Origin of the sequence: Streptomyces sp. NPDC048639, assembly GCF_043199075.1 — a bacterium.
In the GTDB taxonomy this organism is placed as follows: Bacteria; Actinomycetota; Actinomycetes; order Streptomycetales; family Streptomycetaceae; genus Streptomyces.
This window is the reverse complement of sequence record NZ_JBICVP010000002.1, coordinates 1-57671: the sequence shown is the minus strand read 5'-3', so window position 1 is coordinate 57671 and position 57671 is coordinate 1. Positions and strand designations below refer to the sequence as shown.

Sequence of the window (57671 nt, the reverse complement as noted above, 5' to 3'; positions counted from 1 at the left end):
GGTCCTCGTACGACTTCCGCGGCGGCTCATACGGTGCCCCGGCCGGCCGACTTGCGGACCCTGACGGCGCGGTGGCGTGCCGCCGTCAGGACGCCGGCCGCGCCCAGCAGGGCGATGGCGCCGGCCATCGCGACCGTGGTCGGGGTTCCCGTCGCGGGGTCGTCCGTGCCGGTGCCGGTCTCGACGCCGCCCACCGGGACGGAGCCGATGGCCGCGCCTTCGACGATGCCGCAGACGGCCGGTGCCGTGGCCTCCTGGGGGAGTTTGGCGTCGAGTTCGCTCTTGCCCTTGCCGAAGTCGTACTTCTTGTTGCCGTTGGGGTCGATGCCGTGTTGGACGATGTGCAGGTCCTGGATGTGTTCGGCCACGTCCTGGGAGACGGCGATGGTGCGTTCGTAGGAGAGGTTCCCCTGGTCGTCGGCGGCCGGCATGCGGTCGACGGCGAGGCCGCTGTCCTTGGACGTGTCGCCGGAGGTCGTCAGCGAGATGTTGATGTCGCCGTAGTCGGGGATGCCCTCGGCGGTCGAGACGATGCCGTCGCCGTCCTTGTCGTCGCTGCCGTCGGGGCAGTGAAAGTCGTGGCCGTCGGTCGCTCCGTGGATGTGCTGGGCGTGGGGCTGCCCGGGCGTGAGCCCCTGGGACTCGATCTTGACCGTGAGCTTGTTGCCCTCCAGGTGGAGCATCGCCATGCCCTTGCCGCCGGAGTTGTTGAGCTGTTCCAGCTGGATCTGGAAGGCCTTGCCGTTCCCGGCGGCCTCCGCACCTTCCGCCGCGTCCTCCGCCCCGGCCTGATAGCCGGAGCCGTGGTCGTCGGACTGGTACCCCGAGCCGTGGTCGTCGGCGAAGGACGGGGCGCCGGTCGCGAGAACGAGGGCGGCGGGCAGAGAGGCGAGAGCCACACGCCGGGTGGTCTTGCTGAGTATCACGTCGAGCATCCCCTTCCGTACGGCCCTGGCCGCAGGGCCGCAGAGCGGTTCCGTATCGGATCTGCCGAGCACCCGTGGGCCGTCGGGGGATCCGTGGGTCCGGGGTCCCAACGGCCGTCCGGACGGACGGCGTTGTCTGCCATTCGGAGCCGCTGCAGGGATGGATTGGTCGCGTGTGACAACCGGTGCGATGGCCGCGCGAAGACGGTCCGCGTCAGCGGGAGTCGCGCTGGGCGTCCACGATCTTCCGGATCGTGGGATCGGTGCCCATACGGCGCTGCACCCGCTCGGCGAGTCCCGGGAACTGCCCGGCGATAGCGCTCAGCACCTTCAACTCCAGCGGTGCGACGTTGACTTCGCACAGGTCGCGCTCGACGGCCCGGATCACCCCGGCCGCGACCTGCTGCGGGGAGACGGTCCGCACGCCGCCGGGAGGGTTGGCGCCCGTGGAGGCGAACATGCCCGCGTCCCGGACGAATCCGGGCTGGACGAGGGAGACGCCCACTCCCGTCCCGTGCAGGTCCTGGCGGAGGCCGAGCGTGAAGCCGCGCAGGCCGAACTTGGTCGCGTTGTAGAGCGAGGAGGACTTCGTCGCGGCCTTGCCGGAGATCGAGCCGACGAACGCGATGTGCCCGCGCCCCGCTTCGATCATGGCGGGCGCCATCAGGTGGGCCAGCGCGATGGGGGAGTGGAGGTTGACGGCCAGCGCCCGCTGGACCTGCTCGGGGGTGTAGTCGAGGAGATCGCCGCTGGAGGGGAGGGCAGCGTTGGCGACGACGATGTCAACGTCCGAGCACTCCTCGGCGAGGCGTGAGACCTGGTCGGGATCGGCGAGGTCGGCGATGACGGCGCGGGCGCCGAACTCGTCCGCGATCTGCTGGAGCGCATCGGGACGCCTGCCGGTAAAGACCAACTTTGCCCCTTTTTGGGCGAGTTCCCGTGCGATGGCATTGCCGATGCCGCCGGTCACACCGGTGAGCAGAACGGTTGATCCGGTGATGCGCATACCAGTAGCCTCCCGATTCATTGCTGTTCGTTCGAACGAACAATATGGAGGAGGGGCGGCCGTGTCCACAGCCGAGTTCACGGGACTCACCGAACAGGTCCGATTGCTGGCGGAGGGGCGAACCACGTCCGCGGCGCTGGTGCGCGAGTCGCTCGAGCGCATCGACGCGACCCAGTCCACGCTCAACGCGTTCCGCTGCACCCGCGCCGAACAGGCGACGCTGGAGGCGGAGGAGGCCGACCGCAGGCTCGCCGCGGGGGAGCGGCTGCCGCTGCTCGGCGTCCCGGTGGCGGTCAAGGACGACACGGACGTGGCAGGGCTGCCCACGCTCTTCGGCTGTCGCGGCGAGGCACCGCCCGCGGCGGCGGACGGGGAATCCGTACGGAAGCTGCGCGAGGCCGGAGCCGTGATCGTCGGCAAGACCAACGCCTGCGAGCTGGGCCAGTGGCCGTTCACCGAGGGCCCGGCCTTCGGTGCCACTCGCAACCCCTGGAACACCGGCCACACGCCCGGCGGTTCCTCGGGCGGCTCTGCCGCCGCGGTCGCCGCCGGTCTCGTACCGGCCGCCCTCGGCTCCGACGGCGCGGGCTCCATCCGCATACCGGCGGGCTGGACCCATCTGGTGGGCATCAAGCCGCAGCGCGGACGCGTCTCCGTCCACCCGCACATCGACGCCTTCCAAGGCCTCGCCGTCAACGGCCCGTTGGCCCGTACGGTCGCCGACGCGGCGCTGCTGCTCGACGCGGCCTCCGGTCCCCACCCGGAGGACCTCAACCAGCCCCGGCCCATCCAGGCCGTCGAAGCCGCCCGCCGCGAACCGGGCCGCCTGCGCATCGCGCTCGCCTGGCGGCCGCCGTTCACCGCCACCCGCCCCGCCATCCACCCCGACGTGCGCCGCGCGGTCACCAGCATTGCCGAGGCCCTCGCCCGTCTCGGCCACCACGTCGAGGAGGAGCGGCCGCGCTACGGCCTCATCGGGCTTAGCTTCGTGCCGCGCGCCACCTCCGGCGTCGCCGAGATCGCCGCGATCCACCCCGACCCCTCGATGCTCGACCCGCGCACACGCAGCGCCATGCGCAACGGCAAGCGCTTGAGCGGCCGCGCGCTGCGCATCGCCCGCGCGCGCGAGGCCCGCCAGCACAGCAGGATCGGCGCGATCTTCGACCGCTACGACGTCGTGCTCGCCCCGACCGCAGCCGCCCCGCCGCCGCGCATCGGCGCGTTCGACGGGAAGAGTGCCTGGCAGACCGACAAGACCATGGCCGCGGCCTGCCCGTACGCCTGGCCCTGGAACGTCCTCGGCTGGCCCGGCGTGAACGTCCCTGCGGGCTTCACCCGCGACGGACTGCCGGTCGGCGCCCAGCTCCTCGGCCACGCGGGCACGGAGGAACTGCTGATCTCGCTCGCGGCCCAACTCGAGGACGACCAGCGGTGGTACGAGCACACGCCGGGCGCCGCCGGGGCCCTCGGCGCGGCCGCGGGCACCCCGGACGGGCTCATGCCGGACACCGCTCCGGCCGGGGGTGCACCGGTGGAACAATGATCCCCATGTCCAAGCCCGCCGATACCCGTCAGAAGATCATCGACGCCGTCCTGCACATCATCGGGCAGGACGGAATCGCCGCGGTCACCAACCGGCGGATCGCGAAGGAGGCGGCCGTCTCCCTCGGCTCGGTCACCTACCACTTCGAGTCCCAGCACGAGTTGCTGCGCGAGAGTCTGCTGCACTTCGTCGCCGAGGAGACGCGCCGCTTCACCGAACTCGCCGACCACTGCGAGGCCGAGGGGATCGACATCGACGGAGCCGCGGATCTGGTCGCCCAGGTCGCGGGAGGCACGCCGTTCGACTCCACGCACATCGCGCCTTTCGAGCTGTACGTCCAGGCGGGCCGGGACGTACGGCTGCGGACGGCCGCGAAGGAGTGCTTCGCCGCGTACGACCTGCTGGCCACGCAGATCCTGACGTGCCTCGGCGTGCCCGACCCCGAACGGCTCGCGAGCACCGCCGTCGCGGTCGTCTTCGGCCAGCAGCTCCGCAGGCTGGCCACGGGTGCGCCCGCCGACGATCTGGTGGACGCGCTGCTGCTGCTGGCGCGGGGAGCGCAGAGCGGCTGAACGGCGGCCCGGGGGAGGGGTGTTGCCCTGCGGATTCGGCTTCACGCCCGCTCCGTCGCGGCCCCGCTCTGCGGCACGCCGGCCTTCGGCCATCCCGCCTCGACTGGGCAGCCCTTCGGCAATCCCGCCTCGACCATGCCGGCCCTTCGGCCATCCCGCCCTTCACGCCGGACCTTCGGACCATCCGCCCTCGACCACGCCGGGCCTTCGACCGCCCGCGACCTCGTCCTCGCCCGCCCCGGGCCGGACGATGATCGGGCGACGCTGTCAGTGCCCAGGGCTACGGTCGGGCTCATGGGGGAACAGAAGATCGTACGGGGAGACGCCACCTTCGCCTCGGGGCAAGGGCATCAAGATCATCGCGCATGTCCGCGGGGTTCCCGTCACGGTCCACGAGAAGGACGACCGACCGCAGCAGCGGTTCCGGCGCGTGCCGCTTGTGCTTCCGTGTGCCCTCGGTGACCGGGCGATCGCACCAGGAGAATTCCGCCGCACCGACGTCCCTACCTGTCGATCCGGTGGATCCGCGTTCGTGTAGAGGGTGAGAGGCCGGCACGACGCCGGCGCCGTACCGTGAGAACGTCAAGGAGTTACGGTCATGAAGCAGTACCTGCTGAGCATCTACCAGCCCGACGGAGACCCCCCGCCGCCCGAGGTCCTGGATCCGATCATGCGGGAGGTCGGGGCCGTGAGCGCCGAGATGCGCGAGACCGGCGCCTGGGTCTTCTCGGGCGGCCTGTACCCGCCGAGCACGGCCTCCGTGGTGAGGCTCAAGGACGACGAGATCCTCACCACCGACGGCCCGTACCTCGAAGGCAAGGAGCACATCGGCGGGTTCACGGTCATCCAGGCACCCGACCTCGACGCCGCCCTCGAATGGGGCCGCAAGCTCGCCCGGGCGATCACCCTTCCCATCGAGGTGAGGCCCCTTGAGCACGGCTCCTGTTGAGGAACGCCACCCCTCCCGCTGAAGGGTGACCGGCATGTCCGAGCTGTCCGCCGCGGTGATCGAGCGAGTCTTCCGTGAGGAGTACGGGCGTGCCGTCGCCGTCCTGGTCCGCGTCTTCGGCGACATCGACATCGCCGAGGAGGCGGTCCAGGACGCCTTCACCGAGGCGATCCGGCGGTGGCCCGGCGCCGGGCTGCCACCGAGCCCAGCGGGATGGATCATCACCACCGCCCGCAACCGCGCGATCGACCGCCTCCGGAGAGAGGCGACGCGCGAGGACCGGCACGCCCAGGCCGCCGTCCTGTACGCCCGCGACGAACCGGCCGAGGAGGGACCCGTGCGCGACGACCGGCTCCGCCTCATCTTCACCTGCTGCCACCCCGCGCTCGCCCCCTCCGCCCGGGTCGCACTGACCCTGCGGCTTCTCGGTGGGCTCACCACAGCCGAGATCGCCCATGCCTTTCTGGTCTCCGAACCGGCCATGGCGCAGCGCCTGGTGAGGGCCAAGGGGAAGATCCGCGACGCGGGCATCCCGTACCGGGTGCCTGCGGATGCCGACCTCCCCGAGCGGCTGCGCGGCGTGCTGGCCGTCGTCTACCTCGTCTTCAACGAGGGATACACGGCGAGTTCGGGCGAGACGCTCGTCCGCGAGGACCTGTGCGCCGAGGCCGTCCGCCTCGGACGGCTGCTCGCCGACCTCATGCCGGACGAACCGGAGGTCATGGGGCTCCTCGCCCTCATGCTGCTCACCGAGTCGCGCCGCGCCGCCCGCACCACCCCCGACGGCGAACTCGTCCTGCTGGCCGACCAGGACCGCGGCCGCTGGGACCGCGCCCTGATCGACGAGGGCCAGGCCATCGTCCGCCGTTGCCTGCGCCGCGACCGGCCCGGCCCGTACCAGATCCAGGCCGCGATCCAGGCCGTGCACAGCGACGCACCCGCCGCGGCCGCCACCGACTGGTGGCAGATCCTGCAGCTCTACGACCAGCTCTACGCGATGGCGCCCAACCCGGTGGTGGCGCTGCATCGGGCGGTCGTTGTCGCCGAGGTGGAAGGCCCGGAGGAGGCTCTCGCCCTCGTCGACGCCCTCGACCTCGACGGCCACCACCTGCTCCACTCCGTACGCGCCGACCTGCTGCGCCGCCTCGGGCGCACCACCGAGGCCGCGCTCGCCTACGAAGCGGCCCTCGACCGCACGGGGAACGAGGCCGAGCGCGCCTTTCTGCGCCGGAGCCGCGAAGCCCTCACGCAACGGTGAACCACCCCCGCGCGCAGAAGCCCTCACGCAACGGTGAGCCCCCGCACCGGAAGCCCTCGCACCATGGTGGAGCAGGCACTACTGCTTGACGGAGCCGCTGTTCGCCCCCTGGACGAAGTAGCGCTGGAAGCAGAAGAACAGCGCCGCCACCGGCACCGTCGACAACAGCGCCGCGGCCAGCTTCAGCGGGTACTGCGTGCCGCCGCCGAGGCCGCCGGAGACGAAGCGGGCCAGGCCCGTGGTGAGGGTCTCGTACTGGCCGGACTGCGTGGCCACCAGGAAGTGGGTGAACTCGTTCCACGAACCCTGGAACGACAGGATCGTCAGGGTGATCAGCGCGGGCCTGGCCATCGGCAGCACCACCGACCAGTAGATCCGCAGGACTCCCGCCCCGTCGACCCGGGCGGCCTCCTCGACCTCACGCGGGACCGACTCGAAGAACTGCTTCATGATGAAGATGCCCGCGGCGTCCACCAGCAGCGGAAGGATCATGCCCGCGTACGTGTCGAAGATCCCGAACGTGTTGAGGACCAGGAACTTCGGGATGAGCAGGACGACGCCGGGGACCGCCATCACCGCCAGCACGAAGCCGAACAGCAGCGACCGGCCCCGGAAGCGCAGCCGCGCCAGCGCGTAGCCGGCCATGGAGTTGAAGAGCACGCGGCCCGCGGTGACGACCACCGTCACCAGAGTGGAGTTGCCGAGCCAGCGCAGGAAGGGGACTCCGTCCCCGGCCTCGCTCATCCCGAACAGCCGTTGGTACGCGGCGGTCGTCGGCGTCGTGGGCAGCAGCGACAGCGGATGCGCCGCGGCGTGGGGATCGGTCTTGAAGCCCGTCACCAACTGCAGGGCGAACGGCAGCAGATAGACAGCGCGAGCCCGATGACCAGCGTGTAGCCCGCGACCCCGTACGGACACCGGTACGCACGCGTGGGCGCTCGTGCCCGCGGCGCACCCGGCCGAACCCGAGCCGCCTTTGGCCTGACGCTTCGCATGCGATCCGGTTGGAGCGATGACCGAGACGACCGAAAGGGACCGGGACGGCGGACGAGCACGGACCACTCGATCCCGCCGCCCACCGGATGATGTGCACCAACGAGGCTCCCCGCGTCCCGCTGCTGTACGCGCTGCGCGCGGGCCCGGCCGGTGGACGGCTCATGACGGTTCGTCAGGCCGAGCGGGCAGGGGCCCCGTCGGTCAGGACCTGCCCCGTCTCAGGCCCGGTAGCGCCGGAACGCGGGCGTGGTCACTGCCAGCGCCACCATGGTGACGATCACCAGAAGGCCACCCCCGGCGACGGCCGTGCGCGTACCGAGGGCCGAGCCCGCGGTGCCGTGCAGGAGATCGGCCAGGCGTGGCCCGCCGGCCACCACCACGGTGAACACCCCCTGCATCCGGCCGCGCATCTCGTCGGTGACCGCGGACTGGAGGATGGCACTGCGGAAGACCATCGAGACCATGTCGGCGACGCCACCTATCGCGAGGAAGGCCACGGCCCACCACAGGCTCGCGCTCAGGCCGAAGCCGGTGACCGCGGCGCCCCAGGCCACCACCGCGCCGATCACCATGAGGCCGTGCCGCCGGGCCCGGGAGAACGTGCCCGACAGAAGTCCTCCGGCCACCGCGCCGATCGGGATCGCCGCGAACAGCAGCCCGAGGGCGAACCCCTCGCCCCAGGGCGCATATGTGGTGGCGGCGAGTTGGGGGAAGAGAGCGCGCGGCATGCCCAGGACCATGGCGATGATGTCGGCGACAAAGGACAGCAGAAGTACCTGACGGGCCGTGATGTATCGGAATCCGTCGGCGACTTGCCGCCATCCGGCGCGGCGCTTGCCCGCGTCCGTGAGCGGCGGCAATGCGGGCAGCCGCCAAACGGCCCAGACCGCCGCGCACAGGGCGAGGGCGTCGAGGAGATAGAGCTCGGGCAGTCCGATCACCGGGATCAATGCGCCCGCCAGCAGCGGTCCCGCGACCATGCCGCTCTGCATGACCGTCGAGCCCAGCGCATTGGCGGCCGGCAGTTCGGACTCCGGTACGAGCCGGGCGATGGAGGCGCTGCGGGTCGGGGAGTTGATGCCGAAGAAAGCCTGCTGCACCGCCAGCAGGACCATCAGCAGCAGCACCGACTCCGACCCCGCCGCGGCCTGTACCCAGAACAGCACTGAGGTGACGGCGATGCCGGTGTTGGTGACCAGAAGCAGGGTGCGGCGGTCCATGCTGTCGGCGATCGCGCCGCCCCAGAGGGCGAACACCACCAGCGGCACCAGGCCGACGAAGCTGGTGTAGCCCACGTAGGCCGACGAGCCCGTGATGTCGTACACCTGCTTGGGGACGGCAACGGCAGTGAGCTGACTGCCGATCGCGGTCACGATGGTGGAGGACCACAGCCGCCGGTAGGCGGGATGCCGCAGCGGCCGGGTGTCGACCGTCCACCGTCGCCAGCCGTCCGGCCGTACCGCGCGGTCCTCGCCCTCCGCGCTCTCGTCGGCGGTGTCCTTCGCGGTGTCCACGGCGGTCCTGGCTTCCTCTGCGGCATCCGGTCCCGGGCCATTGTCGTCGACGGTGGATCGCACGTACGGGTGAGGGGGGCCGGGCTCAACTGCGTCCGGAGGGGCTTGAATTCCGGTATGCCCGCATTAGCCGGGGGCCGTTCATATGACTGTTGATAGGGCCGGATAGCCCACTATGGCCTGGGTAGTGCTGAGCCGACCTGGGACGGGACTTCAGGAAAGGCCGGGCACTGTGACACAGCCCTTTGAACTGCCGGATTTCTACATGCCGTATCCGGCGCGACTCAATCCGCACCTGGAGGAGGCGCGGAAGCACGCGAAGACATGGGCCCGAGAGATGGGGATGCTCGAGGGCTCGGGCATCTGGGAGGAGCACGACCTCGACTCCCACGACTACGCGCTCCTGTGCGCGTACACCCACCCCGACTGTTCGGGTCCGGCGCTGTCCCTGGTCACCGACTGGTACGTGTGGGTCTTCTTCTTCGACGACCACTTCCTGGAGATCTTCAAGCGCACCCAGGACCGGGAGGGCGGCAAGGCGTACCTGGACCGGCTGGCGGCGTTCATGCCGATGGACCTGGACGCCGGGATGCCGGAGCCCACCAACCCGGTCGAGGCGGGCCTCGCCGATCTGTGGACCCGGACCGTGCCGTCCATGTCGATGGAGTGGCGTGCCCGGTTCGCCGAGAGCACCGAGCATCTCCTCGGTGAGTCGCTGTGGGAGCTGTCCAACATCAACGCCGACCGGATTCCCAACCCGGTCGAGTACATCGAGATGCGCCGCAAGGTCGGCGGCGCGCCCTGGTCGGCCGGTCTCGTCGAGTACGCGGCCGGGGCCGAAGTCCCGGCGGCCGTCGCCGATTCCCGGCCGCTGCGGGTCCTCCGCGACTCCTTCTCCGACGGCGTACATCTGCGCAACGACCTGTTCTCCTACCAGCGGGAGATCGAGGAGGAGGGCGAACTCTCCAACGGCGTCCTGGTGTTGGAGACCTTTCTGTGCTGCACCACGCAGGAGGCGGCGGACGCGGTCAACGATCTGCTCACCTCGCGGCTGCAGCAGTTCGAGGACACCACCCTCACCGAACTGCCGCCGCTCTTCGCCGAGAAGGGTCTCGATCCGCAGTCCTGCACGGATGTGATGCTCTACGTCAAGGGGCTCCAGGACTGGCAGGCAGGCGGCCACGAGTGGCACATGCGCTCCAGCCGGTACATGAACGGCGGAGGCGCGGCCGCGGAAGGCCCCCCGTCGTCGTTCTCCGCCGTGCCCACGGGCCGGGGAACCGCCGCCGCTGTCATCGGGCAGCTCTGCGGCCAGGCCGGGGCGGGGCGCGTCCGCAGGTTCACCCACGTCCCGTACCAGCAGGTGGGTGCGTCCCGACTGCCCGAGTTCTTCATGCCGTTCACGACCCGCCTCAGCCCGCATCTGGAGTCCGCCCGCCGCAATGTCGTCACCTGGTCCCGCCGCATGGGTCTGCTGAAGGCGCAGCCCGGCATCCCCGCCTCCGGCATCTGGAACGAGGAGCGGCTGGCCGGCTTCGACTTCCCGCTGTGCGCCGCGGGGCTCGACCCGGACGCGACGCCCGACGAGCTGGACCTGTCGTCGCAATGGCTGACCTGGGGTACGTACGGCGACGACTACTACCCGGTGGTCTTCGGGCGGCCCCGGGACCTGGCGGGCGCCAAGGTGCAGAACGACCGGCTGTCGGCCTTCATGCCGCTCGACGGCTCCCCTGCCCCCGCCCCGGCCAACGCGCTCGAACGATCCCTGGCCGACCTCTGGGCCCGTACGGCAGGTCCGATGGAGGACTGGGCGCGGCGCGCGTTCCGTACCGCGATCGAGGACATGATCGCGAGCTGGCTGTGGGAGTTGGCCAACCAGGCGCAGAACCGCATCCCCGACCCCGTCGACTACATCGAGATGCGGCGGAAGACCTTCGGCTCGGACCTGACGATGAGTCTGTGCCGTCTGGCCCACGGCCGGCAGGTCCCGGAGGAGATCTACCGCAGCGGCCCCATGCGTTCCCTGGAGAATGCGGCCTCGGACTACGCGGCCCTGCTCAACGACGTGTTCTCCTACCAGAAGGAGATCGAGTACGAGGGCGAGGTCCACAACGGGATCCTCGTCGTGCAGAATTTCTTCGACTGCGACTACCCGACCGGCCTGGCGATCGTCCACGACCTGATGACGTCCCGCATGCGGCAGTTCCAGCATGTCGCCGCCCATGAACTGCCCGTCCTCTACGACGACTTCAAGCTCGGCCCGGAGGCCCGCGACCTGCTGAACGGCTACGTCAAGGAACTGGAGAACTGGCTCTCCGGGATTCTGACCTGGCATCAGGGCTGCCGCCGCTACGCCGAATCCGACCTGCGCCATGGCTCGGTGACGCCGACCTGGCGCGGTGCGGTGCCGACGGGGCTGGGTACGTCGGCGGCCAGAATCCCCGTACCGCAGCACTGACCGCGCCCCGGCCGGACCGGGTCGCGGGAGCCTCGCGAGGGGCGGCCGCCACGGCAGCCGCCCCTCGCGCCAAACGCTCGCGGCCCGCGAAAAATCGGTTTAGCAATGGGCAGGCGAGATGCGACGGAGAGCGGCCTTCCTGTTCTCCGCACTCGCTATCAGATTGCGCCGGAGTTACACGGCAATCTGGACATAACTAAACAATATCCCTGACTCCGTTGGCCAAAGATGTCCGGGGTGTTGACAGCGCGCAAACGCGGATCCATCCTCTACGGCATCTGCTAATTCGATTTAGCGATCAGCGAAGAACGATGGAGCTGAGTCACCGATGCCCGGACGCCGCGTCACCATGGCCGACGTCGCCCGCAGTGCGGGCGTCTCGCCCACCACCGCGTCGTTCGTCCTCTCCGGCCGGACCGACATGCGGATCTCGGACGCCTCCCGGGACAAGGTCCTGGAGGCGGCCAAGATGCTGGGATACCGCCCGAACGTCACTGCCCGGAGCCTGCGGACGAAATCCACGCAGACCATCGGCTTCGTATCGGACACCATCACCACGACCCCGTTCGCCGGAGAGGTGATCCGCGGCGCGCTGGAAGCCGCCCGCGCTCGCGATCACCTGCTGTTCATCGCGGAAACGGGTGGTAATCGCGCCGCCGAGGCCGGGCTGGTCAACGGATTGCTGGACCGGCAGGTCGACGCCGTGATCTACGCGGCGATGTTCACCCGTCACGTCACCCCGCCCAGCGAGCTGAACGGCCGCCGCGTCGTCCTGCTCAACTGCCTCGCGCCCGGCTTCGACGCCCCGTCCGTCATCCCCGACGAGACCGAGGCCGGACGGGCCGCCGGGCGCGCGCTGCTCGCCGCCGGGCACACCTCCTGCATCTGGGCGATCGGCGGCCACCGGGCGATCCCCGCCACCCCGGGAGGCGTCTTCGCCGGCAACGAGCGGATGCGGGGACTCCAGGAAGTGCTCCGCGATTCCGGGGTCGGCCTGGAGGGCGTCGTGGAATGCCAGTGGGGTCCCGATGACGGATATCGCGAGGTGAGCCAGATCCTCGCCGCAGGCCACCGCCCGCGCGCGCTGGTGTGCTCGACCGACAGGGTCTCCTTCGGCGCCTACCAGGCGCTGGCCGAAGCGGGCCTGTCCATCCCAGGCGATGTCTCCGTCGTCTCCTACGACGACCAGGACATCGCCTCCTGGCTGCGCCCCGCGCTCACCACGCTCGCGCTGCCCCACTACGAACTCGGCCGTGTCGCCATGGAGTTGATCCTCGGCGACGAGCCGCTGGGCACGGGGGAGCACCGGGTGCCGATGCCGCTGCGCAGGCGCTCATCCGTCGCCTGCCCGTGCCGTGGGTGAGCCGCCGGTGACCGGGGCGTAGCGACAAGAGACACGACGTACAGAAAAACGCACGTGGGGCCGGGCGGCCACCCGACCCCACCGCAGGCTCATCTCCACCCATGCGATCAGACACGAGGACGGACGAACCATGCGCAGAACCATTCTAGCCGCGACCTGCGCCGTTACCGCGCTGGCACTGGCGGCTACCGGCTGTACGGGCTCCGGTGATGCCGCGGCCGGCGGCGCGACCTGCGACGGCAAGATCGACGGCAAGCGGACGATCACGGCCTTCCACCACGCCGGAGGCGAGGAGAAGAAGGCCTTCGCCGGCATCGTCGAGGAGTTCAACGAGAGCCAGGACAAGGTCACCGTCAAGGTGCAGAGCGTCCCCGAGGGCACGTACAACGACTCCGTCCAGGCCGCGGCCGCCGCCGACAAGCTCCCCGACATCCTCGACTTCGACGGGCCTCTTCTCTACAACTACGCCTGGAACCGGAACATCATCCCGCTGGACCGCTGCCTCAAGGCGTCCACCAAGAAGGACCTGCTGCCCTCCATCGTCCAACAGGGCACCTACGACAAGAAGTTGTACGGTGTCGGCGCCTTCGACTCCGGCCTCGTCCTCTACGCGTACAAGTCGGCCCTCAAGCAGGTGGGCGCGCGCATACCCCAGGGCGTCGAGGACGCCTGGACGCCCCAGGAGTTCGCGGAGATCCTCGGCAAGCTCCGGAAGAAGGGCTACAAGCGCCCCCTCGACCTGCACATGTGGTACGGCCGCCAGGGCGAATGGCTCTCCTACGCCTTCAGCACCATCGTCCAGTCCGCGGGCGGCGACCTCATCGACCGCAAGGACTACAAGTCCGCCAAGGGCGTCCTCGACAAGCCCGAGGTCGTCAAGGCGCTGAAGCAGTTCCAGTCCTGGTTCACCAAGGGCTACGTCGACACCGAGGCGCAGGACGACAGCCCCTTCCTGAAGAAGCGCAGCCCCATCGCCTGGAACGGCATGTGGGCCTACACCCAGGGCTACGAGAAGGCCGCAGGCAAGGACCTCGCCGTCATCCCGCTGCCCGACTTCGGCACGGGCTCCAAGACCGGTATGGGCTCCTGGCAGTTCGGTATCACCAGCAAGGCGGAGGACCCCGACGCGGCCGCCGCGTTCCTGGAGCATCTGCTCACCAAGCAGGGCGTGCTGAAGATGCACAAGGCCACAGGCGCCCCGCCCTCCCGCAAGAGCGCCCTCGCCGACGCGGGTATCTACGCGGACGGCGGCCCCATGGAGCTGGTCACCCAGTCCCTGGAGAAGGCGCCGAAGGTCTCGGTGCCGCGCCCGCAGACCCCGGCCTACCCGGCGATCACGCAGGCGTTCGCGCAGGCGGTCGACGACATCAGCCAGGGCAAGGACGTCAAGGAGGCCCTGGACACCGCGGTCGCCGCCATCGACCAGGACATCCGCGACAACGACGGCTACCCGCCCGTCGAGTAACCCTCGGCCCGGTGCGGCGGCGGCCGCTTCCCCCACACCGCCGCCGCCGCCGCACCGACCCCAACTTCTCCTCGTACGACGTCTCTTCGCACCGCCTGAGGTGAACCACCATGTCCCGCACCGTCCTTGAGCCCGCTGTCGAGGGGTCGGCGCCACCCGGCGCGCCACCTCCGGCCAAGCGGCGCTCCGCGGCGCCGCGCACCCGGGAGCGGGTGACGGCCGCGCTGTTCTCCGCCCCTGCCGTCGCCCTGCTGCTCCTCTTCCTGATCGCCCCGTTCGCCGCCGCGGTGCTGCTGTCGTTCACCGACCAGCGGCTGTCGTCCCCGCTGCCGGTGTCCTTCACCGGCTTCGAGAACTACCAACGGCTGTTCAGCAACCCGCAGTTCTGGACGGCCTTCGGCAACAACACCCTCTTCGCCGTGATCGTCGTCCCGGTGCAGACGGCCGCCGCCCTGGGGCTCGCGGTCCTCGTCAACCGGGCGCTGCCGGGCCGGGTGCTGTTCCGTACGATCTACTTCCTGCCGACGGTCACCGTCATGGCCGTCGCCGCCGTCGTCTGGAAGCTGCTGCTGCTCCCCGAGGGCGGCCTGGTCAACGGTGTGCTGGGCGCGGTCTCCTTCGGCCACTTCCAGCCGGGCTGGCTCTCCAGCACCGGCTGGGCGATGCCCGCGATCGTCATCACATCCATCTGGCAGGGCGTCGGCTTCCAGATGGTGATCTTCCTCGCGGGGTTGCAGGCGATTCCGCAGTCCCTCTACGAGGCGGCCCGCGTGGACGGGGCGAACGCCTGGCAGCAGTTCCGGCATGTGACGGTGCCCGGTCTGCGCAACACTCTGATCTTCGTGGTGAATGTGACGGCGATCTTCGCGTTCCGCCTCTTCGACCAGGTGTATCTGATGCCGCAGTTCCCGGGCGGCCCGCTGGACTCGACCCGCACGATGATGCTCCAGCTCCTGCAGACCGGCTACAGCCGCCGCATGATCGGCCAGGCCTCCGCCATCGCCGTCATCTTCTTCCTGTTCGTGCTCGCCGTGACGCTGATCCAGCGCAGGCTCGGCCGCGAGGAGCGTGCCGTCCGATGACCTCCACCACCCCCTCCAGCCGTACGCGCCGCCGTTCCGGGTACAACGTGCCCCTGCACTACGCGATCTGCATCGGCGTCGCGGTCGTGATGCTCGTGCCGCTGGTCTTCATGTTCGCGGGCGCTCTCAAGGCCGACGCCAACGTGCTCGACGACGGCGGCAGTTGGCGCGCCCTGATCCCCACCGACCCCTCCCTGGACAACTTCGTACGGGCCTGGGAGCGCTCGGACTTCGGCCGGCTGCTGCTCAACTCCCTCGTCGTCTGCGGTACGACCGTGGTTCTCGGCCTGGTCGTCAACAGCATGTTCGGCTACGCGCTCGCCCGACTGCGCTGGACCGGCCGCAATGCGGTGCTGGCCGTGATCGTGGCGCTGATCATCATCCCGTTCGAGGCGCTCGCCATTCCGCTGCTGCTGATGGTCACCGAGATGGGCTGGCTGGACACCTACCAGGCGCAGATCATCCCGTTCGTCGCCAACCCGTTCTTCGTCTACCTCTTCTACTCGTTCTTCCTGTCCCTGCCGCGCGAGCTGGAAGAGGCGGCACGGATCGACGGCGCCGGCCCCTGGCGCACCTTCCGCAGCGTCATCGTGCCGTTGTCCCAGCCCGCGTACGCCTCGGTGGCGATCCTCAGCTTCCTGATGACCTGGGGCCAGCTCCTGTGGCCGGTGATGACCACGCGCAGTGAGGAAGTGCGCCCGCTGCCGGTCGGTATCGCGGTCTTCCAGACCCTGCCCCCACTGCGCTGGGGCGATATCATGGCCTTTGCCGCAATGATGACCATCCCGACTCTCATCGTGTTCCTGATATTCCAGCGGGCGTTCGTCCAAGGCGTGGCCGCTCAGGCGGTCAAGGAGTGAGCACCATCCATACCGGTATCCGAGACCGGCACATGCCGGACGTGCACCTGCGCCCAGAGGCCAACTGGATCAACGACCCCAACGGGCTGGTCCACCACGACGGCTGGTACCACGTCTTCTTCCAGCACAACCCGTACGCGCCGACGCACGAGCAGGTGCACTGGGCGCACTACCGCAGCCGCGATCTGCTGCGCTGGGAACCGCTGCCCCTCGCCCTCGCCCCCACCCCGGGCGGGGACGACGCCGACGGCTGCTTCTCCGGCAGCGCGGTGTCCCACGACGGCCGCCTCACCGCCTTCCTCTCCGCCCACCGCGCCGACCGCTGGTGGCAGCCTGTCGCCGCCGCCGACTCCGACCCCGAGGGCATCGTCTTCACCAAGCGCCCCGGGCTCGTCGTCCCCGAAGCGCCCGAGGGGGTCACCACCTACCGCGACCCCTTCGTGTGGCGGGACGGCGACCGCTGGCGGATGCTCGTCGGCGCCGGGATGCGGGACGGCAGCGGAGCCGCCCTGCTCTACGACTCGCAGGACCTGGAGCGCTGGACCGCGCGCGGCCCGCTGCACCGGCGGGCCGACGCAGGGCCCGGCCTCCGTACCGGCGAGGCATGGGAGTGCCCGCACCTCGCCACGTACGAGGACGGGCGGGCGCTGCTGATCACCAGCACCTGGTACCAGCGCACCGGCCCGGCTCATGTGGCCGCCTGGACCGGTACACCCGAGGGCGACGGCTACCGCTTCTCCGACCCGTACCGCCTCGACCACGGCCCCGACTTCTACGCTCCGGCCCTGATGCGGGCCCCGGACGGGCGGTGGCTGATGTGGGGCTGGTCCTGGGAGGCGCGGGACGAGGCAAGCGTCAAGGAAGCGGGCTGGGCCGGGCTGCTCACCCTGCCCCGCGAGCTGACGCTCACCGCGGACGGCCGCGCCCGGCAGGCACCCGCCCGCGAGCTCGAAGGACTGCGGTACGGCGACCCGCAGCGCGTGGTGCGCCGCGTCGCACACGGTGAGACCAGCGCGGTCGCCGAACTGGACGGCGTCGCGGATCTGCGCGTACGGCTCGGCTTCGGGCAGGACGCGGCTTGGGGCCTGCGCATCGCCACGAACGCCGACGGCACCGAATTCCTGGACTTCGTGCTCCGGGACGGGGAGTTGACGGTCGACCGGGGGCATGCCTCGCAGGACACCCGCGCGCACGTCGGCGCGTACCGCCTGCCGGTGCCGGACGCCGCGCCGGGCAGGAGCACCGAGTTGCGGATCTTGCTGGACCGTTCCGTCGTCGAAGTCTTCACCGACGCCGGCGAGACACTCACGCTGCGCTTCTACCCGACGGGCGGCGGGCCGTGGACGCTGCTCTCCAGAGGGCTGGCGTCCGGCGACGTGACCCTGGACCTGGAGGCCCACACGCTGCGCGCCCCGGAGGGGGACGCGCGGTAGCGGAAGCCCGGTGATCCACGGCAGCGGCCCGGCCCGGGGAGACCCCCGGGCCGGGCCGCGCGCACGAACAGGTCGACCTCCACGCGGCAGCCCTGTACCGGCTCGGGGTCCGGGCTTGCAGAGGGCGGTGGCCCGCTGCCTCTGTGTAGTGGGTCTGCCCGCGTCGCGGCCCCGGCTCTGCTGTTCGAGGCTGCGGGATACGGCGAAGGCGCGCATCGTGTGAAGGGAGCACGCGGAGGAGGATTCCCATGGCCACCCCGAGCGGCAAGCCCGACGACATCCCTGTCTTCCGCCGCCCTCCCGACCCGGAGGACAGCGTGACCTGGGAGCCCAGCGAACGCTGGGTGCGCGGCACGAAGGGCGACGTCACGGTCGTCGACAGCCGCCGCCCCCTGCTGGTGTGGGAGCCCGACCGCCCCGTTCCCCTCTACGCGTTCCCGGAGGAGGACATCCGCATGGACCTGCTGCGGCGGACGGAAGAGCCGGCAAGCCGCCGTCGTCACGCGGGCGCCACGGTTTTCTACGAGCTCAGCGTGGGCGGATCGACCACTCCGAGGGCGGCGTGGACGTATCCGGGCAAGGAACTGGCCGGACACATCTCCTTCGAATGGTTCGGGCGCGACGTCCTCGACCACTGGTACGAGGAGGACGAAGAGATCTTCGTGCACCCGCGCGACCCCCACAAGCGCATCGACGCCCTGCCCAGCAGCCGCCACGTACAGGTCGAGGTCGCCGGCACGGTCGTCGCGGACTCCCGCGCCCCCGTCCTCCTCTTCGAGACGGGGCTGCCGGTCCGCTACTACCTCCCGCGCGAGGACGTCCGGCTCGACCTCCTTGTGCCGACGGAGCTGACAACGCGCTGTCCGTACAAGGGCATCGCCACCCAGTACTGGTCGTGGCCGCGCGGTGGCGACGTACCGCCCGGGATCGCGTGGAGCTACCCCGACCCCCTGTCGGCCGTGAGCATCATCAAGAACCGGGTGGCCTTCTACAACGAGGCGGTCGACATCGTCCTCGACGGCGAACGGCTGGATCGGCCGGTCACGGTCTTCAGCAAGTTGCTCAGAACCTGAGCCTCTTTCCCGATGAGCCGCTCGTTCCCGGGCGGCTCATTCGGCTGCCTCCGTTCCTAGGCCGTCCAGGGGAACTACCACCGCGTCAGCGCCGAGGTGGTTGGTGGGTGCCGTTGCGGGTGCGATATGTGGATGCTATCGGCTCACAACGGGAGGAATGGTTCATATGCAGAGAATCGCGACCGCTACGTTGGTGGCTCTGGCGGCCGGCGGCATGGTGACCCTCGGCCCGGGAACCGCTTTTGCCGACGGCCACGGCCACGGCCACGGCCGAGGTGACGGTCACGGCCACAGCCGCGGTCACGGTCACGGCGAGGGGCCGGGGGCTTCGGCCGCCGGCGGCGGGAGTCTCGTCGGCAGCGCGTTCCAGCAGAACACGGCACAGGAAGCGCGGCAGAACAACCACTGCTCCGACCCGAACCCCTTTGACCAGGTGGTGTCCATCAGTGGCGGGCGGGCCGAGGGCCACTGCAAGACCAAGGACAACTCCGTCAACCACGACGCTCGCGTCAAGAAGGGCGGCGCGGAAGCGCTGGGCGGCTCGTCCGCGACGGCTCTCGTTCAGCAGAACACCGCGCAGCAGGGCCGGCAGAACAACAACTGCGCCAACCCCAACGCGTCCGGGCTCGATCTGTCCGGGGGGCGGGTCGAGGCCTGGTGCGCGGACGAGGACGAGTCGGTCAACAAGCACACCCGGTACAAGGGCGGCGGCGCGTCCGCGTACGGAGGCAGCTCCCTCGGCGCGGATCTGTTCAGCCAGAACACCGCGCAGGAGGGGCGGCAGAACAACAATTGCGCCAACCCCAACGAAGCGGGGCTCGAGGTCACCGGCGGAAGCCTGGAAGCCCACTGCCGGAACAAGGACGGCTCGTTCAACAAGCACACCAAGACGGTGAGTGGTGGCGCGGAGGCCAACGGGGGCGGCACCGTCGGCGAAATCAGCCAGCAGAACACCGCGCAGGAGGGGCGGCAGAACATCAACTGCGCCAACCCTCAGGCCACCGAGATCGAGCTGGTCGGTGGCCGCGTGGATGCCTCCTGCGAGAACGAGGACAAGTCGTTCAACCACAAGACGTTCACCAAGGGCGAGGGTGCCAGGGCCAACGGCGGATCCGCTGGCGTGACCGAGCTCGCGAGCCTGAATCAGCAGAACGTGGCGCAGGAGGGGCGGCAGAACATCAACTGCGCCAACCCCAACGAGGTCGAAGCCGAACTGATCGGGGGGCGGGACAGCACCCGCTGCTGGCACAAGGACAAGTCCTTCAACCACAAGACCGTCACCAAGGGCGGGGGCGCCGAGGCCAACGGCGGCTACGGGGTGGCCGATGTCGGCCAGCAGAACATCGCCCAGGAGGGGCGGCAGAACAGCAACTGCGGTAACGCCAACGGCTTGGACCTCGAAGTCTCCGGCGGCAGGCGCGACGTCGAGTGCGGTGCCGTGGACGCATCGACCAACGTGCGGACCAAGGAGATCGGCGGCGGTGCCGAGGCCGACGGTGGTGGGGGCGCGGTGAACCTGTTCCAGCAGAATGTCGCGCAGGAGGGCCGTCAGAACAACAACTGCGGCAACCCGAACAACCTGGCGCTGACCGTCTCCGGAGGGCGCTCCAGCACTCAGTGCCTGGCCGTCGACCGCTCCGTCAACATCGACTCGGTCTACAGGTAACCCCTGCTCTGCCGCCTTCACGGTGGCGGGCGAACCGGCCCCCGCTGGGCACACCCGGCGGGGGCCGTCCCATGTCCGGCTCCTGCCCGACGGCCCCGTCCTTCGCCCGGGAGTGAACCGTCCGCCTCGCCCCTCCGGTCGTCGGAACGTTCCGGAGCCGGTAGTCCGTCCAGGGGAACTGCCACCGCGTCCCTGCCGGGGTGGTGGGCGAGCGCCGTTGCAGGTGCGATATGGATGCTCTCGGTCAAGAACGGGAGAAATTGTGCAAATCCAGAAGATTTCAATCGCTGCGATGGTGGTCCTGACGGCCGGCAGCATGGTGACGCTCGGCCCGGGAATCGCGTTGGCGGACGGATACGGCCACGGCCCCGGCCGCGGACAAGCAAAAGGTGCCACGGCCACGGGTGGCTCGGCCCTCGTCGAAGACGCGTTCCAGCAGAATACGGCTCAGGAGGCACGGCAGAACAACAACTGCGCCGACCTCAACCCGACCCCCGGAGGCGTCAACCTGACCGGGGGACGGGCGGACGCGCGTTGCGCGACGGATGACGAATCCTTCAACCACAAGGCCTGGGTCCAAGGAGGAGGCGCCGAAGCCAACGGCGGATCCTCCTCCGAGGGAACGCTGGTCCAGCAGAACACGGCGCAGCAGGGGCGGCAGAACAACAACTGCGCCAATCCCAACGCCGTCTTCTTCGGGGTGACCGGGGGCCGACTGGAAGTCCAGTGCGCCGACAAGGACAAGTCGGTCAACAAGCACACCTGGTACAAGGGTGGTGGGGCAGCCGCAAACGGTGGCTCCGGTGCGGCAACGGCGTTCCAACAGAACACGGCGCAGGAAGGCCGGCAGAACAACAACTGCGCCAATGGGAATAACGAGGTCGTCGATTTGGACGGGGGCCGGCTGGATGCCCGCTGCCGGAACAAGGACGGCTCGATCAATAAGGACAGCGGGTTCAAGGGCGGTGGCGCCGAGGCCAACGGGGGCTCGTCCGAGTCCGCTCTGGTCCAGCAGAACCTTGCCCAAGAGGGGCGCCAGAACATCAATTGCGCGACCCCCAACACTACGGAAGTCTCCCTGTCGGGCCACCGGGCGGAGGCCCACTGCGGGAACAAGGACGACTCCTTCAACCGCAAGGCTGTCGTCAAGGGCGGTGGCGCCGAAGCCAACGGCGGATCCGCACCGACCGAGGTGTTTCAGCAGAATGTGGCGCAGGAGGGGCGGCAGAACATCAACTGCGCCAACCCCAACGGCTTCGAGGTGGAGGCGACCGGAAGCCGTGACCGGGCTCACTGCTGGCACAAGGACAAGTCGTTCAACCACAAGACCTTCGTCAAGGGCGGCGGTGCCGAGGCCAACGGAGGGAGCGGCGCCCTTGACGACTTCGGTCAGCAGAATGTGGCGCAGGAGGGCCGCCAGAACAGCAATTGCGCCAACCCCAACGGTGGGGAGGTCGAACTGGCGGGGAGCCGGCGGGACGTGAAGTGCGGGGCGGTGGACAAGTCCACCAACGTGCGCACGAAGGAGATCGGCGGGGGCGCCGAGGCCGACGGTGGTTCCGGTGAGCTCGGCCTGTTCCAGCAGAACGTGGCGCAGGAAGGCCGCCAGAACAACAACTGCGGCAACCCCAACAACCTGGACGTGGTCGCTTCCGGCTCGCGCACAAGCGCCCAGTGCCTGGCCGTCGACGAGTCCATCAGCATCGACTCCGTCTACCGGTAGGAACAGCCCGACGCTCGTCAAGATCCGAGCCTCGCCGGCCCCGCTGGAGATTTCCGGCGGGGCCGGTCCCTTTGTGCTTTCGCACCGGAAATCGCTTTCCACGCAAGCCTGTTCGCCTCTGCCCTACGCCTGTCCCGTGCTGCTGTCACATGCCTGTTCTTCGCCGGGGAGTAGAGGGCGTTACCGTCCGTACGCAAACGGTTGCGTTGACCCTGGTGTTGCCTCTACTGTCAACGGCCGGTCGACCAGGGACAGTTGTCGGCCTCTTCCGCCTTCCGCTCGGCTGCCGCAGGGCTTTGCTCTGCCCGCATTCTCAACTCGAGTGCGTGTGCACCGAGTTGATGGCGTATCACCACACCTGCAAGAAGGATGGGCGTCATGCGTGCATTCCCCCCACGGACCTGGGCCATTGCTGTCGCGGGAGCGTTGCTGGCCACCGGAGGCGCGTGTTCCCCGTACCCCTCGGTCGACACCGGGGGCGACGGTTCCACCGGCCGCGTCACCGTCTGGTACCACACGGGACAGGGGCCGGAGAAGAAGACTCTCGAACGCCAGATCGCGGCGTTCAACGCTGCGCACGACGAGATCGAGGTCGAGCTCACACTGCTGCCCGAGGAGGACTACAACGAGCGGGTCCAAAGGGCCGCGGCCCGGGGCGTACTGCCCGATCTGCTCGACATCGACGGCCCGAGGCTCGGCAGCTACGTGCACCGGGACATGCTCGCGCCGCTCGACACCGGACTGATCGCCCCGGCAGTTCAGGCGGGCCTGCTCGCCAGCATCGAGGCCCAGGGTACGTACGGTCGCCGTCTGTACTCGATCGGCACCTTCGACTCCGGGCTGGGCCTCTACGGGAACCGCAGGATGCTGGAGCGGGCGGGGGTCGAGATCCCCGGATCCGGTGAACCGGCATGGACGGCCGAGGAGTTCACGCAGTCCCTGAAGAAGCTGGCCCTGCACGACGCCGACGGTCAGGTCCTGGATTTCGGACTGGCCAACGGGGTCGGCGAGTGGTTCACCTACGCCTACAGCCCCATCGTCTGGTCGGCCGGAGGGGATCTGATGCACCGCAGCGACAACGGATACGCGGGCGGCGTCCTCAACGCCCCCGGGGTCGCGAAGGCGCTGGGCACGGTCCAGGTGTGGAAGAGGTACGTCGACCCCGACAGGGGCGGCAAGAGCTTCGCCGGGGGCGACACCGCCCTCTCCTGGAACGGCCACTGGCGTTACTCCGACTTCTCCCGGGCCCTCGGCAAGGACCTGGTCGTCCTGCCCCTCCCGGATTTCGGCCGCGGTACGAAGACCGGTTCCGGGTCGTGGAGTTGGGCCGTCACGCAGCAGTCGGCGAACAAGAAGGCCGCCGCCGTCTTCCTGGAGTATCTGCTCAAGGACCGGCAGGTGCTCGCGATGGCCAAGGCCAACAGCGCCATCCCGGGCACCCTTTCCGCGCTGGAGAAGTCGGAACTCTACGGCCCGGGCAAGCCACTGGAGCTCTTCGCCGGTCAGTTGGAGGAGACCTGCGGCAACGGACCGGTCAGTCAGGGCTGTGTGGCGGTTCCGCGGCCGAACACGCCGGACTATCCCGTGGTCACCCGTGCGTTCCAGAAGGCGTTCCGGGCTGTCTACGACGACGGCATGGCTCCGGAGAAGGCGCTGAACCGTGCGGTGACGACCATCGACACCGAGCTCCAGGGCAGTGGCTGACCGCCAGTGCATCCGGCCGGCACATGCTCCGAGGCCCGGCCATCGTCCCGGTATGCGGGAGAGCAAGCGCTCTTTTCCGGCCCCCGTTCGAAGTGATCACGTCGCGGGGACCGGACCCGGCGGCCCAGCTCAGACGGCACGCTAGAGTGAGCGCAAACGCTTGTCGTACCCGCGAATGGCCATGCCGGGACCGTGCTTTGACCGCTTCCGGCCGGGCAGGCGGGCCAGGATGGGAGGCGGCCTCCGAGTGGAGCGGAGCGATGCGGGCGGCACCCGCGCGAGCATCGCGGATGTCGCTCGTGCGGCCGGTGTGTCGACCGCGAGTGTCTCGCGGTCGCTGCGCGGTCTGGGGGGCGTCTCCGAGGGCACGCGTGCCCGGGTCGTCCAGGCAGCGCTGGATCTGGGGTACGCGATCTCGCCCGGTGCCTCCAGTCTGCGCAGCGGACGCACACGCACCATCGCGGTCGTCACCCCGTTCATCGACCGGTGGTTCTTCGGGCGCGCGCTCGGGGCGTTCGAGTCGGTGCTGCAACAGGCCGACCTCCATGTCCTGCTCCACAGCCTCCACGGCAGTCCGGAGGCGCGCCGCCGTCTGTTCGCCGAGCGCATCCTGCACCGCAGAGTCGACGCGGTACTGATCATGTGCCTGAAGCTGGAACAGCACGAGATCGACGCACTGCGAGCCCTCGACGTACCCGTCGCGCTCCTGGGATCCCACGCGGCGGACTTCTTCAGCGTGGCCATCGACGACTTCGCCGCCGCCCGCACCGCCGTCGGCCATCTGACCGGCCTCGGCCACCGCCGTATCGGCCTCATCGGGGGCAGCCCCGCGGACCCGCTGCGCTTCACGGCGCCGATGGAACGGCGGGCCGGGTACCGGGACGCCCTGAAGTCCGCCGGGATCGCGGGGGACAGGGAGCTGGAAGTCGATGCGGACTACACGATCGGCGGGGGCGAGCGGGCCATGACGCGGTTGCTCGGCCTTCCCCGGCGCCCCACGGCGGTGTTCGTCGAGTCGGACGAGATGGCGTTCGGCGCCCTGCGGGTCCTGCGCGAGGCCGGGGTGAGGGCGCCGGACGACCTTTCGATCATCGGCATCGACGATCACGAGATGAGTCAACTCATCGACCTCACGACCGTAGGGCAACCGGTCGCCGAGCAAGGGGCCGCGGCTGCGCACGCCCTGCTCGCGGCACTCGAGGACCGATCGCGGGCTCCGTCGCGGGTCGTGCACCCCACCCGATTGATCATCCGCGGCACCACCGCGGCCCCCCGGAGCGGCTCAGCCGCCTGACGCGGGGGTCGAGGGTCCGGAAAGCGGAATGGGGCAAAGGTCGCAATTCGCGCAATTTATTACAATACTGGCTACGTGGTGCTCGTTCCTCCGATCGAACCGATGCTGGCCACGGCCACGGACGCCCTGCCGGCACCGAGCGCCCTGCCCGGCGGCCTCGCCCTGGAACCGAAGTACGACGGCTTCCGCCTGATGGTGTTCCGCACCGGAGGAACGACCCAGCTGCTGTCCCGCGTCGGCAAGCGCCTCGACGACGCCTTCCCGGAGATCACCGAGGCCGCCGCCGCGCTCCCCGAGGATGTTGTCCTCGACGGCGAGGTCGTGATCATGGTGGACGGCAAGCTGCAGTTCGGCGCGCTCCAGCAGCGCGTCAACCGCGCGCCGCACACCGCCCGGCGCCTCGCCCACGTCCAGCCCGCTCACTACGTCGTGTTCGACCTGCTGCAACGGGGGACCACCGAACTCCTCCATGAGCCCTACCGCGTTCGCCGCGCCGCCCTGGAGGACCTGTTCACCCGCCATGACCTGACGGCGCCGTGGACCCTGACCCCGGTGACGAGCGACCGCGAGCAGGCCGAGCAGTGGCTGACGCTCTGGACGCCCGTCGGTGTCGAAGGCGTGGTCGCCAAGGGATGGGACCAGCCGTACCGGCCGGGCCGCCGCGGCTGGTTCAAGGTCCGCGCGCGGGAGACGAGCGAGGCCATCGTCGCCGCGGTCACCGGTCCCGTCGCCGCACCGGACACCGTGCTCCTGGGCCGCTACGACCAGGGCGGCACGCTCCGGCTGGCCGCCCGCTCCACCCCGCTCACCCCCGCCCTGCGGGAGGACCTGGGCCACCTGCTCACCGTCGCCGGCTCCACGCACCCGTGGGCCCACGCCCACATCGCCGCGTCCTGGGGGCGGTCGGAGGAGCTGGAGTTCACGCCTGTCGAACCCGAGCAGGTCATGGAATTCCTCGGCGACGTGGCGGTCGACGCGGGCCGCTGGCGCCATGCCGTACGGGCTCTGCGCCTCCGCGCCGACATCGAACCGGGGGACGTGCCGCCGTTCGGCGACGGCCACAGTGCGGGCGCGGGCCCGGCCCGGCTGCGCGGCTGAGGGAACGTCGTCTCCTCAAGGCAACGGCTCCTGGTGCACGCCGGCAGTACGACGGTCGCCGTCGCGTCCGGTCCGATCGGCGCACACCGTGCCGCACCCACGAAGGCCGGCGCTTCTCATCGGCGGGAGGCCGGAGGTCGTCCCACACCACGCCGCGGGACAACTCCTCGCCGAGGCCCGGGACGCGGCGGTGCGGGCCCCCCTCGGGGACGCCGTACGAGGGTGGCCCCGGCCGCCGGGGAAGTTGAGGAGATCCCCTAGTTCGGCCGTCCAACGATTCAGCAGACCCCCGCGACCTGTGACGATGGGTACTCCGTCAACGGTGGCAGCACGGGCATCGGGTGAGCGGGCATCGGGCGAGAGGTTCTGGAGCATGGCGGGGACGACCGACCACGAGAGCGCTCAGCCGGCCACGGCGCTGGTCGAGCGCGAGGAGCCGTGGTCGTGCCTCGAGAAGGACCTGGCCGACGCCATGGCGGGGTGCGGACGCACGGCACTGGTGACCGGCCCGGTCGCCGTCGGCAAGACCGAACTGCTCCATGCCTTCGCCGACCACGCGGTCCGCTCCGGTGCGACGTTCCTCAAGGCCGTCTGCTCCCGGTCGGAGAGCGCCCTCCCGTTCGGGGTGGTCGGCCAGCTGTTCCGCACGCTGGAACTGCCCGGCGAGTGCGCCGATGACGTCGCCGCCCTTCTGGAGACGGGGGCTGCCGTGACCGCGGACTCCGCCGCCGGTCCCGAAGCGGGCGAACATTCCGTCGCGCGGATCCTGAACGCACTGTGCCTGGCAATGCTCGATCTGGCGGAGGACCGGACCGTGCTGATCGGCGTGGAGGACGTACGGCATGCCGACCTCCCCTCACTGAGCTGGCTGCTCTCCCTCATCCGCAGACTCGGCTCCGCCCGGGTGCTGCTGGTGCTGACCGAGACGGCAGGCCCCGGAACGGCCCGCACGCCGCTGCACACCGAACTCCTCCGCCACCCGCACTGCCGCCGCATCACCCTGGTACCGCTGTCGGAACGTGGCGTTGCCACCGTGTTCGCCGGACTCCCGGCGTCGGGGACACCCGACCGGCCCGCCGCGAGCGCGTACCGGGTGAGCGGCGGTAACCCTCTCCTCGTCCGGGCGCTGCTGGAGGACGGGCACGCCGCGGACATCGCGGGGGACATCCCTGTCGGGCCCAACTTCCGCCAGGCGTTGATGAGTTGTCTCGACCGCTGCGAACCGGCAGTGCTGCCGGTGGCCCGCGCGCTCGCCGTTCTGGACGAGCCGCCGATGGCCCCCGGCGCGGTGGGACGCCTGATCGGCGCGGATGCAGAAACCGTGGCCGCCGCGATCGCCACCATGAACGACGCCGGACTTCTCGACCAGGGCCGCTTCCGGCATGCCCAGGCCCGCTCCGCCGTGCTGGACGACATGCCCACCGGGGAGCGGAAGAGCCTCTATCTCCGTGCTGCAGCCCTGCTGCACGGCGACGGCGCGCCCGCCGCGGACGTGGCGCCCTACGTCGTCATGGCCGACGCCGAGGACGCCTCGATGGCACCCGTCCTGGAGGAGGCGGCCGAGCACGCCCTGCGCGACGAGCGGATCGATCTGGCCGTCCAGTACCTGGAACTCGCCCACCGGTGCTCCACCGACGCGCGGCAGAAGGCCGCCACCGGGGTCACCCTGGTCCGCGCCGAATCGCGTACCAACCCCGCCGCCGCGGCGCGCCGGCTGCCCGCCCTCGTCGCGGCCCTGCGTGCCGGCCATCTCGCCGACCGGGACATCACGGCGCTGATCGTGCCCCTGATCTGGCACGGACGGGACGACGACGCCGCCGATGTACTGGAGCGGGCACGCCGGGCGGAGCACGAGGAGGGTGGGCAGGCGGCAGCCGAACTCCGGGCGACCGAGCTGTGGTTGACCTGTTCCCATCCGCGGCTGGCCCGTCATGTACAGCCTCCGGCCGGGGCGGTGAAGCGGCGGAGCGGGCTGGTCGACCCGACCGTCGGTCCCCTCCTGACAGCGTCGGCCGCACTGTCGCGCGTACTCACCCAGGACGCCGCCGAGCGCGCCGTCACCGACGCCGAACACGTCTTGCAGGCCGCCCGGTTGAGCGACAGCACCTCGTGGGGCCTCGAACCCGCCCTGCTCGCGCTGCACGCCCTGATCTACGCGGACCGGCTCGACATCGCACAGCCCTGGTGCGACCAGCTCCTCGACGAGGCCCGGGCCAAAGGGACCGCGGTGGGACAAGCGATGGTCGCCGCCGCCCGCGCGGAGATCGCGCTGCGCCGCGGCGAACTGGCGACCGCGTACGACCAGGCGGAAACAGCCCTCACGCTCATGCACCCGACCGCATGGGGCGTTGCCGTCGGCCTGCCGCGTGGCTGCCTCATCAGCGCCGCGACCCGGATGGGCCGGCACGACAAAGCCGCCGCGCACCTCGAACAGCCGGTCCCCCCGGGCATGTTCAGGACCCGCTACGGGCTGCACTACCTGCACGCCCGGGGGCAGTACTACCTCGCCACCGGCCGACACCACGCGGCGCTCGCCGACTTCCTCTCCAGCGGAGAGCTGATGTCCGAGTGGGGAATCGACACGCCGGGGCTCGTACCGTGGCGCACCAGCGCCGCCGAGGCCTGGCTGCTGCACGGCGGTCACAGCGACGAGGCCGAGCGGCTGATCACCGAGCAGCTCGCGCGGCTGGGAACGGGCGGACACCGGACACGCGGTGCGGCTCTGCGGCTGCTCGCCGCCGCCGGCGACGCCCACGACCGCCCGCACCTGCTCGACCAGGCGGTGGCCACTCTGGAGGACTGCGGTGACCAGTTCGAACTGGCCCGGGCCCTCGGCGACCTGAGCCGTGCGCACCGGGCCATGCGCGAGCACCGCCGCGCCTGGACGGTCGCCCGCCGTGCGTGGCACGTGGCGAGCGTGTGCCACGCGGCCCCGCTGTGCGAGGAACTGCTGCCCAGCCGTACCCGGCCCGACAGCGCGGGGCGCAACGGAGGGGACGTGGATCCGATCGCGTCGCTCACGGACGCCGAACGACGGGTGGCGGCTCTGGCCGCCGTCGGCTACACGAACCGTGAGATCGCCGGAAAGTTGTACATCACGTCGAGCACCATCGAGCAGCATCTCACCCGCGTGTACCGCAAGTTGAACGTCAAGGTCCGAAGAGACCTCCCCGCGGACCTGCACAGCTACCTGCCCAGAACGGCCTGACCGGCCGACCGCCCCAACGGGCACCGGGCGATGGGGAAGCGTGAAGGCGGAACGGGCCGGACCGGCCCAAGTCCGTCCGGGCGCATGGCCGTTGAACCGGCAGTGCGCACGGCAAGACCGTGCGCCGGGTGTCCCTCCACCACCCGGCGTGAGGGAACGTCGCCGGTTCGGGTGAGTTCACTAGTGACGTGTCAGCAACGATGAGCCAGTGGGGCTCGTGTCGCATTCCATCTCCGACAGGCAGGAAGGAATCAGTCACATGGGTGGTCAGACGCTCGTGATCGGCGTGATGGGCCTGGGTTCCCTGGGGGAGGGAATCGTCCGCGCGCTGCTCGGAAGCGGTCCCGACGTCCAAGTCGTCGGAGTGGATCACGATCCGGGCGTCGTCCACCGCGTACGGAACCGCCTGGACTCCCGTGTCCTGAGCCTGGGCACCGAACTCACCGACCTCAAGCGGGCCGATCTGGTGATCGAGTCCGTGTCGGAGGACCTGGGCGTCAAGGAGAATGTGCTGCGGCGCCTCAGATCGGCCTGCTCGCCGGGCACCGTACTGGCGACGGTGAGCGGCACGCTGCCCGTCGCGCAGCTCGCGATCGCATCGGGCTGTCCGGAACGGGTGCTGGGCATGAGGTTCTTCCTGCCTCCGCCCTTCGGCCGCTCCGTGGAGCTGGTGCGGACGTCGATGACCTCGCCCGACGCGGTGGGTCTCGCGCAGCGGGTAGCGGACCGTGCCGGAAGCGATGTCGTGAGCGTCGGCGGGGGGCCCGGCGAGGCGGCGACCGAACTGGTCTACGGCTACCTCAACCACGCGGTCGCGATGGTGGAGCAGAACTGCGCCACCGTTGAGGACATCGACACCGCCGTACGCATCGGTTGCGGTCTGCCCTACGGGCCGCTCCAACTCCTCGATCTCATCGGGCTCGACACCGTACGCGACACGCTGCGGACCTTGCACTGCCGCACGGGCAATCGCAGCCTCTTTCCCGCCCTCCTTCTCGACCGGATGGTCGAGAAGGGCCGCCTCGGCCGCAAATCGGGCCGGGGCTTCCACCTCTACACCGACGACGGAAGGGTGGTTCCCGACGCGTACACGCGGAGGGAGGCCCGCCCGGTCCGCGACCTCGACCGGATCGGTGTCGTCGGGTCGGGGACGATGGCCTGCGGCATCGCCGAGGTCGTGGCCCGTGCGGGGCTGGAGGTCACCCTCGTGGCGCGTGGCGGGGACAAGGCGAGTGCCGCGTTCGCCGCCGTCGACACATCCCTGTCCGCGGCGGAGGGGTGCGGAGGCATCAGCGAGGGAGAACGCATCGACGTCCTCGGCCGCATCGAGGCGACGGACGACTACGCGGCACTGTCCACCTGCGACCTGGTCATCGAGGCGGTCGCCGAGGAACTCCCCGTCAAGCGCACCGTCATGGGGCAGATCGACGCGGTGGCGAAGCCGGGCGCGACGCTCGCCACGATCACGTCCAGCTTTTCGGTGGCCGACATCGCGAGCGCCACCGGCCGCCCGTCCCAGGTGATCGGGCTCCACTTCTTCCACCCCGTTCCGGCGACCGAGCTGGTGGAGGTCGTCCGCACGGGTGCCACCGAGGACGGCGTGCGCGACACCGCGCATGCTCTGGTCCGGCGGCTGGGCATGAACGCGGTGGAGTGCACGGACCGGGCGGGCTTCATCGTCAATGCCCTGCTGTTCCCGTATCTCAACGACGCGATCCGGATGCTCGTGCGCACCGATGTGACCGTGGAGGAGATCGACACGGCGGTGACAACGGCGTTCGGGCATCCGGTGGGCCCGTTCGCCCTGCTCGACGCCATCGGACTCGATGTGTCGCTGGCCATCCTGCGGCGGCTGAACGCGGCCGCGCCGGACGCGGGCCCCGTACCGGCCGCGCCGCTGGAACAGCTCGTCGCGGCAGGCTACTTGGGCCGCAAGACCGGCAGCGGATTCCGGATCGCCGAGAGCCGTGCCGCGGCGACCGCCTGACGCACAGCCGGACCCGGGAGGTCAGCGCACGTGATCGATCAGCTTCTACCGGACACCCTGTCGGTGGCCGAGGTGTTCGGGGACCCGCCCGCTCCTGCGCTGCACCCGGCGGAGGAGGCCGTCGTCGGCAACGCGGTGGCCAAACGGCGGCGGGAGTTCGCGGTCGGCCGGAGCTGTGCCCGGCAGGCGCTCGGCTTCCTCGGCCTGCCGCCGGGACCGCTGCTGTCCGGATCGCGCGGCGAACCGCTGTGGCCGGCCGGGGTGGTGGGCGCGATCACCCACTGCGACGCGTACTGCGCGGCAGTCGTGGCCCGGAGCGAGGACATCGCGGCGGTCGGCGTGGACGCCGAGCCGGCGAGGCCGTTGCCGGCCGGGATCCTCGACGCCGTTTCCCTCCCCGAGGAGCGGGCACGGCTGCCGCGGCCCGCCGGCCGGGACCGGTACGTGCCATGGGACCGGCTGCTGTTCAGTGCGAAGGAGTCGGTCTACAAGGTGTGGTTCCCCCTGACGGGACGGAGCCTGGAGTTCGAGGACGCCTCCGTCACGTTCCACCCGGAGCACGGGGGCGCGGAGGCCGGGGGCAGGGACAGGGCAGGGGGAGAGACCCGGACCGGAGGAACGTTCTCGGTACGCCTCCTGGCGCCGGCATGGCGACTCGGCGACCGGACGCTCTCCGGCCTCACCGGACGCTTTCTGGTCGATGACGGAGTGCTGCTCACGTGCATCGCCGTACCGGGGGCCCGCCGCGGCGTACCGGGCCGGAGCGCCGTCTCCTACCAGAGCGCTCCGGTCCGCTCCCAGTCGGCGCTGTGAGGGTCGTCGTAGCCGGCGTCGGCGGCTTTGCCGGGGGCGGAACCGCCGAAGAAGGCGCGCAGTTCGCGGCGGCCGGTGACGCCGAGCTTCCGATACACGGAGGTGAGGTGCATCTCGACCGTGCGCTGGGTGACGAACAGGGCTTCGGCGACCTCCCTGTTGGTGCCGCCCCGAGCGGCGAGCTGAGCGACCTGGCTCTCGCTCGGCGTGAGCGACTGCAGGCCCTGCGACATCACCCGGCGCGGCCGGGCACCGGTGGCGAGCAGCGCCTCGTGGGCGCGGGAGCGCAGCGGCCGGGCACCCATGGTGTGCGCCAGATCGAGCCCGCGGTGCAGTGCTTCGCGGGCGGGGGCGATGTTGTCCCGGTCGTGCAGCGCGACGCCCAGGTCGATGAGGACACGGGCACGCTCGAGCTGGGAGGGCGACTCCTCCAGTACGGACAGGGCCTCTTCGAGGAGGGCGAGCTTGCGGGGGCCCGGCTCGAGCTCCGCCAGGAGGCGCAGTCCGGCGCCCAGCGCGTCCCGCAGGCCGCCTCGCCGCGCGCGTTCCACCGCGTCATCGGCCAGTTCGCGGGCCTCACCGGTGGCGCCCCGGGCGTGGTGGGCCCGTGCCGCCCACGCCCACCACGAGGAGACGGCCGGGCTGGTGCGGTTCCACTGGTGCTGGCGCGTGCCGCATTCGAGGAGGTCGGCCAGGGCCCCGCGTGCGTCGCCGCGTTCCAGACGCAGCCGGCCCCGTGCGCACATGAACTCGTTCCACTGCCAGCTGTCGGCACTGGACGGGGGGAAACCCTGGGCGGCCACGGCCTCGGCGCCCTGGAGGTCGCCCGACTCCAGCAGTGCGTGGATCTGCGTGGCCACGGGGAGGACGAGCGAGTGGCACCACTCGTCACGGGGAGCGAGGTAGAGCGCCGTCATGGTGCCCGCCAGGGCTCCCGCGAGCGCGCCGAGGCGGTAGGCGGCCTCAGCGCGCATGCCGGTGCTGAGACTGAAGGACAGCAGGCTCTGACTCTGCCAGGCGCTGTCCAGAATGCGCTGGTATGCCGCATCCGCTTCGCCGGGGTAACCGCCGTACAGCAGGACCATTGCCGCCGTCGTCTGGAACAGCGGCGAGTCGGTGTTGGGGACGCTGCGTTCGAGCATGCGGCGGGCGGCGGAGACCGAGGCACCCGCCAGATCCTCCCGTACGACGCTGACCCTCGCCTGTGCGGCCAGCAGAGCGCGCTCGCCCGGTGTGTTCCCCGGGAGCCCGAGGTCCAGCGGGAATTCGTCGGATGCCGCCCGCAGAGTCCGCAAATCCTCGAGGGAGGCCATCAGCCGCTGGGCCTTGAGGCAGCGGGCCAGGTCACCGGTCGGGTCCTCGATCGTCGAGGCCTGCTCGGCGAGGACTCGTACGGCCTCCTGAGGCCATTCGCTGTGCACCAGGTTGCTGGCGAGCGCGGTCACCACGCGGAAGCGCTGGACGGGATCCTCCACGTGTTCCAGCGCGAGCCGCAGATGCCGGACGCTGGCGTGGACGTCCACGGCCGTTTCCGCGAAGCCGAGTTCGATGAGGACGGCGACATCGGTGGAGGACTGGATGCGCCCGCGCAGGCAGGGCCGCAGCAGGTCGACGGCGAGCCGCGGCGCGCCGCGCGACGACGCTTCCCGGGCCGCCTCCAGCAGCACGCTGACCGCCCAGTCCTCGGTGGCGGGGAGCTCGGTCATCAGCAGGTGCGCCGAGACCTGTTCCGCCGGCGCTCCCAGGGCCAGGAGGAGCCGTGCGGCGCGGTGGTGGGCGTCGGCCAGCTCGTCCGGACGCATCTGGGCGAGGACGACCTCGCGTATCTGGCCGTGGTTGAACGACCAGGCCATGCCGTCGTCGGAGGCGGTCAGCAGACCGTTGGACCGCAGTGTGCGCATGGCGCCGAGGAGCGCGGACTCACTGATGCCGGCCAGCCGCGCGCACACCTCGGGGGAGGCGTTGTCGCCGATGACGGCCATCGCCTGGGCGGCGGGAACCGACTCGGGCTGCCGCCGGAGGACGCAGAGCACGGCCTCCTGGAAGAACTGGCCGCCCTGTGCCGTCGCGTATTCGAGCCCGGCGGTGGTCGGCAGGTCGCCGTGCAGCCACATCACCGTGAGCAGCGCCCGTACGAGCAGTGGGATGCCGCCCGTCGCGGCGAGGCAGGCGGCGGAGAACTGCCCGTCGGCCTGATGGCGCAGGGTCGCCTCGACCATCCTGGCGACCCCGTCCTCCGTCAGCGGCTGGGGGCGCAGAACCTGGCACCGCGGCTGGCCGACCACCTCTTCGAACAGGGCCGGGTCGGTGCCCGGATCGCCGGTGCGGCGGGAGAGCGCGAGGATGATCGGCAAGCCCTCGATGCGCCGGGCGAGATGGGCCAGGAAGCGCAGGGATGCCACGTCAGCGCTGTGCGCGTCGTCGACGACGATGACAAGGGGCGAGACCTCGGCCAGGTTGCAGGTGAACCAGTAGAGACCGTGCAGCACCGCGTGCGACACGTCCTCCGTCGCCATCACGGCGTCACCGCTGAACACGTTCGCACTGAGCGCCTGCATCGCGGCCTGGGCGTTGCCCGCCAGAAGGCGCTCCCGCTCGGGGGCATGGAGCGACCTGAACAGTGGCCCGAAGAGGTGGCGTACGAGGCCGAACGGGAAGTCCCGTTCCAGGGTGTCGCAGTGGGCCTCCAGGACCCGCAGCCCGTCCTGTCCCGCTTCGCACGCCAGGCGCCGCAGGAGGAGGCTCTTGCCGATGCCGACGGGCCCCTCCAGCAGAACCATGCTTCCGGTGCCCTGGTGGGCATCGCGCAGCAGGGCGAGGAGTACGGACAGTTCGCGCTCGCGGTCGACGAGCGGCGTCCAGCCGTCATTCCGTCCGGCTGTGCCATGCGGGGGGCGCGCGTTCACCTGGTCTCTCCCACTTGTGGGTGCGGCTGCGATCGGGCCGCTGGGCCCTGCCCGCCGTACCGACACCACGCGTGCGTGGCCACACGGTATACCTCGCTGAATCGCGTCCGGAAGATGAACGGCCAGTATGGACAAACCGGACAGCGGGGGGTGTGGCACGGCCCGTGGGCGACGTGCGGCAAGCGCATCGAGCAATAGGGCACGGCCCCGGCCGCGCCCGGTCGAGGACGCTTGGGGAGCGGTGGACACCGTCCGGGTCCCGGCGAGGGAGGTCCGGAGCGATCGAGGCCGGACGACTCCCGGGTGGGGAATCGTCCGGAGCGGATGGAGGCGCTCGCCCCGGGGGGTGGTGGAGAGCGAGCGCCGCGGTATGGGGGCTGTGCGAGGGCCGACCGGCCCCCAGGGTGCCCGGGGGAATCCCGGGCGGCCCTCAGGAGGAAGATGCCAGTCGCGCGGGTCCTTCGCTGCTCGCGCGGCACCGGGGGATGAACGGCTCCGTCTTGGTCTTGGTGCGCGGGCCCTCGCGGTCCTCCACGTACTCCGAGAGTACGCGCGGAGGCCATACGCCGACCGTCAGCATCCCCATGGAGTTGGCCCGCGCGACCAGGGCGGCGCGGTTGGGGACCCTGAACCGGCGCAGCATGAGGCCGACGTGGTACTCGATGCCCTGACGGCTCAGGTAGAGCCGCGCCGCGAGCTGGACCGTCGAGGCTCCGCTCGCCACGCCCTCCAGGATCTGGGCGTGGAGCTGGGAGAGCACTCGCTGCGGTGCCACCGTGCTGGAGGCCGAAGTCTCCTCATCCGCACGGAATATCACGACATAAGAGGGCGGGCGGCCGGTCTCGCTCCGTACGGCGATGCCGGTGAGCTCGCCGGAGAACACGCCCTCATTGCCGCGCACAGCGACCACGCGCTCGACGAACCGGGAGCGCCGGCCCTCGGCGAGGCGGGCGAAGCGCCGGCTCAGCAGAGCAGGTGCGCTGGGGTGCAGCAGTTCATAGAGACTCCTTCCGCAGGTGTCCGCGGCTTCCCGGCCGAACTGCCGGAAGAAGTCCGCGTCCGCCGCTTGAACCCGCAGGCCGGGGTCGAGGCTCGCCATGCAGGTGACGTGCTGGCCCGCGAGTTGGCGGGCCGCCGCCGGCATGCCGTCCGACTGGGTACCAGGCACCGAAGTGAGGGCTGGGGCCGGAAGGCTGACCGGGGCGGCGTAGTGGGGGGCAGTCATTGTGAGCCACCGCTTTCTGATACGGACAACCGGTTGGGGGAATTCGGATGTGCCGAGCGGCATTTGTGAAGATGCCGCGAAACTCTGTTCGTGAGCCTAAGAACGCTTTCGGCGGCGGGTCAACGAGTATATGGGCGTAGAACCAAAACACTGTGGTGCCATGGTTCGGTGGGTACGGTCCTCGCAACTCCTGGGTGTGATGTGGTCGTTCCGTGGAGTAGCGGGCGGCTTGTTCAGGGGCCATTGGGGGCCCCGGAGTCGCATGACGGATCAACTGCCGCGAGGAAATGCAGAATCGGGCCTAAATGGACATATCGGCGATGCGGGGAGCGGAACTCCGCTGGTGAGGTGGTAAGGTTCCGGGAGGTGATTCCGGGAATCCGGACCCCTTCTTCCTCGTGTAACTCGAATGACTTCGCGGGGAAACTCGAAGGCGTTTTCCTGTGCTTGCGCCCGCGCTCCACGGGCGGCTGGCCGCTCGGGGCGCCGGGGCTCGTACGGGTCGCCCACGCCCTTCCGCGTCGGCTCGCACCCGAGACATTCACGCGTCATGCGACTGCTGGCACCACGTGCCACCTGCGGTCTCGGCCGTCGGATCGACGGTGACCGGCACCCTACCGCATCGTCCGCGAGCCCAGGTCCAGTCCAATGCGCAGATGGCGACGGCTCGGTAGCCGCGTGCTTCGAACTCTTCAACGTGCGGTCGGCGAATCGCCAGGTTGTGTCCCGCGCCGGGCGGGGATCCGGCGTTCCGTTCGTTCACCGGAAAATCCCCTTGGCACATGCACGCTGAGCGAAGTTCTTGCGTTGAGGGTCGCCCGAGGCGAGATGGTCCGATCCGAGTGAACGCGTCAGCCGAGTGGTCCCGACTCCGGAGAAGGTTTCACAGCACATGCTTACTGAAGAGTAGCCAAGGATTTGACAAAGGGGGAGCGGGCCGTGGTGGTGCCGAGTTGTGTTCCTCAGGGCGAGGAAAATTTCACCCGGATTCGCTTCCGAGGTCCTGCAGCGCGCTTGCGAGGACCGACCTGCCCGTGATGGACAATTTCCGGTAGCAGTTCGTGAGGTGTTTCTCGACGGCCCGGCAGCTGATGCCGAAATCATCGGCGATGGCCTGGTTGCTGAGCCCGCCCGCGGCGAGCTTCGCCACCTTCAGCTCGGCGGGGGTGAGCCGGCCGCGGACCGGTACGGGACTGTTGAGCACGGTGCTCCCGAGCCGGGACGCGGCCTGGTCGGCCACCCGCGTCGCGCCGGACGCCACCGAGAGCGTGTGCGACCTGCGGAGCGCTGCCTCACCCTCCGGTGAGTCGACGCCGAGCCGGTCACCCAGTGCCAGGAGCGCACGCGACAACTCGAAGTGGTTGGTGGCCCCTTCCAGCACGTCGACCGCGTCCCGCAGCATCGCCACTCCCGGCAGGCCGTCGGTCACGCGGCCCTGCGCGGTGAGTGCCCGGCCGAGTGCCGACGGGGCGCCCCACAGCTGGGCGAGTTCCACTTCCTGCTGGCTCAGCGCTGCGGCCCGCTCGTGCTCGCCCAGGTGGTAGTGCACGACGGCGGCATGGGAGGCCCACGGGAGCAGGGCGGGATTGCGCCAGCTGTACTGCTCCATGCGGTGCCCGGCGTCGTAGAAGTGGTCGAGCGCGGTGCGCGGATCGCCCTTGGTGAGGGCGAGCGTGCCGCCCAGGATCGTGAGCAGGGCCCAGAGGTAGGACTCGTTGGTGGCGCGGTAGCGGCCGCCGAGCAGCTGTTGGGCGAGTGAGACATCCCGGGACTGGATGGCGACCAGAGCGAGCGACACGGCCGCGACGACGCCGACGCCGTCGTGTTCCGTGCCGGCCAGCTCGAACGCCTCGGTCGCGAAGGGTCTTGCCTCGTTGAGGCGGCCGTGGGCGAGGGAGGTGAGGGCCTGCTCGCTGCGGATGAGGGCCTGCTCGACGCGGTTCCCGCCGCGGGCGGCTTCTTCCCGTGCTGCTTCCAGCCAGGGGCCCAGGGTCTGTGTGGAGTCGGCGGCGACCATGCTGGCGACGACCATCGGCATCGCCGTGTGCACATGCGAGAGGTATGCCGGTTCCCGCTTCAGGATGCGCTCGCACAGCTCGCCCACCTCTGCCGCCGGCAGGGCGTTGGCGCAGGTGGCCGAGGCGAGCAGCATCGCGAGCAGCTCGCGTTCCGCGGGTGTGTCCATCGCGGGGTCGGGGCCCAGCATCTTGAGCCGTACGACCGAGTCGGAGAGCTGCACCGGGTTCGAGGTGCAGGTGTGGCGGAGCCGCGCCTCCAGCCGGAGTGCGAGTTCCCGTTCGCGCCCGCGCAGTTGCCGCTCGTCGCCCAGTTCGTCCGCGACCTGCCGCAGCGAGTCGTGGACGGGCAGCAGGGACGAGGCGAGCACGATCGGGGCGAGGCGGGTCATGGCATCGGCCCGGTCGGCGGCCGAGTCCAGCAGCGGTATCGCCTGGGACATGTGGCGCACCGCCGCCAGCGGGGCGAAGCTGCGCTCCGCGGTGGCCAGGTCGACCAGGAGACGCCCACGGTCCGAGCCGTGGGGGAAGCTGTCGAGCAGCGCGCACCGCAGGTAGCGGGCGGACGCCTCGGCCTCGCCCCTGTGCAGGGCGCTCTCCGACGCCGCGCGCAGCACCTGCCGCGCCCAGGCGTCCTGCGGCGCGTTGATCGCCATCAGCTGGTCGGCCACCTGCTCGACGGGGCGCCCGGCCTGGTGGAGAAGCTCGGCCGCGCGGGCATGCGTCGCCGTACGGTCCGCGGTCGACATGCCCTCCAGGGCCGCGTCCCGTACGACCGGGTGCACGAAGCGGGCCTGATCGTCGGACGAGACCAGACCCAGCCTGGTCAGCACCCGCAGGCTGTCGTCGCGGCCCGCCGCGTCGAGCGCGGAGAGCGATCCCAGGAGCTCCACGTCGGTGTCGTCGCCGAGCACGGCCAGTGCACGTGCCAGCCGCAGCACACGCGGACTCTGTGCCTCCAGGCACTGCAGCAGACGCTGCCGCAGCGAGGCGGGCCGCAGAGCGGCGAGGGCTCCGGCGTTCTGGGCCAGGGGTCTGAGCCCGCGTGCCGCGGATTCCTCGACGATCGAGGCGAGGAAGGCGGGGTTGCCGCCGGCTGCGGCGTGACAGGCGGCGACGAACTCCTCGTCGGCGGGTTCCGGGCTGCTCACCCGGACCATGGCGCGCGAGGCGCGGAGATGGAGCGGCTGGGGGCGGAGCGTGTGCGTCGCGCGTGTCACCAGCTCGCGTACGGGCGCACGCCCGGAGAGCACACATCCGTCGCGGACCGTGCAGGCCAGCAGGATCGGTGCGCTCTCCACGCGCTTCACCAGGTGCTGCAGCCAGCGAAGGGTGGCCACGTCCGTCCAGTGGAGATCGTCGACCAGGATCAGCAGGGGCTGGTCGCGGGCGACGTTCTCGAACAGGGTGGTCAGGCTGTGCAAAGTCGTCTCGTCGCCGTCGTCGGCCGGACGGGCGGCGTCCGCCCCGAAGGCGTCGTCGCTCAGCGCCGAGAGGGCGTCATGGGCGTCTCCCGCCGTCCAGCGCGCCACGGCGTCCTCGGGAGCGCGGCGCAATGCGGGTTCCAGCAGCTGACGTATGACCCCGAGAGGGAAGTCCCGCTCCATCGGAGCCGCGCCCGCCCGCAGGACCGTGGCGTCCAGACGGGCGCCGCGCTCGCCGATCTCGTCGAGCAGCGCGGACTTACCGATCCCCAGCGGACCGCTGACCAGAACGAAGGCCCCGCGGCCGGCCTGCGCGCGGCGAAGTGCCACGGCGACCCGGCTCAGTTCGGCATCCCGGTCTATCAGCACGAGATCCCTCCCCACGCGATCGTTCCGGACAGGTGTCGACTCCTCAGGACAGGTCATGTCCAATGACTGTTCTCCTTGCCGCATACCGCTCGGGGTAACAGGGGTGAAAGAAACCCCGTGTTTTCTACGAGGTCATGAGGAGATGCCGTGAAGAGGGCGTGGAGGTGCCATTGTGGCTGCTCAGGGCCTTCTGCCGGAAGTGAGGCGAGGATTTCCGCGCCAGGCGAAGTGACGTACGCCACATCGGCGGCGTACGCCGCACCGGCCGGGCCGGTGGACGGTCGGCCGAAGGGGCCGATTCGGGTGGGTTCCGCGAGCCGGGTGGGCCTCATCTGCGCACTCCCCTCCCCGAAGAGCGGGGGATCCTGCACCCCGGGGTCCGACGGATGCCCACTTCGGCAGGGGTCATGCGCCCCGAGAGGGCGGGCTTATGAGCACCATCTGCCCCGGCTGCGCGGAGCGACGCGTACGACTCCGGGCCGCCCGGTTCCGTGGCTGTCACGCCCGGGTCCGCGCCGTCGCTCGCGCGCCGCGAACGCACTCCGCGGAAACGCCGTCCGGGTCTTCGTGATCCTTTGAACTCGGCCCGGCCGTACGGCTGAACCCCGTCGGATGGATCGCCGCCGCTGTGCGCCAACTCCTTGCTCCTGTGTCGAACTTACGTGTTCCCGCTCATTTCCGGACTTGGCCGGTGTTTTCGCCCGGCCGCCGCGGGGTCGGGATGCGCACATCTGGACGGAATGGGGCATGCCGCTTCCAGGGCTTCCCGGAACACGACGCTGCGATCGTCCGCTCGGCGCAGTCACGGGGCAACGCACTTGAGGAAGTTCAGAGGTTCGGACTTGTGCGTACGGTGCCCAGGGGCCCGGTCCAGGCGTTCGGGAGGCTCTGAACTCCCCCCACTCGGGGGGTCTCTCGCGTCCTGCCCGCAGCCCTCCGCTCGGGTGATCGGCCCGTATGGCCGCGAGGTCTAGGGAGTTCATCGAGCCGGGGCTGCTTTCCTGTGCAAGTCACCGATGGTCAGTGCATGGGCGGGCGCTGCCTTTACGGAGACGCGGCTGAGGGCGGTGCGGGCGAAGGGCGCGAGCGGATGGCGGAGTCGGCGGGCACCTGGCCCGGCTGGAGCTGACGGGGCGTCGTTCGGAAGTCATCGGCCCGTTCGCCCTCGGTGGGCGGGGCTCTCCGACCACCTTCCACGTGGGGTGAACGGGTGCGGGTGGTGCGCGATCCGGACTTCGCCCGGTGGTGCGGCACGGACCTCGCGGCGGGGGACCGGCGCGTGCGATGCGGTGGCTCCTTCGTGGCGCCTTCGCCGCTATGGGAATCCGGCGATTTCCTCGGGGCGCGTGGTACGACGGCTCCCCTCGAAAATGACGATCGGTTCTCCTGCGGGGGTTTCCCGCGGGTGCGCGTGGTGCCGGCCCGCGGCAGGTCCTTCCTCTTTCTCGGCTCCCGGGTCGGGGTTCGGGCGTCGCGGTCGCCTTCGATGCGGAACCGGCCCGCCCCATGAGGTCCGGGTTTTTCGTCGGCTTCCCGCAACGCCTTCCGAATTCCATGTGTCCGGTCCGCTCCCGCCGGGGTCCCGCCCGGGGGATTGTGTGGCGGGCGGGTCGTTCAGCAGAATGACGGATTACCCGCGGCGAGCGAGTGTTGACCCGCTGTGCGGAAGAGTGCCCTGGTGGAGGGCGTGACCGTACCGAACCGCACCGAACCAAGAGGGTGCCCGGGACCGAAGTGTTTCGGCTCGGGAACCACAGGGTTAGGCAATTGCACTCGTACTCGATTGACCCTGTCCACCGCGGCTGCCTAGGGTCGATTCGCGGAATCAGGGACGATCGGACCCCCGCGGCGATCGTCACCCCCCACATTCAGTACCGACCGAGTTCAGTGATTCCCCGGGGATTTCCCCGCGACTCTCGCACAGTTCCCCCCGCGCGTATCACGTACTTCGAAGGGAACGAGTCAATTGTCGACTTCCGTAGATGTCCTGGTGGATTCAGCAGCGCACGCATCGCAAGGCTCGGAGGCCCCGCTCTCCGAGTCGGGGGTGGAGGAGCTGTCGTTCGACAAGTCCGGTGTGCACATGGTCACTCTCGACCGAAGGCTGACCATCCGGCAGGCCAATCAGGAGTTCTTCCGGCAGTTCGGCGGCTCGTCGGAGGAGATCTGCGGCCGCAGCTTCTGTGATCTGGTGCATCCCAGCGGCCGGCAGCCGCTGATGCAACAGTTCGCCCGGCTGCTCGAGGGGCGACGCCACCGGTTCGCCGCGGAAGTCATCGCCGTGGGTCCGGACTCCGCCTTCGCCGCCCCGCTCGTGGCAGTCGGCGTACGCGGCCGTCACGTTCCCGAACTCGCTTCCATTCTGGTGCTGATGCGGGCGACGCAGGACTCCGAGAACGTGGGTGTCGTCACCGACCGCAGGAAGATGCTCAGTGAGATCGACGCAAAGATCCTCGAAGGCATCGCGGCCGGAGTCCCCACCATCCCGCTCGCCAGGCGGCTCTACCTGAGCCGGCAAGGCGTCGAGTACCACGTCACGCGACTGCTCCGCAGTCTGAGCGTGCCCAACCGTTCCGCGCTGGTCTCCCGCGCCTACTCGATGGGTGTGCTGAAGTTCGGCACTTGGCCGCCCAAGGTGGTGGAGGAGTACGTGAAGTGAGTCCCGCGGGGAGGCGGGGCTGAACAGCCGGCCGCGACAGGGTCCACCACGACCGTCGCGGCCGCTGTCGTTCGGCGGTCGGAGAGTGCGGCATCCCGCAGGTCGGGGGAGCGCGGCCGTTTGTCGGACGTCACCGGGCAGGTGCCCCGGCCGGGAGAACCGGTCGGGGCACCTGGCGTGAGGGGCGTCTCGGCCGCGTAGTGCAAAGAGATTTGCACGATGGTGCCCACCAGGATCGCGTCATGAACGCAGATCGCCAAGGGCTGAAGAATTCCTCAATTCTCGCTGCGGCAAAGGAAGATGATGCCCAGTCAGTTGTCCTGATGGCGGCACATTCCGTTGCCGTTAAGAGTGCAAAGCCCCCGGCGTACGCCGGGGGCTGGTATTTGGTGACCGCTCATTTGCATATGGTCATTTTGGTTACGGAAGCATCATCGGCGCCGTGTATGCGCCTTCTTCCGGTCTCACGCGGACCCTACCGTCACATTCATCCAGCAACCCATGACGGTGACAGCCAAGACCCCGAACGGGGGGAACTGCTGTCTCAAGGAGAAACCATGTCCGGAGCAGTACAGCAGCAAGGAAACATGTCCGCGGGCAATGCACCGACCGCGGCGCAGGGGGACTGGCCCGGGGACTGGCCGGGGGACGGAGGGGGTAACTGGCCCCCCAGGAATCCCAGGCTCTACGACATCAACCCGAGCTCGGGGTCGACGGCCGGTGGCAACATCGTTGTGCTCACCGGGTCGAACCTTCAGGGCACCTACCAGGTCACCTTCGGCGGCACGCCCGCCACCAACGTGACTCCGAACCAGTACGGGAACTCGGTCACGGTCACCGCGCCCCCGCACGCCGCGGGCACCGTGTCGGTCGTCGCCACCAGCCCGTACGGCAGCACCAACCCGCTGACCTACACCTACATCGCGGTGCCGGTGGGGCCGACCGTCAGCGCTCTCGTGCCGAACACCGGTCCCACGACCGGTGGCACCGCGTTCGCCATCATCGGAACCAACCTGTCGGGTGCGTCGGTCACCTTCAACGGGGTCCCGGCGACGGGAGTGTCCGTCAACGGCGCGGGCACGGTGCTCACCGGCACCACACCTCCGGGAGCGGCCGGGCTCGCGACGGTCGTCGTCACGACTCCGCTCGGCAGTACGACCGTCGCAGGCGGCTTCACCTACGTGGCGCCCCCGCCCCTTCCCGTGACCACCGGCATTTCACCCGCCTCGGGGACCGCTGCGGGTGGCACGGCGTTCGTGATCACCGGCTCGAATCTGAACGGTGCGTCGGTGACGTTCAACGGGGTTGCGGCGACGGGTGTGTCGGTCAATCCGGCGGGCACGGCCATCGTCGGCTTCACCCCGGCGGGCGCAGTCGGGCTCGCGACGGTGGTCGTCACGACTCCGTTCGGCACTTCGACCGTCCCCGGTGGCTACACCTACACGGCCCCGCCGTTGCCTGTGACCACAGGCATCACCCCGAACACGGGACCGACTGCGGGTGGTACGGCGTTCGTGATCACCGGTTCGAATCTGAACGGTGCGTCGGTGACGTTCAACGGGGTTGCGGCGACGGGTGTGTCGGTCAATCCGGCGGGTACGGCCATCGTCGGCTTCACCCCGGCGGGCGCGGCCGGCAATGTTCCGGTCGTCGTCACCACCCTGGGCGGCAGCGCCACCGTCGGCGGCGGATACACCTACGTCTGACGGTCGCCCGGTCGGTCGTCCAGAACGGTCGCCCGGTCGCCCGGTCGGTCGGAGGGGCGCACCTCGGTGCGTTCCCTTCCCCGCCCTGTGCGAGGGCCCGGACACGGAAACGTGTCCGGGCCCTTTCGGTTCGTTCCTTCTGCCTGTGCCCGGCGCCCGGCGGAGACATGAACGCAGCCGATCCGCCCCGCCCGACGGCTCCCCTCCCACCCCGCCTCCTTGCCGCATGATGACGAGGAGTCCGGAAGGTCAGCCGAAAGGAGAGCGAGCATGAGCGCACGAACGGGGCCGTTCTGGGACGGCGTCGAGGGGCGAGCGCCGATTCCCCCTGCCGCGGCCACGCTGGGGCTGGAGTTCATCGCCGCGGACACGGAGAACGCGACGATCGAGCTCGCGTTCGCGGCAACCGAGGATTTCACCAATCCCCTGGGCAATGTGCTGGGTGCTTTTCTGTCCGCGATGCTCTACGACACCGTCGGCCCGGCGCTGCTGGCCACGCTCGGGCCCGACGAGTTCCAGTCCACACTGGAGATCAAGGTCAGCTTCCTTCGTTCCACGCGTCCCGGCCGGATCACCGGCAAGGGGCGCGTCGTGCATCGCGCGGGGGATCTCGCGTACCTCGAGGGCGTACTTCTGGACTCGGGCGAAGCGCTCATCGCGACCGCCTCCGCCACGGCCCGCGTCATTCCGCTCGGCGCAGCCGGGAACGCGCCCTAGTCGATCCGTCCCTTCGGTGAGGTGACAGCGGCGCACCGATCTTGATAGGCAAGTCGTCACTTGCCTATGCTGTCGGTCGTGGCAGAGGATGTCTTCAAGGCACTGGCCGACCCCACCCGCCGGCGCATCCTTGATGAGCTGGTGGAACGGGACGGCCAGACCCTGTTCGAAATTTGTGCACGGCTGGTGACCAAGCACGGTCTGGGGCTGTCTCGCCAGGCGATCAGCCAGCACCTGGCCGTGCTCGAATCCGCGGGTCTGGTCCTTTCGCGGCGCCAGGGCCGCTACAAGTTCCACGATCTGAACACCGAACCCCTTGAGCGCATCGTGACCCGGTGGCTCAGGCCCGACGCACCGGAGAGCACCCCATGAAGATCCACTTGTCCAGCGTATTCGTCGATGACCAGGACAAGGCCCTGCGCTTCTATACCGACGTGCTGGGCTTCCTGAAGAAGACCGAGGTCCCGCTGGGCGAGGACCGGTGGCTGACCGTGGTCTCGCCGGAGGATCCCGACGGGACCGAACTGCTGCTGGAGCCCGACGGCCATCCCGCGGTGAAGCCGTACAAGACGGCGCTGGTCGAGGACGGCATCCCGGCCACGTCCTTCGCCGTCGACGACGTACAGGCGGAGTTCGACCGGCTGCGCGGGCTCGGGGTGCGCTTCACCCAGGAGCCGCTGAAGATGGGCCCGGTCACCACTGCTGTTCTGGACGACACCTGCGGCAACCTGATCCAGATCGTGCACAGCAAGTAAGGACCCCGCGCAGCCGCCAGTCGCGATGTGCTGTCCGCGGTCGAGTTCGGAGCCATACCGGCAGTGCGCCTGCGTTGACGGTGTCGAGGCAGACCTGTCCGCGCTTGTCCTGGCGGGTGGTGACAGTGCTGAACTGCTTCAGTTGATCGCCCATTGTTGATCGTCCGCTGGACGCACGAGTCGTACCTTGCTGTACGTCTTGTCCGCGCCCGCCGCTGTCCCGGGCACGGCGCGGGCCGCGCAGGCCGGTGCGGGCACACGGATCTTCCCCACCACTGCTTCGCGCTGGGCGCAGTCGCCCGTTGTCCCGGTGCGATGACCGGCGACAACGGGCACCTCTTCCGGTCCGCGCAGAGATGAGCTTCATAGCCGGTCCGCCGGCAGGACCGGCCGAGCGCCCCGCCCTGCCGCCCCGCCTCCTTCAGGAACGGGCGCAGGTCGCCGCCGCGATCACGGCTTCCGGGCGAGCCCGGCGACGATCAGCTGCTCCCAGACGGTGAGTTCCTGGGTTCCGCCGTCCTCGCCGAACACGGTCGGGCCCTCCTCCGGCCGCCACAGCGAGGTCGGCACCACACCGGGGTCCAGAAGCTCCATGTCCCCGAACAGGGCGCGGATCTCGTCGTCGCTCCGCCACCGCCCGCGGCCGAAGGTCTGCTGGAGTATCGCCTCCGCCTCGGCGGTCTCCTCGTTGTGCCCGCTGCGGAAGTGCGAGATGAACACATAGCTCCCGCTCGGCACGAGATCCCGCCAGTAGCGGACGACGGCCATGGGGTCCTCGTCGTCGTTGATGTGGTGGAGGATCGCGCTGAGGATCACGGCGACGGGCCGGTCGAAGTCGATGAGTGCCGTGGTGTCGGGGTGGTTGCGGATGACGTCGGGGGTGCGGATGTCGGCCTGGATGACGCGGGTGTTCTCGTTCTCCGCCAGCAGCGCCCGGCCGTGGGCGAGGACGATCGGGTCGTTGTCGATGTAGACCACGCGTGCCGACGGCGTATGGCGCTGGGCGATCTGGTGGACGTTGTCGGCGGTGGGCAGCCCGCTGCCGATGTCGATGAACTGCTGCACGCCGGTGTCCCGGGCGATGGCCCGCACCGCGCGGCCGAGGACCTGACGGTTGGAGTGGGCGATGACGACGGAGCCGGGAAGTTCGTGCTTGAACTTGTCACCTATGCGGCGGTCGACCTCGTAGTTGTCCTTACCGCCGAGAAGGTAGTCGTAGACGCGGGCAATGCTGGGCTTGTCCGGGTCCACTACCCCAGCGTCTGTCATGGCAACTCCCCTTGCTGACCGCAGTGTTGTGTGGTCGGTCATTGTAGGGCGGCAGGCCGGCGGCCCGCCCGGCACTTGGGCCACCCCGCGCCGCCCGTGGACCCGGTCCCGTACGGCCTTTCCCGGGGGTGGGGCGGCTCCGTGCACCGCCCGGTCCCGGTGGCCGGAAAAAAGACCTCCAACGGATGTCGAGAAAGCCGGCCCGGTTCCGATGTCTCAGGTGAAGGGAGTGAGGACGATGAAGTTCATCATCATGCTGACCGGTAAGCAGGCCGCGTACGACGCCATGAACGGCAGGACCACAGAGGGTTTTCCCGCGTGGACCGAGGGCGACCTCAAGGCGATGTTCGAGCACATGGGTGCCCTCAACGACGATCTCACCGCGCGGGGCGAGCTCGTGGACGGCCAGGGACTGGCGGAGCCGAAGCAGGCCAAGCTCGTCACCGCGGCGGCGGACGGCACGCCCGTCGTCTCCGACGGCCCCTACGGCGAAACCAAGGAGGTGCTGGCCGGGTACTGGCTCGTGGACGTCAAAAGCCCCGAGCGCGCTTACGAGATCGCGGCACGCGCCTACCGGTGCCCCGTGCCGGAAGGCAGCACGGAAAACCTGCCGGTGATCGTCCGGCCGGTCGGGGAGCCCGACGAAGCGGGATACGAGGTCTGAGCGGACGCAAGATCCGTTACGAAGAGCCGGGGGCCTGATGCGCGGACACCGCCGCAGGCCCCCGGCCGTGCTCGCGGGCGGGGGGCGGGGCCGTGGTCGCGGGCGGCCGGGGCCCGGCTGCGTTCGCGGGTGGCGGCGCGGGGCCTCGGCCCCGGGCGCCCCTGAACTGCCACACCGGCCCCCGGTTCGCCGGGGGCTTCGCCGCGTGGCCGGCCAGTGCCGGTACGAGCCGAGGTGGGCGCCGATGCTCCGGTCCTGGCGGTGCGGCGTCTCTGACGAAGGACCTCGCCAGGGCGGATGACTCCTGACCCGGGGCCCGGTGTGCCGGTAGAGGGTCTTGGTCGTGATCGTGCGACGGCGGGGCGCGCGGGGCCCGTCCCGATCGATGCCGTGGCGCGGGCGTTCCCTCTCACCTCGACCCGCGTCGGCATCTCCCGGGCTACGGTCGGTGCTCTTCGGGCCCGGATCGTGCGCTCTTTGCTCGTGATGCGCTCCGGAGCCCCACCATGCGCCTCGGCGCCCTCACCATTCGCTCCGGTGGCGCGGTCCCGCCTGGCCGGGAGCGCAGCCGCCGGCCCTCTCTTTGGGCTCGGAGCCCGAGAGCCGGACCGGGCTGCCCCGGTTGACTCGGAGCCCGTGGACGTCTTCCGGCGATCCACTGGGTCCGACTGCGGACCGGCGGCAACCGGCCCCGGTACGCGCCAGCCGTAGCCGTAGCCGTAGCCGTAGTCGTAGTCGTAGTCGTAGTCGGACCGGAACCTTTCCTACCGCCTGGAGGTGGTGCGTCATGCGCACAGCCAATCTCGACGACCGACTCGTTCTCGTGCGCGACGACGGCAAGGCGGTGGATGTGGAGAAGGCCTCTGACGGTCTCTTCTCCTCCGATCCGCAGGCGGTCTTCGACCGATGGGACGCGTTCACGGACTGGGCGGCGACGGCCGAGGCGCGGTCGGATCACGGAGTGCCCTTCGACGAGCGGCAGTTGGGGGCTCCTGTGCCGCGGCCCCGTCAGATCTTCGCCGTGGCGCTCAACTACGCCGACCATGTCGACGAGTCGGCGTTCGACACCCCTGAACACCTCTCGGTGTTCACCAAGTTCCCCACCTCTCTGACCGGCCCGTACGACACCGTGGAACTCCCCAGTTCCCTCGTGGACTGGGAGGTGGAACTGGTCGCTGTGATCGGTCGCCACGCGCACCGGGTGGGGGTGCGGGACGCCTGGTCGCACGTCGCGGGCCTGACCGTCGGTCAGGACCTCTCCGAGCGCCGCCTTCAACTCCGGGGCCCCGCGCCGCAGTTCTCCTTGGGCAAGTCCTTCCCCGGCTTCAGCCCGACCGGGCCCTTCCTCGTCACACCCGACGAAGTCGAGGATCCCGACGACCTTGCCATCGGCTGCGCGGTGAGCGGCGAAACGATGCAGGAGTCCCGTACGAGCCGGATGATCTTCTCCGTCCCCGACCAGATCGCCCGGATCTCGGCCGTCTGCCCGCTCCTGCCGGGGGACCTCGTCTTCACCGGCACTCCGGCCGGGGTCGGCGGAGCACGGGAACCGCGCCGGTTCCTCGCACCGGGCGAGGTGCTGCACAGCTGGATCGACGGCATCGGGACGCTCGATACCCGGCTGACCGCCGGCCTCACCCACCCCCACGGCCCGGACGCCTGACCACCAGGGCCCACCGGAACGCAGGGGCCAGCGGGGCCACCGGAACCGGGGCCGCCGGGGCCACCGGGCTCGCCGGAACCCCGGCCCGCCGGAACCGGGGCCGCCGGGGCCACCGGGCTCGCCGGAACCCCGGCCCGCCGGAACACCGGGCCCGCCGGAACACCGGGGCCGCCGGGCCCACCGGATGCCCCCCCTCACCAGGAGCAGACCATGCCTTTGCACCGCCTTGCCCGCATCACGATGGGCGTGCCCGACGTCGACACCACGCACGCGTACTACGCCGACTTCGGACTCACCGCCCTCGGTCCCGGCCGCTTCTCCTCGACCGACGGGGGAGAGCAACTGCGCATCGTCCACGCGGACCGCCGCCGCCTTCACGAGCTGGTGGTCGCCGCCGACGACCCCGACGACATCGGCCGCATCGCCGCCGCGCTACGCCGGCTCGACGTGCCGTTCACCCGTGACGGGATCCGGCTGCGGGCGACGGACGTCGGCACGAAGGTCGCCGTCACCGTCGAAGTCCGACCCCGCATCGTCCAGCACGCGGCGGCCCCACCCGTACCTCTCAACGGCCCCGGTCTCACCGGCCGACCCGGCAGCAGGGCTCCCGGTGTGCTCCGCGAGGAGCCCGTACGCCCGCGGCGGCTCGGACACGTCGTCCTCGGGTCGACCCAGCAGGAGGCGTCGCAGCGCTTCTTCACGGACGGGTTGGGCTTCAAGGTCAGCGATCTCGTCCCGGGCGCCGCGTTTCTGCGCTGCTCGACCGACCACCACAACGTCCTCGTGCAGCGCGCTCCTCTCCCGTTCCTGCATCACTCCTCGTGGGAGGTCGACGACATCGACGAGGTGGGCAGGGGGGCGACCCGCATGCTGGAGGGGCATCCCGAGCGCCACGTGTGGGGGCTCGGACGCCACCACCTCGGTTCGAACTTCTTCTGGTACTTGAAGGATCCGGCCGGCAACTTCTCCGAGTACTTCGCCGACATGGACTGCATCGTCGACGACCACCTGTGGACCCCGCGCGTCTGGGAGGACGTTCGAGCCCTCTACGCCTGGGGCCCGCCCGTGCCGCCCTCGTTCCTCGAACCCGAAGACCTCGCCGCGCTCATGACCGGCGCCCATGACGCGGGCTGAGGAGGCGCGGGCGATGAACGGACCACGGACCACACGCGACGCGGCGGCGCTGCACGACGCGTACGACGTCCTCGTCGTCGGTGCGGGCCCCGTCGGGCTGGCCACGGCGATCCAACTCGGCACCCGCGGCCGGCGAGTCGCGGTCGTGGAACGGTGGCCGCGGCCCTACCCGCTGCCGCGCGCCGTCGTGCTCGACCATGAGGCCGCCCGCATCCTCGCCTCCATGGGGCTGGCCGACGTCCTCGAGCGGATCAGCGAACCCGCCCGCGACTACGAGTGGCTCAACGGCCAGGGCGAGACCCTGCTGCGTCTCGCCTTCGACGACACCAGCCACTCCGGCTGGCCCCACATGAACATCTTCACCCAGCCGCTCCTGGAGGCCGCACTGGAGGAGCGCGCCCGCGCGGTCCCCGGCATCGACATCCTCCGCGGCTGGGAGGCCACCGGCCTCGTCCAGGAACCGGCGGGCGCCCGACTGACGGTCACCGAAGCGGCGGAGGAGCGGCCGGAGTTGCACGGCGGTGTCCGCGAGCACCGCACGATCACCGCGGCGTACGTGGTCGGCTGCGACGGAGCGAGCAGCTTCGTACGATCGCGCATGAACACCTCGATGACCGATCTCGGCTTCTTCTTCGACTGGCTGGTCCTCGACGTCATCCCCCACGACACCGAGCGCGAGTGGTCTCCCCGCAACGCACAGATCTGCGATCCCGCCCGGCCGACGACGGCCGTCTCGGGCGGACCGGGCCGCCGCCGCTGGGAGTTCATGCGCCTGCCGGGGGAGCCGGTCGCCGAACTCGACCGGGTGGAGACGGCCTGGGCCCTCCTGGGCCCATGGGGACTGACCCCGGACAACGCCACGCTCGAACGGAACACCGTCTACACCTTCCAGGCGAGGTGGGCCGACCGCTGGCGCGACGGACGGCTCCTCCTCGCAGGCGACGCCGCCCACCAGATGCCCCCGTTCGCCGGACAGGGTCTGTGCTCCGGCCTCCGGGATGCGGCCAACCTCGGCTGGAAGCTCGACCTCGTCCTCTCGGGAGCCGCCCACCCCTCGCTCCTGGACAGCTACACCACGGAGCGCTCGCAGCATGTGCAGCACGCGATCTCCCTGTCCGTACACCTGGGAAAGATCATCTGCGAGCCCGACCCAGGGGCCGCAGCCGAGCGCGACCGGCGCATGCTGGCCGATCGGCGGGCAGGCGGCGAGCCCCTGCAGAGCATGCCGCCCCAGACGCTCACCGGGGGACTGCTCTCCCGCGACGGCGACGGCGACGGTGACGGTGACGGCGGCGGTCATGGTGACGGCGGCGGAGGCGGTCATGGTGACGGTGGCGGTGGTGACGCCGGCGGAGGCGTGCCCGTTCCGCCCGCCGGGCAGCTGGGCCGCCAGGGGCGGGTGCGCCATGCCGACCGTACGGGCCTGCTGGACCAGGTCGTGGGCACCGGCTTCACCCTGCTAGCCACGGAGGACCCGCGCGCCGTGCTCGGCGGCGACGACCTGCGCTTCTGCGGGCGCCTCGGCATCCGCCTCCTCCGCGTCGTGCGTGCCGGTACGACGCCTGGTCCCCACGAAGTCGAGGACCTCGACGGCGTCTGCCACTCCTTCCTGGCGGACCTCGGCCAACAGGCCGTTCTCGTGCGCCCGGACCACTACGTCTTCGGCGGGGCGCGGCTTCTGGAAGACCTGCCCCGGCTCCTCGCCTCCCTGCGCGCGCAGCTCCACCCCCGGGCCTGACGCCGGAGGCGGCTTCCCGGCGGGACGGACCCGCGGGCCGGATGCCCGAGCACGGGCGGCGGCCCGCGGCGGCTGCGCAGCCTGTGCCCGCGGTGCACGGGTGGGAAGGCGTCTCCCCGTCGAGCGGTCGTCGAGCGGTCGTCGAGCGGTCGAAGATCCGGGGTGGTCGTTGTACCGGGGCGGTCGATGTGCCGACGTCCCCCTGCCCGTAGCGCTGCCGCTCCCGGCGGTGAAGGACCGAGCCCCCGGCTCTCGGAGCATCACGACCACTCGAGCTGACCTCATGCGCCTCACACGTCACATCGCGGACGGGCTGTCACCATGATCCTCTCGGGGCCCCGGCCCCGGCCTCGACGCCGCGCGGAGCGCTCTCGCGGACAGGTGCGGCCGACTGTGGCCGGATGCCGGTGGGCCCGCCCCCACCCGCCACGACCCCCGTGGTCCTGCGCATCTTCGCGGACGCGATCTAGGGGCCGCCCTAGTCCATGCCCCCATAGCGTGATGAGCCCGGCGGCCCCGCATTCTGCTGCCCGACCCGTGACCGGCCGGTGCGGACCGCCACCTACGCCGTACGCCGCACGCACGCCGCACCTGACGTCAGCGGTCCGTGCGCGCTGGTCCGACAAGCTGGTGGAGTGGAATGAGCGAGTCAGTACGCAGTCCGCACGGGCTCAGCGCCGCGCCCCAGACCGCGATCGCAGTCATCGGACTGGCCTGCCGCCTGCCCGGCGCATCGGACCCCGACGCCCTGTGGCGCCTCCTGCGCGCCGGCGACAGTGCCGTACGTCCAACTCCGGCCGAACGCCTACGACTTGCCGGATCATCCACCGAGAGCACGCCCGGTGACGCACCCCGCTGGGGCGGTTACCTCGACGAGGTCGACGGTTTCGACGCCGGCTTCTTTCGGATATCCCCCCGCGAGGCCGACACGATGGACCCGCAGCAGCGGCTGGTCCTCGAACTCGCCTGGGAGGCCCTGGAGGATTCCCGTATCGTCCCCGGACAACTCGGGGACAGCAGCACGGGCGTGTTCATCGGCGCCGCGCACGACGACTACGCCACCCTGCACCACGGACTCGGCCCGGAGAGCGTCACCCACCAGTCCTTCACCGGCACCCACCGCGCGCTGATCGCCAACCGGCTCTCCTACCTCCTCGGCCTGCGCGGCCCCAGCCTCACCCTCGACTCGGCCCAGTCGTCGTCCCTCGTCGCTCTGCACCTCGCCTGCGAGAGCCTGCGCGGCGGCGACAGCGACATCGCCGTAGCGGGGGGTGTCAACCTGCAACTCGCGCCCGAGAGCAGCCTCTATCCCCACCGTTTCGGCGCGCTCTCACCGGACGGCCGCTGCTACACATTCGACGCCCGCGCCAACGGCTACGTCCGCGGTGAGGGCGGCGGCCTCGTCGTGCTGAAGCCGCTGGACCGGGCCCTCGCCGATGGCGACTCCATCCGCGCCGTCATCCGCGGAAGCGCCGTCAACAACGACGGCGGGGGAGACACTCTCACCGCGCCGGACCACCGCGCCCAAGAGGACGTCATCCGCCGAGCCGTGCGCAATGCCGGGGCGACTCCGCATGACATCCAGTACGTCGAACTCCACGGAACCGGTACGCCGGTCGGGGACCCGGTGGAAGCGGCCGCGCTCGGCGAGGTCCTGGGCGCCGGACGAGCCGACGACGAGGCCCTGCGCGTCGGTTCGGTGAAGACGAACGTGGGGCACCTGGAAGGCGCGGCGGGCATCGCCGGCCTTCTCAAGGCGGTGCTTGCGCTCCAGCACCACGAACTTCCGCCCAGTCTCAACTACGCGACACCCAACCCCGAGATCCCTCTCGACACGCTGCGCCTGCGCGTGCAGGACGCCCTCGGCCCCTGGCCACGCACCGACGTGCCTCTTGTCGCCGGCGTGAGTTCCTTCGGGATGGGCGGGACGAATGCGCATGTGGTCCTGGAGGAGGCGCCGCCGATTGAGCCGGAGCCGGGCGCCGGGGGTGATCCGACAGCGCCGATTTTTGTGGCCGAGGGGCCGGTGCCGTGGGTGGTGTCGGGGCGTGGTGGTGAGGGGCTGGCCGGTCAGGCGGGCCGGTTGGCGTCGTATGTGGAGTCGGCCGGTGAGGACGTTCGGCCGGTGGATGTGGGCTGGTCGTTGGCGGCGACGCGGGCGGCGTTGGAGAACCGGGCCGTGGTACTCGGCGCAGATGCCGGTGAACTCGCTTCCGCGCTCGGGGTGTTGGCGTCCGGTGGTGTGAGTGCTGCGGGTGTGGTGCGTGGCGCGGTGGCCGGTGATGTGGGTCGGGCAGTGTTTGTGTTCCCGGGTCAGGGTGCGCAGTGGGTGGGGATGGGGCGGGAGCTCTGGGGGCTTTCGCCGGTTTTCGCGGAGTCGATGGAGGCGTGTGGGCGGGCGCTGAGTCCGTTTGTCGAGTGGTCGTTGAGCGAGGTCGTCCGCGGCGGGGCGGAGTTGGTGGATGTTGATGTCGTTCAGCCGGTGACGTGGGCGGTGATGGTGTCGCTGGCTGCGGTGTGGCGTGCGTGTGGTGTTGAGCCGTCGGTGGTGGTCGGGCATTCGCAGGGGGAGATCGCGGCCGCGGTGGTGGCCGGTGGTTTGTCGTTGGAGGACGGGGCGCGCGTGGTGGCGTTGCGTTCGAAGGCGATCCGGGCGATTGCCGGGCGTGGCGGCATGGTCTCTGTTGCTCAGTCGGAGGCCGAGGTCGAGGAGTTGTTGTCCGGTTGGGCCGGTCGGGTCGACATCGCCGCGGTCAATGGTCCCGGTTCGGTGGTCGTCGCCGGGGATGCGGATGCGCTGGATGAGTTGATGGCGCACTGCGAGGGGGAGGAGATCCGGGCGCGTCGTATTCCGGTGGACTACGCCTCGCACACCCGGCACGTGGAGGAGATCCGAGCGGAGCTGGCCGAGGCGCTCGGGCCGGTCACCCCGCTCTCCGGTGAGGTGCCGTTCTTCTCCACGACCCAGGCGGAGTTGGTCGACACCTCCGCTTTGGATGGCGGGTATTGGTACCGGAATCTGCGTCAGCGGGTGCGCTTCGGCGAGGCTGTCCAGGGTCTGATCGACGAAGGTTATTCGGCGTTCGTCGAGGTGAGTTCGCATCCGATGCTGGGGATGGCCGTGCAGGAGGCCGCCCCCGAAGCCGTCGTCGTGGGCAGTCTGCGCCGTGACGACGGTGGTGCGGATCGTTTCCTGACCTCGCTGGCCGAGGCGTGGGTGCGCGGCGTTCCGGTCGACTGGACGCGGGTCCTGGCCGGTCATGGCGCCCGTACCGTGGCTCTCCCCACCTACGCCTTCCAACGTCGGCGTCACTGGCTCGACGCCGGTGCCTCCCGTCGTTCCGCCCCCTTGGCCGTACCCGTCGAGTCGGACGAGTCCGGGCCTGCTGTTGCCCGGGTTCGGCATCACGATGTGGAGCAGCGGATCCGTGCGCACGCGGCCGTCATCCTGGGTCATGCCACGCCGGGTGACGTCGACGCGACGCTCACGTTCAAGGCCCTGGGCTTCGATTCGGCGACCTCGGTCGATCTGCGGAACCGGCTGGTTGCGGAGACCGGCCTCTCCCTCTCCGCGTCCGTTCTCTTCGATCACCCCACCCCCCAGGCACTCGCTCGCCACGTGCGTGGCCTGGTCAACGGCGGCACCGGGTCGGATCCCGGGATTGTTGCGGGCCCGAGGCCCGCGAGCGATGCGGACCCCATCGCCATCGTGGCCATGGGCTGTCGTCTTCCCGGTGGTATTCGCACCCCGGAGGAGCTGTGGGAACTCCTCTCCACGGGTGGTGACACGACCTCTGCCTTCCCCGCGGACCGCGGCTGGGACCTCGACGAGCTGTACCACCCGGACCCCGAGCACCACGGCACGACCTATGCGCAGTCCGGCTCGTTCCTCTACGACGCGGGCGACTTCGACCCCGGCTTCTTCGCCATATCGCCGCGCGAGGCCGAGGCCATGGACCCGCAGCAGCGGCTGTTGCTGGAGGCCTCCTGGGAGGCGCTGGAACGGGCGGGTATCGCCCCTGACACGCTGCGCGACGAGGACGCCGGAGTGTTCGTCGGGCTGATGCAGCAGGAATACGGCCCCGGACTGCAGCATGCCCCCGAATCCGTCGAGGGGTATCTGCTGACGGGAACCTCCTGCAGCGTCGCCAGCGGGCGCATCGCGTACACCCTCGGCCTGCGTGGACAAGCGGTCACGGTGGACACGGCGTGCTCGTCGTCGCTGGTAGCCCTGCACATGGCCGTTCAGGCGCTACGTTCCGGCGAGTGCTCGTTCGCTCTGGCCGGAGGGGCGACCGTGATGGCGGAGCCCGGCATCTTCGTGGAGTTCAGCCGGCAGCGGGGGCTGGCGCCGGACGGTCGGTGCAAGCCGTTCGCGGCGGGTGCGGACGGTACGGGCTGGGGCGAGGGTGTGGGTGTGCTGCTGCTGGAGCGGCTGTCGGACGCCCGGCGCAACGGTCATCCCGTACTCGCGGTGATTCGCGGTTCGGCGATCAATCAGGACGGTGCGAGCAATGGTCTGACCGCCCCGAACGGGCCTTCGCAGGAGCGGGTGATCCGGTCGGCGCTCGCCAACGCCCGGCTCACCGGCAGCGATGTGGACGCGGTCGAGGCGCATGGTACGGGGACGACGCTGGGTGATCCGATCGAGGCGCAGGCTTTGCTGGCCACCTATGGTCGGGATCGTGAACGGCCTTTGTGGTTGGGGTCGTTGAAGTCGAATGTCGGGCATACGCAGGCGGCGGCCGGGGTGGCCGGTGTGATGAAGATGGTGCTGGCGATGCAGCACGGTCTTCTTCCGCGGACGCTGCATGTGGATGAGCCGACTCCGCACGTCGATTGGTCGACGGGCGCGGTGTCGTTGCTGACCGAGGCGGTCGAGTGGCCGGGGTCCGGGGAACGCGTGCGGCGGGCCGGCGTGTCGTCGTTCGGCATCAGTGGCACGAACGCGCATGTCGTGCTGGAAGAGCCTCCCACCGAGCCCGCGCCTGAGTCCGAGTTGGAGCTGGATCCCGAGGCTGAGGACACGGCCACCCCGGTGCTCATGGCTGAAGGGCTCGTGCCATGGGTGGTTTCCGGGCGCGGTGGTGACGGATTGGCCGGTCAGGCGGGCAGGTTGGCGGCGTACGTGAAGTCGGGTCACGAGGACATTCGGCCCGTGGACGTTGCGTGGTCGTTGGCGGCGACGCGTACGGCGTTGGAGAACCGGGCTGTCGTCCTGGGCGGGGAGCTGAGCCAACTCGGTGCGGATCTAGAGCAGTTGACGTCCGGTGAACCTGGTGTGGGGAGTGTGGTGCGCGGTGTGGTGGCCGGTAGCGGGGTTCGGGTGGGTTTCGTCTTTCCGGGTCAGGGTGCGCAGTGGGTGGGGATGGGGCGGGAGCTCTGGGGGCTTTCGCCGGTTTTCGCGGAGTCGATGGAGGCGTGTGGGCGGGCGCT

38 protein-coding genes (1 of these 38 running past the window's edge) are annotated in these 57671 nt (G+C 70.2%); 29 read left to right on the top strand and 9 right to left on the bottom strand.

What is annotated here, in order from left to right; translation table 11 throughout:
- From ACGFNH_RS04580 to ACGFNH_RS04570, 3 genes are all read right to left on the bottom strand, one after another.
- A protein-coding gene (locus ACGFNH_RS04580; RefSeq protein WP_393651543.1) for a class F sortase crosses the window boundary here: on the bottom strand, window positions 1–30 show its 5' portion. 699 nt of this gene lie to the left of the window's left edge; only the first 30 of its 729 coding nucleotides appear in the window; the start codon lies at window positions 28–30; its stop codon lies beyond the left edge, outside the window.
- A complete protein-coding gene (locus tag ACGFNH_RS04575) occupies window positions 27–926 on the bottom strand; it encodes a hypothetical protein (RefSeq protein WP_393652214.1) in 900 nt (299 codons plus the stop codon). The genes ACGFNH_RS04580 and ACGFNH_RS04575 overlap by 4 nt, the downstream gene beginning before the upstream one ends.
- A 214-nt stretch (window positions 927–1140) precedes the next feature.
- Window positions 1141–1932, bottom strand: coding sequence for an SDR family NAD(P)-dependent oxidoreductase (locus ACGFNH_RS04570; protein WP_393651542.1), 792 nt, complete (start codon window positions 1930–1932; stop codon window positions 1141–1143).
- 61 nt (window positions 1933–1993) lie between these two features.
- On the opposite strand from ACGFNH_RS04570, the gene ACGFNH_RS04565 reads away from it, so the two are divergent.
- From ACGFNH_RS04565 to ACGFNH_RS04550, 4 genes are all read left to right on the top strand, one after another.
- Window positions 1994–3475, top strand: coding sequence for an amidase (locus ACGFNH_RS04565; protein ID WP_393651541.1), 1482 nt, complete (start codon window positions 1994–1996; stop codon window positions 3473–3475).
- A gap of 5 nt (window positions 3476–3480) precedes the next feature.
- The gene (locus ACGFNH_RS04560; RefSeq protein WP_393651540.1) at window positions 3481–4047 is read left to right on the top strand and encodes a TetR/AcrR family transcriptional regulator; all 567 of its coding nucleotides are present in this window, start codon (window positions 3481–3483) and stop codon (window positions 4045–4047) included.
- A 598-nt stretch (window positions 4048–4645) separates the two neighbouring features.
- Window positions 4646–4996, top strand: coding sequence for a YciI family protein (locus ACGFNH_RS04555; protein ID WP_393651539.1), 351 nt, complete (start codon window positions 4646–4648; stop codon window positions 4994–4996).
- 34 nt (window positions 4997–5030) lie between these two features.
- Complete coding sequence (locus ACGFNH_RS04550; RefSeq protein WP_393651538.1) at window positions 5031–6254, top strand: RNA polymerase sigma factor; 1224 nt, start codon at window positions 5031–5033, stop codon at window positions 6252–6254.
- Window positions 6255–6332: 78 nt separating this feature from the next.
- On the opposite strand, the gene ACGFNH_RS04545 is transcribed toward ACGFNH_RS04550, so the two are convergent.
- Window positions 6333–7094: a carbohydrate ABC transporter permease gene (locus tag ACGFNH_RS04545; RefSeq protein ID WP_393651537.1), complete on the bottom strand. Its 762-nt coding sequence runs from the start codon at window positions 7092–7094 to the stop codon at window positions 6333–6335.
- 374 nt (window positions 7095–7468) lie between these two features.
- Window positions 7469–8764, bottom strand: a complete 1296-nt coding sequence (locus tag ACGFNH_RS04540) for an MFS transporter (protein ID WP_393651536.1) — start codon at window positions 8762–8764, stop codon at window positions 7469–7471.
- 232 nt (window positions 8765–8996) lie between these two features.
- On the opposite strand from ACGFNH_RS04540, the gene ACGFNH_RS04535 reads away from it, so the two are divergent.
- From ACGFNH_RS04535 to ACGFNH_RS04465, 15 genes are all read left to right on the top strand, one after another.
- Window positions 8997–11222, top strand: a complete 2226-nt coding sequence (locus tag ACGFNH_RS04535; protein WP_393651535.1) for a family 2 encapsulin nanocompartment cargo protein terpene cyclase — start codon at window positions 8997–8999, stop codon at window positions 11220–11222.
- Window positions 11223–11550: 328 nt separating this feature from the next.
- Window positions 11551–12585, top strand: a complete 1035-nt coding sequence (locus ACGFNH_RS04530; protein WP_393651534.1) for a LacI family DNA-binding transcriptional regulator — start codon at window positions 11551–11553, stop codon at window positions 12583–12585.
- A 130-nt stretch (window positions 12586–12715) separates the two neighbouring features.
- On the top strand, window positions 12716–14050 hold the full coding sequence (locus ACGFNH_RS04525) for an ABC transporter substrate-binding protein (protein WP_393651533.1): 1335 nt from the start codon (window positions 12716–12718) through the stop codon (window positions 14048–14050).
- A 110-nt stretch (window positions 14051–14160) separates the two neighbouring features.
- The gene (locus ACGFNH_RS04520; protein WP_393651532.1) at window positions 14161–15132 is read left to right on the top strand and encodes a carbohydrate ABC transporter permease; all 972 of its coding nucleotides are present in this window, start codon (window positions 14161–14163) and stop codon (window positions 15130–15132) included.
- Entirely contained in the window at window positions 15129–15992 is an 864-nt protein-coding gene (locus tag ACGFNH_RS04515; RefSeq protein WP_393651531.1) for a carbohydrate ABC transporter permease, read from the top strand. Before ACGFNH_RS04520 ends, ACGFNH_RS04515 begins: the two co-directional genes overlap by 4 nt.
- On the top strand, window positions 15989–17425 hold the full coding sequence (locus ACGFNH_RS04510) for a glycoside hydrolase family 32 protein (RefSeq protein ID WP_393651530.1): 1437 nt from the start codon (window positions 15989–15991) through the stop codon (window positions 17423–17425). Before ACGFNH_RS04515 ends, ACGFNH_RS04510 begins: the two co-directional genes overlap by 4 nt.
- A gap of 248 nt (window positions 17426–17673) precedes the next feature.
- Window positions 17674–18498: a DUF427 domain-containing protein gene (locus tag ACGFNH_RS04505; protein WP_393651529.1), complete on the top strand. Its 825-nt coding sequence runs from the start codon at window positions 17674–17676 to the stop codon at window positions 18496–18498.
- Window positions 18499–18664: 166 nt separating this feature from the next.
- Window positions 18665–20164, top strand: coding sequence for a hypothetical protein (locus ACGFNH_RS04500; RefSeq protein WP_393651528.1), 1500 nt, complete (start codon window positions 18665–18667; stop codon window positions 20162–20164).
- A gap of 292 nt (window positions 20165–20456) precedes the next feature.
- Window positions 20457–21887, top strand: coding sequence for a hypothetical protein (locus ACGFNH_RS04495; RefSeq protein ID WP_393651527.1), 1431 nt, complete (start codon window positions 20457–20459; stop codon window positions 21885–21887).
- 378 nt (window positions 21888–22265) lie between these two features.
- Window positions 22266–23591, top strand: coding sequence for an ABC transporter substrate-binding protein (locus tag ACGFNH_RS04490; RefSeq protein WP_393651526.1), 1326 nt, complete (start codon window positions 22266–22268; stop codon window positions 23589–23591).
- A gap of 247 nt (window positions 23592–23838) precedes the next feature.
- Entirely contained in the window at window positions 23839–24885 is a 1047-nt protein-coding gene (locus ACGFNH_RS04485; protein WP_393651525.1) for a LacI family DNA-binding transcriptional regulator, read from the top strand.
- A 75-nt stretch (window positions 24886–24960) separates the two neighbouring features.
- Window positions 24961–25983, top strand: a complete 1023-nt coding sequence (locus ACGFNH_RS04480) for an ATP-dependent DNA ligase (RefSeq protein WP_393651524.1) — start codon at window positions 24961–24963, stop codon at window positions 25981–25983.
- A gap of 373 nt (window positions 25984–26356) precedes the next feature.
- Window positions 26357–29191: an AAA family ATPase gene (locus ACGFNH_RS04475; RefSeq protein WP_393651523.1), complete on the top strand. Its 2835-nt coding sequence runs from the start codon at window positions 26357–26359 to the stop codon at window positions 29189–29191.
- Between the two features lie 259 nt (window positions 29192–29450).
- The gene (locus ACGFNH_RS04470; RefSeq protein WP_393651522.1) at window positions 29451–31178 is read left to right on the top strand and encodes a 3-hydroxyacyl-CoA dehydrogenase family protein; all 1728 of its coding nucleotides are present in this window, start codon (window positions 29451–29453) and stop codon (window positions 31176–31178) included.
- Between the two features lie 30 nt (window positions 31179–31208).
- Window positions 31209–31991, top strand: coding sequence for a 4'-phosphopantetheinyl transferase (locus ACGFNH_RS04465; protein WP_393651521.1), 783 nt, complete (start codon window positions 31209–31211; stop codon window positions 31989–31991).
- Here ACGFNH_RS04465 and ACGFNH_RS04460 read toward each other — a convergent pair.
- The 3 genes from ACGFNH_RS04460 to ACGFNH_RS04450 form a co-directional block, all read right to left on the bottom strand.
- A complete protein-coding gene (locus ACGFNH_RS04460; protein WP_393651520.1) occupies window positions 31952–34897 on the bottom strand; it encodes an ATP-binding protein in 2946 nt (981 codons plus the stop codon). The genes ACGFNH_RS04465 and ACGFNH_RS04460 overlap by 40 nt on opposite strands.
- A gap of 430 nt (window positions 34898–35327) precedes the next feature.
- Window positions 35328–36065, bottom strand: a complete 738-nt coding sequence (locus tag ACGFNH_RS04455; protein ID WP_393651519.1) for a LuxR C-terminal-related transcriptional regulator — start codon at window positions 36063–36065, stop codon at window positions 35328–35330.
- 1036 nt (window positions 36066–37101) lie between these two features.
- The gene (locus ACGFNH_RS04450; protein ID WP_393651518.1) at window positions 37102–39930 is read right to left on the bottom strand and encodes an AAA family ATPase; all 2829 of its coding nucleotides are present in this window, start codon (window positions 39928–39930) and stop codon (window positions 37102–37104) included.
- Window positions 39931–41977: 2047 nt separating this feature from the next.
- Here ACGFNH_RS04450 and ACGFNH_RS04445 point away from each other — a divergent pair.
- The 5 genes from ACGFNH_RS04445 to ACGFNH_RS04425 all read left to right on the top strand — a co-directional run bounded on the left by ACGFNH_RS04445 (window position 41978) and on the right by ACGFNH_RS04425 (window position 45767).
- Window positions 41978–42589 (top strand): PAS domain S-box protein, encoded by a 612-nt coding sequence (locus ACGFNH_RS04445; protein ID WP_393652213.1) that lies wholly within the window; start codon window positions 41978–41980, stop codon window positions 42587–42589.
- Between the two features lie 557 nt (window positions 42590–43146).
- Entirely contained in the window at window positions 43147–44295 is a 1149-nt protein-coding gene (locus ACGFNH_RS04440; RefSeq protein ID WP_393651517.1) for an IPT/TIG domain-containing protein, read from the top strand.
- A 270-nt stretch (window positions 44296–44565) separates the two neighbouring features.
- Window positions 44566–45012, top strand: coding sequence for a PaaI family thioesterase (locus tag ACGFNH_RS04435; RefSeq protein ID WP_393651516.1), 447 nt, complete (start codon window positions 44566–44568; stop codon window positions 45010–45012).
- A 78-nt stretch (window positions 45013–45090) separates the two neighbouring features.
- Window positions 45091–45384: an ArsR/SmtB family transcription factor gene (locus ACGFNH_RS04430; protein WP_393651515.1), complete on the top strand. Its 294-nt coding sequence runs from the start codon at window positions 45091–45093 to the stop codon at window positions 45382–45384.
- A complete protein-coding gene (locus ACGFNH_RS04425; RefSeq protein WP_393651514.1) occupies window positions 45381–45767 on the top strand; it encodes a VOC family protein in 387 nt (128 codons plus the stop codon). Before ACGFNH_RS04430 ends, ACGFNH_RS04425 begins: the two co-directional genes overlap by 4 nt.
- A gap of 450 nt (window positions 45768–46217) precedes the next feature.
- On the opposite strand, the gene ACGFNH_RS04420 is transcribed toward ACGFNH_RS04425, so the two are convergent.
- Complete coding sequence (locus ACGFNH_RS04420; protein ID WP_393651513.1) at window positions 46218–47036, bottom strand: SAM-dependent methyltransferase; 819 nt, start codon at window positions 47034–47036, stop codon at window positions 46218–46220.
- A gap of 238 nt (window positions 47037–47274) precedes the next feature.
- Between ACGFNH_RS04420 and ACGFNH_RS04415 the strand changes: the two genes are divergently transcribed.
- The 5 genes from ACGFNH_RS04415 to ACGFNH_RS04395 all read left to right on the top strand — a co-directional run.
- Entirely contained in the window at window positions 47275–47700 is a 426-nt protein-coding gene (locus ACGFNH_RS04415; protein WP_393651512.1) for a YciI family protein, read from the top strand.
- Window positions 47701–48487: 787 nt separating this feature from the next.
- On the top strand, window positions 48488–49363 hold the full coding sequence (locus ACGFNH_RS04410; protein ID WP_393651511.1) for a fumarylacetoacetate hydrolase family protein: 876 nt from the start codon (window positions 48488–48490) through the stop codon (window positions 49361–49363).
- 210 nt (window positions 49364–49573) lie between these two features.
- Complete coding sequence (locus ACGFNH_RS04405; RefSeq protein ID WP_393651510.1) at window positions 49574–50497, top strand: VOC family protein; 924 nt, start codon at window positions 49574–49576, stop codon at window positions 50495–50497.
- 13 nt (window positions 50498–50510) lie between these two features.
- Window positions 50511–52235 carry a bifunctional 3-(3-hydroxy-phenyl)propionate/3-hydroxycinnamic acid hydroxylase gene (locus ACGFNH_RS04400; RefSeq protein WP_393651509.1) on the top strand — a complete coding sequence of 575 codons (1725 nt, stop codon included), beginning with the start codon at window positions 50511–50513 and terminating at the stop codon, window positions 52233–52235.
- Window positions 52236–52875: 640 nt separating this feature from the next.
- Window positions 52876–57671: beta-ketoacyl synthase N-terminal-like domain-containing protein (locus tag ACGFNH_RS04395; protein ID WP_393651508.1), on the top strand; the 4796-nt coding region annotated here is incomplete at its 3' end.

Excerpts from the sequence above, each read along its gene's own strand:
- ACGFNH_RS04405 (WP_393651510.1), top strand. The coding sequence starts at position 49,574 with ATGCCTTTGCACCGCCTTGCCCGCATCACGATGGGCGTGCCCGACGTC.
- ACGFNH_RS04440 (WP_393651517.1), top strand. The coding sequence starts at position 43,147 with ATGTCCGGAGCAGTACAGCAGCAAGGAAACATGTCCGCGGGCAATGCA.
- ACGFNH_RS04520 (WP_393651532.1), top strand. The coding sequence starts at position 14,161 with ATGTCCCGCACCGTCCTTGAGCCCGCTGTCGAGGGGTCGGCGCCACCC.
- ACGFNH_RS04570 (WP_393651542.1), bottom strand. The coding sequence starts at position 1,932 with ATGCGCATCACCGGATCAACCGTTCTGCTCACCGGTGTGACCGGCGGC.
- ACGFNH_RS04505 (WP_393651529.1), top strand. The coding sequence starts at position 17,674 with ATGGCCACCCCGAGCGGCAAGCCCGACGACATCCCTGTCTTCCGCCGC.
- ACGFNH_RS04435 (WP_393651516.1), top strand. The coding sequence starts at position 44,566 with ATGAGCGCACGAACGGGGCCGTTCTGGGACGGCGTCGAGGGGCGAGCG.
- ACGFNH_RS04475 (WP_393651523.1), top strand. The coding sequence starts at position 26,357 with ATGGCGGGGACGACCGACCACGAGAGCGCTCAGCCGGCCACGGCGCTG.
- ACGFNH_RS04555 (WP_393651539.1), top strand. The coding sequence starts at position 4,646 with ATGAAGCAGTACCTGCTGAGCATCTACCAGCCCGACGGAGACCCCCCG.
- ACGFNH_RS04500 (WP_393651528.1), top strand. The coding sequence starts at position 18,665 with ATGCAGAGAATCGCGACCGCTACGTTGGTGGCTCTGGCGGCCGGCGGC.
- ACGFNH_RS04400 (WP_393651509.1), top strand. The coding sequence starts at position 50,511 with ATGAACGGACCACGGACCACACGCGACGCGGCGGCGCTGCACGACGCG.
- ACGFNH_RS04550 (WP_393651538.1), top strand. The coding sequence starts at position 5,031 with ATGTCCGAGCTGTCCGCCGCGGTGATCGAGCGAGTCTTCCGTGAGGAG.
- ACGFNH_RS04525 (WP_393651533.1), top strand. The coding sequence starts at position 12,716 with ATGCGCAGAACCATTCTAGCCGCGACCTGCGCCGTTACCGCGCTGGCA.
- ACGFNH_RS04415 (WP_393651512.1), top strand. The coding sequence starts at position 47,275 with ATGAAGTTCATCATCATGCTGACCGGTAAGCAGGCCGCGTACGACGCC.
- ACGFNH_RS04490 (WP_393651526.1), top strand. The coding sequence starts at position 22,266 with ATGCGTGCATTCCCCCCACGGACCTGGGCCATTGCTGTCGCGGGAGCG.
- ACGFNH_RS04425 (WP_393651514.1), top strand. The coding sequence starts at position 45,381 with ATGAAGATCCACTTGTCCAGCGTATTCGTCGATGACCAGGACAAGGCC.
- ACGFNH_RS04560 (WP_393651540.1), top strand. The coding sequence starts at position 3,481 with ATGTCCAAGCCCGCCGATACCCGTCAGAAGATCATCGACGCCGTCCTG.
- ACGFNH_RS04530 (WP_393651534.1), top strand. The coding sequence starts at position 11,551 with ATGCCCGGACGCCGCGTCACCATGGCCGACGTCGCCCGCAGTGCGGGC.
- ACGFNH_RS04470 (WP_393651522.1), top strand. The coding sequence starts at position 29,451 with ATGGGTGGTCAGACGCTCGTGATCGGCGTGATGGGCCTGGGTTCCCTG.
- ACGFNH_RS04495 (WP_393651527.1), top strand. The coding sequence starts at position 20,457 with ATGGTGGTCCTGACGGCCGGCAGCATGGTGACGCTCGGCCCGGGAATC.
- ACGFNH_RS04410 (WP_393651511.1), top strand. The coding sequence starts at position 48,488 with ATGCGCACAGCCAATCTCGACGACCGACTCGTTCTCGTGCGCGACGAC.
- ACGFNH_RS04515 (WP_393651531.1), top strand. The coding sequence starts at position 15,129 with ATGACCTCCACCACCCCCTCCAGCCGTACGCGCCGCCGTTCCGGGTAC.
- ACGFNH_RS04420 (WP_393651513.1), bottom strand. The coding sequence starts at position 47,036 with ATGACAGACGCTGGGGTAGTGGACCCGGACAAGCCCAGCATTGCCCGC.